At 41.1% G+C, this 57,671-nt stretch carries 46 protein-coding genes and 1 tRNA gene; 25 read left to right on the top strand and 22 right to left on the bottom strand.

Annotation, left to right across the window (positions count from 1 at the left end):
* Nucleotides 1–215 precede the first annotated feature (215 nt).
* Nucleotides 216–1,232 carry a tRNA (adenosine(37)-N6)-threonylcarbamoyltransferase complex transferase subunit TsaD gene (gene tsaD, locus C0W29_RS15030; RefSeq protein ID WP_036796150.1) on the top strand — a complete coding sequence of 339 codons (1,017 nt, stop codon included), beginning with the start codon at nt 216–218 and terminating at the stop codon, nt 1,230–1,232.
* 64 nt (nt 1,233–1,296) lie between these two features.
* On the opposite strand, the gene plsY is transcribed toward tsaD, so the two are convergent.
* A complete protein-coding gene (gene plsY / locus C0W29_RS15025; protein ID WP_036796149.1) occupies nt 1,297–1,911 on the bottom strand; it encodes a glycerol-3-phosphate 1-O-acyltransferase PlsY in 615 nt (204 codons plus the stop codon).
* Between the two features lie 250 nt (nt 1,912–2,161).
* Between plsY and folB the strand changes: the two genes are divergently transcribed.
* From folB to C0W29_RS15010, 3 genes are read left to right on the top strand one after another with little or no spacing between them, the layout of a single operon-like run.
* A complete protein-coding gene (gene folB / locus C0W29_RS15020) occupies nt 2,162–2,515 on the top strand; it encodes a dihydroneopterin aldolase (protein WP_045041786.1) in 354 nt (117 codons plus the stop codon).
* Nucleotides 2,515–2,988 carry a 2-amino-4-hydroxy-6-hydroxymethyldihydropteridine diphosphokinase gene (gene folK / locus C0W29_RS15015; protein WP_036796147.1) on the top strand — a complete coding sequence of 158 codons (474 nt, stop codon included), beginning with the start codon at nt 2,515–2,517 and terminating at the stop codon, nt 2,986–2,988. Before folB ends, folK begins: the two co-directional genes overlap by 1 nt.
* Nucleotides 2,989–3,044: 56 nt before the next feature.
* A complete protein-coding gene (locus C0W29_RS15010) occupies nt 3,045–3,848 on the top strand; it encodes an undecaprenyl-diphosphate phosphatase (protein ID WP_045041787.1) in 804 nt (267 codons plus the stop codon).
* A 52-nt stretch (nt 3,849–3,900) separates the two neighbouring features.
* Here C0W29_RS15010 and C0W29_RS15005 read toward each other — a convergent pair whose 3' ends face one another.
* On the bottom strand, nt 3,901–5,136 hold the full coding sequence (locus C0W29_RS15005) for a multifunctional CCA addition/repair protein (RefSeq protein ID WP_045041788.1): 1,236 nt from the start codon (nt 5,134–5,136) through the stop codon (nt 3,901–3,903).
* Nucleotides 5,137–5,408: 272 nt separating this feature from the next.
* Here C0W29_RS15005 and C0W29_RS15000 point away from each other — a divergent pair, with 272 nt between their 5' ends.
* Together C0W29_RS15000 and C0W29_RS14995 are read left to right on the top strand one after the other, a co-directional pair.
* Nucleotides 5,409–7,034 carry an AAA family ATPase gene (locus tag C0W29_RS15000; protein WP_045041789.1) on the top strand — a complete coding sequence of 542 codons (1,626 nt, stop codon included), beginning with the start codon at nt 5,409–5,411 and terminating at the stop codon, nt 7,032–7,034.
* Nucleotides 7,034–7,975, top strand: coding sequence for a general secretion pathway protein GspB (locus C0W29_RS14995; RefSeq protein ID WP_045045348.1), 942 nt, complete (start codon nt 7,034–7,036; stop codon nt 7,973–7,975). Before C0W29_RS15000 ends, C0W29_RS14995 begins: the two co-directional genes overlap by 1 nt.
* 86 nt (nt 7,976–8,061) lie before the next feature.
* Here C0W29_RS14995 and C0W29_RS14990 read toward each other — a convergent pair whose 3' ends face one another.
* The 3 genes from C0W29_RS14990 to C0W29_RS14980 all read right to left on the bottom strand — a co-directional run bounded on the left by C0W29_RS14990 (nt 8,062) and on the right by C0W29_RS14980 (nt 10,765).
* Nucleotides 8,062–8,673 (bottom strand): TIGR04211 family SH3 domain-containing protein, encoded by a 612-nt coding sequence (locus C0W29_RS14990; protein WP_045045347.1) that lies wholly within the window; start codon nt 8,671–8,673, stop codon nt 8,062–8,064.
* Nucleotides 8,674–8,787: 114 nt separating this feature from the next.
* On the bottom strand, nt 8,788–10,053 hold the full coding sequence (locus tag C0W29_RS14985) for an inorganic phosphate transporter (RefSeq protein WP_036796139.1): 1,266 nt from the start codon (nt 10,051–10,053) through the stop codon (nt 8,788–8,790).
* Between the two features lie 31 nt (nt 10,054–10,084).
* The gene (locus C0W29_RS14980) at nt 10,085–10,765 is read right to left on the bottom strand and encodes a TIGR00153 family protein (protein WP_036796137.1); all 681 of its coding nucleotides are present in this window, start codon (nt 10,763–10,765) and stop codon (nt 10,085–10,087) included.
* Between the two features lie 185 nt (nt 10,766–10,950).
* Here C0W29_RS14980 and C0W29_RS14975 point away from each other — a divergent pair, with 185 nt between their 5' ends.
* The 4 genes from C0W29_RS14975 to hldE all read left to right on the top strand — a co-directional run bounded on the left by C0W29_RS14975 (nt 10,951) and on the right by hldE (nt 18,831).
* A complete protein-coding gene (locus C0W29_RS14975; RefSeq protein ID WP_036796136.1) occupies nt 10,951–12,465 on the top strand; it encodes a CYTH and CHAD domain-containing protein in 1,515 nt (504 codons plus the stop codon).
* A 282-nt stretch (nt 12,466–12,747) separates the two neighbouring features.
* On the top strand, nt 12,748–14,337 hold the full coding sequence (locus tag C0W29_RS14970) for a methyl-accepting chemotaxis protein (RefSeq protein ID WP_045045346.1): 1,590 nt from the start codon (nt 12,748–12,750) through the stop codon (nt 14,335–14,337).
* Between the two features lie 109 nt (nt 14,338–14,446).
* A complete protein-coding gene (glnE, locus tag C0W29_RS14965) occupies nt 14,447–17,329 on the top strand; it encodes a bifunctional [glutamate--ammonia ligase]-adenylyl-L-tyrosine phosphorylase/[glutamate--ammonia-ligase] adenylyltransferase (protein ID WP_045045345.1) in 2,883 nt (960 codons plus the stop codon).
* Nucleotides 17,330–17,400: 71 nt separating this feature from the next.
* Nucleotides 17,401–18,831, top strand: coding sequence for a bifunctional D-glycero-beta-D-manno-heptose-7-phosphate kinase/D-glycero-beta-D-manno-heptose 1-phosphate adenylyltransferase HldE (gene hldE / locus C0W29_RS14960; protein ID WP_045041795.1), 1,431 nt, complete (start codon nt 17,401–17,403; stop codon nt 18,829–18,831).
* Nucleotides 18,832–18,897: 66 nt separating this feature from the next.
* On the opposite strand, the gene tolC is transcribed toward hldE, so the two are convergent.
* Nucleotides 18,898–20,196 (bottom strand): outer membrane channel protein TolC, encoded by a 1,299-nt coding sequence (tolC, locus tag C0W29_RS14955; protein ID WP_045041796.1) that lies wholly within the window; start codon nt 20,194–20,196, stop codon nt 18,898–18,900.
* A gap of 322 nt (nt 20,197–20,518) precedes the next feature.
* On the opposite strand from tolC, the gene nudF reads away from it, so the two are divergent.
* From nudF to idi, 8 genes are all read left to right on the top strand, one after another.
* Nucleotides 20,519–21,154 (top strand): ADP-ribose diphosphatase, encoded by a 636-nt coding sequence (nudF, locus tag C0W29_RS14950; protein WP_045041797.1) that lies wholly within the window; start codon nt 20,519–20,521, stop codon nt 21,152–21,154.
* Between the two features lie 32 nt (nt 21,155–21,186).
* Nucleotides 21,187–21,615, top strand: a complete 429-nt coding sequence (locus C0W29_RS14945; RefSeq protein ID WP_080895427.1) for a DUF1249 family protein — start codon at nt 21,187–21,189, stop codon at nt 21,613–21,615.
* 40 nt (nt 21,616–21,655) lie between these two features.
* A complete protein-coding gene (gene cpdA / locus C0W29_RS14940; protein ID WP_045045344.1) occupies nt 21,656–22,480 on the top strand; it encodes a 3',5'-cyclic-AMP phosphodiesterase in 825 nt (274 codons plus the stop codon).
* Complete coding sequence (gene yqiA, locus C0W29_RS14935; RefSeq protein ID WP_045045343.1) at nt 22,480–23,058, top strand: esterase YqiA; 579 nt, start codon at nt 22,480–22,482, stop codon at nt 23,056–23,058. The genes cpdA and yqiA overlap by 1 nt, the downstream gene beginning before the upstream one ends.
* Before the next feature lie 215 nt (nt 23,059–23,273).
* Nucleotides 23,274–25,157 carry a DNA topoisomerase IV subunit B gene (gene parE, locus C0W29_RS14930; protein ID WP_036796126.1) on the top strand — a complete coding sequence of 628 codons (1,884 nt, stop codon included), beginning with the start codon at nt 23,274–23,276 and terminating at the stop codon, nt 25,155–25,157.
* An 80-nt stretch (nt 25,158–25,237) separates the two neighbouring features.
* Nucleotides 25,238–27,517, top strand: coding sequence for a DNA topoisomerase IV subunit A (gene parC, locus C0W29_RS14925; RefSeq protein WP_045045342.1), 2,280 nt, complete (start codon nt 25,238–25,240; stop codon nt 27,515–27,517).
* 165 nt (nt 27,518–27,682) lie between these two features.
* The gene (locus tag C0W29_RS14920) at nt 27,683–28,408 is read left to right on the top strand and encodes a 1-acylglycerol-3-phosphate O-acyltransferase (RefSeq protein WP_045041801.1); all 726 of its coding nucleotides are present in this window, start codon (nt 27,683–27,685) and stop codon (nt 28,406–28,408) included.
* 151 nt (nt 28,409–28,559) lie between these two features.
* A complete protein-coding gene (gene idi / locus C0W29_RS14915; protein WP_045041802.1) occupies nt 28,560–29,090 on the top strand; it encodes an isopentenyl-diphosphate Delta-isomerase in 531 nt (176 codons plus the stop codon).
* 60 nt (nt 29,091–29,150) lie between these two features.
* Here the strand turns inward: idi and C0W29_RS14910 are convergent, their stop codons facing one another.
* The 8 genes from C0W29_RS14910 to C0W29_RS14870 form a co-directional block, all read right to left on the bottom strand.
* A complete protein-coding gene (locus C0W29_RS14910; RefSeq protein ID WP_045041803.1) occupies nt 29,151–29,537 on the bottom strand; it encodes a RidA family protein in 387 nt (128 codons plus the stop codon).
* Nucleotides 29,538–29,646: 109 nt separating this feature from the next.
* Nucleotides 29,647–30,132, bottom strand: a complete 486-nt coding sequence (locus tag C0W29_RS14905; protein ID WP_036796119.1) for an arginine repressor — start codon at nt 30,130–30,132, stop codon at nt 29,647–29,649.
* 309 nt (nt 30,133–30,441) lie between these two features.
* On the bottom strand, nt 30,442–30,909 hold the full coding sequence (gene pyrI / locus C0W29_RS14900) for an aspartate carbamoyltransferase regulatory subunit (RefSeq protein ID WP_036796118.1): 468 nt from the start codon (nt 30,907–30,909) through the stop codon (nt 30,442–30,444).
* A gap of 15 nt (nt 30,910–30,924) precedes the next feature.
* Entirely contained in the window at nt 30,925–31,854 is a 930-nt protein-coding gene (gene pyrB, locus C0W29_RS14895; RefSeq protein ID WP_045041804.1) for an aspartate carbamoyltransferase, read from the bottom strand.
* Nucleotides 31,855–32,285: 431 nt separating this feature from the next.
* Complete coding sequence (locus C0W29_RS14885) at nt 32,286–33,296, bottom strand: ornithine carbamoyltransferase (protein ID WP_045041806.1); 1,011 nt, start codon at nt 33,294–33,296, stop codon at nt 32,286–32,288.
* A 121-nt stretch (nt 33,297–33,417) separates the two neighbouring features.
* Nucleotides 33,418–34,332 carry a carbamate kinase gene (gene arcC / locus C0W29_RS14880; protein ID WP_036796113.1) on the bottom strand — a complete coding sequence of 305 codons (915 nt, stop codon included), beginning with the start codon at nt 34,330–34,332 and terminating at the stop codon, nt 33,418–33,420.
* Nucleotides 34,333–34,395: 63 nt separating this feature from the next.
* A complete protein-coding gene (gene arcA, locus C0W29_RS14875) occupies nt 34,396–35,616 on the bottom strand; it encodes an arginine deiminase (protein WP_045041807.1) in 1,221 nt (406 codons plus the stop codon).
* 715 nt (nt 35,617–36,331) lie between these two features.
* The gene (locus C0W29_RS14870) at nt 36,332–37,780 is read right to left on the bottom strand and encodes a YfcC family protein (RefSeq protein ID WP_045045340.1); all 1,449 of its coding nucleotides are present in this window, start codon (nt 37,778–37,780) and stop codon (nt 36,332–36,334) included.
* 534 nt (nt 37,781–38,314) lie between these two features.
* On the opposite strand from C0W29_RS14870, the gene rraB reads away from it, so the two are divergent.
* Both rraB and C0W29_RS14860 read left to right on the top strand, forming a co-directional pair.
* The gene (gene rraB / locus C0W29_RS14865) at nt 38,315–38,713 is read left to right on the top strand and encodes a ribonuclease E inhibitor RraB (RefSeq protein ID WP_036796109.1); all 399 of its coding nucleotides are present in this window, start codon (nt 38,315–38,317) and stop codon (nt 38,711–38,713) included.
* Between the two features lie 201 nt (nt 38,714–38,914).
* Nucleotides 38,915–41,350, top strand: a complete 2,436-nt coding sequence (locus C0W29_RS14860; RefSeq protein WP_045045339.1) for a beta-mannosidase — start codon at nt 38,915–38,917, stop codon at nt 41,348–41,350.
* Nucleotides 41,351–41,450: 100 nt separating this feature from the next.
* Here the strand turns inward: C0W29_RS14860 and C0W29_RS14855 are convergent, their stop codons facing one another.
* From C0W29_RS14855 to pepA, 5 genes are all read right to left on the bottom strand, one after another.
* Nucleotides 41,451–42,356: a bifunctional helix-turn-helix transcriptional regulator/GNAT family N-acetyltransferase gene (locus tag C0W29_RS14855; protein ID WP_045045338.1), complete on the bottom strand. Its 906-nt coding sequence runs from the start codon at nt 42,354–42,356 to the stop codon at nt 41,451–41,453.
* An 84-nt stretch (nt 42,357–42,440) separates the two neighbouring features.
* Complete coding sequence (locus C0W29_RS14850) at nt 42,441–42,854, bottom strand: DUF2061 domain-containing protein (RefSeq protein WP_045045337.1); 414 nt, start codon at nt 42,852–42,854, stop codon at nt 42,441–42,443.
* 218 nt (nt 42,855–43,072) lie between these two features.
* Nucleotides 43,073–45,934: a valine--tRNA ligase gene (locus tag C0W29_RS14845; protein ID WP_036796104.1), complete on the bottom strand. Its 2,862-nt coding sequence runs from the start codon at nt 45,932–45,934 to the stop codon at nt 43,073–43,075.
* Nucleotides 45,935–45,962: 28 nt separating this feature from the next.
* Nucleotides 45,963–46,415, bottom strand: a complete 453-nt coding sequence (locus C0W29_RS14840) for a DNA polymerase III subunit chi (protein ID WP_036796102.1) — start codon at nt 46,413–46,415, stop codon at nt 45,963–45,965.
* 48 nt (nt 46,416–46,463) lie between these two features.
* Complete coding sequence (gene pepA, locus C0W29_RS14835) at nt 46,464–47,972, bottom strand: leucyl aminopeptidase (protein WP_045041813.1); 1,509 nt, start codon at nt 47,970–47,972, stop codon at nt 46,464–46,466.
* Nucleotides 47,973–48,167: 195 nt separating this feature from the next.
* Here pepA and lptF point away from each other — a divergent pair, with 195 nt between their 5' ends.
* Nucleotides 48,168–49,268 (top strand): LPS export ABC transporter permease LptF, encoded by a 1,101-nt coding sequence (gene lptF / locus C0W29_RS14830; protein WP_045041814.1) that lies wholly within the window; start codon nt 48,168–48,170, stop codon nt 49,266–49,268.
* Nucleotides 49,268–50,341: an LPS export ABC transporter permease LptG gene (lptG, locus tag C0W29_RS14825; protein WP_045041815.1), complete on the top strand. Its 1,074-nt coding sequence runs from the start codon at nt 49,268–49,270 to the stop codon at nt 50,339–50,341. Before lptF ends, lptG begins: the two co-directional genes overlap by 1 nt.
* A gap of 64 nt (nt 50,342–50,405) precedes the next feature.
* On the opposite strand, the gene C0W29_RS14820 is transcribed toward lptG, so the two are convergent.
* Nucleotides 50,406–50,897 carry an RDD family protein gene (locus tag C0W29_RS14820; protein ID WP_173425425.1) on the bottom strand — a complete coding sequence of 164 codons (492 nt, stop codon included), beginning with the start codon at nt 50,895–50,897 and terminating at the stop codon, nt 50,406–50,408.
* Nucleotides 50,898–51,140: 243 nt separating this feature from the next.
* On the opposite strand from C0W29_RS14820, the gene C0W29_RS14815 reads away from it, so the two are divergent.
* Nucleotides 51,141–51,225 (top strand) — tRNA-Leu (locus tag C0W29_RS14815).
* A gap of 243 nt (nt 51,226–51,468) precedes the next feature.
* Here C0W29_RS14815 and C0W29_RS14810 read toward each other — a convergent pair.
* Complete coding sequence (locus C0W29_RS14810) at nt 51,469–52,791, bottom strand: hypothetical protein (protein ID WP_052671679.1); 1,323 nt, start codon at nt 52,789–52,791, stop codon at nt 51,469–51,471.
* A gap of 423 nt (nt 52,792–53,214) precedes the next feature.
* On the opposite strand from C0W29_RS14810, the gene C0W29_RS14805 reads away from it, so the two are divergent.
* On the top strand, nt 53,215–54,081 hold the full coding sequence (locus tag C0W29_RS14805) for a PA4780 family RIO1-like protein kinase (protein WP_036796093.1): 867 nt from the start codon (nt 53,215–53,217) through the stop codon (nt 54,079–54,081).
* 78 nt (nt 54,082–54,159) lie between these two features.
* Here C0W29_RS14805 and C0W29_RS14800 read toward each other — a convergent pair whose 3' ends face one another.
* A complete protein-coding gene (locus C0W29_RS14800; protein ID WP_045045335.1) occupies nt 54,160–54,843 on the bottom strand; it encodes a 2'-5' RNA ligase family protein in 684 nt (227 codons plus the stop codon).
* A 514-nt stretch (nt 54,844–55,357) separates the two neighbouring features.
* Between C0W29_RS14800 and C0W29_RS14795 the strand changes: the two genes are divergently transcribed.
* Entirely contained in the window at nt 55,358–57,358 is a 2,001-nt protein-coding gene (locus C0W29_RS14795) for an oxidoreductase (protein WP_045045334.1), read from the top strand.
* Nucleotides 57,359–57,671 lie beyond the last annotated feature (313 nt).

Here is a 57,671-nt window from a genome sequence, read left to right as displayed (position 1 = left end):
CTGACGTCAAAGTGTCAGTCGATTAAAATGGTGCGAAATTCTAATCTGATTTGGGGGTATTTGTAAAGCATTCTACGCCTATGAACTGGTTAATTTGTGTTAACAGCGGTAACATGGCACTCAATTACCCCCTTACAAACCTATGTGAATTATCGGTTGTTATTGAAACTAGACTGATTTTTTATATTGGATCACCGAATAGTATAGAGGCTGTTATGCGTATATTGGGCATTGAGACCTCCTGTGATGAAACAGGTATCGCAATTTTTGATGATGAAAAAGGCTTATTGGCACATGAACTTTACAGTCAAGTAAAGTTACATGCCGATTACGGCGGTGTGGTGCCAGAGTTAGCATCACGCGATCATGTTAAAAAAACCATTCCATTAATTACTGCAACATTAGCCGCTGCGGGCTTAACCCCTGACGATCTTGATGGCGTTGCTTACACCGCTGGTCCTGGTCTTGTTGGGGCGTTATTGGTCGGTGCGACAATCGGTCGTAGCCTTGCGTATGCATGGGATTTACCGGCAGTGGCTGTACACCACATGGAAGGCCATTTATTGGCACCCATGTTGGAAGATAATGCGCCTGAATTTCCATTCGTAGCACTGCTTGTCTCTGGTGGACACACCATGATGGTTGATGTACGTGGTATTGGTGATTATCAAATCCTTGGTGAATCAGTTGATGATGCGGCGGGTGAAGCATTTGATAAAACGGCTAAGATGATGGGTTTAGATTACCCAGGAGGCCCGCTATTGTCCAAAATGGCAGAACAGGGCACTCCAGGCAGATTTAAGTTCCCGCGTCCAATGACGGACCGCCCAGGGCTTGATTTTAGTTTTTCGGGTTTGAAGACATTTGCTGCCAATACTATTCGTGGCAATGATGATGATCCACAGACACGTGCTGATATTGCTTATGCATTTCAAGAAGCAGTGGTAGATACTTTAGCCATTAAGTGTAAGCGAGCATTGAAGCAAACCGGTTATAAACGCTTGGTGATTGCCGGTGGTGTAAGTGCTAATAAATCATTACGCCAGCAACTTGAAACCTTGATGAAAGGCATGCACGGTGAAGTGTTTTATCCGCGTACTGAATTCTGTACAGATAATGGCGCTATGATTGCTTATGCTGGTATGCAACGTTTGAAAAATAATGAATTAATGGATCTTGGCGTTAAGGTTTATCCACGTTGGCCGATCGATCAACTGAAGCCTGTTGCTTAATAGCGGTTATGTGTTAATTGAAACAAAAAGCGAGAATCAATGTTCTCGCTTTTTTTATGCATTTTTATTGCTTTTCGTTACTTTTTCGGGCAAATTTCTGCCATATTTTAGTTTCGTCGCCATCGAGTAAACGGCGAATGTTGTCCTGATGGCGGAAGATAATTAAGCAAGAAAGCATTGAAACTGGCATGGTGTATTCAGGTTTTACCATCCATGTCATCAGTGGTGCAGCCAAGGCAGTGATTAAAGATGCTAGTGAAGAGTAGCCTGTTAGTGCTAATGCTAATATCCAGATACTAATTAAGCTACCGCTAAGATCCCAACCGATAGGTGCTAATGCACCAAGCGCAGTTGCGACGCCTTTGCCACCTTGGAAATGAAAGAAAATCGGATAGATATGACCCAGACAAGCAGCAATGCCGATAATGCCTAACAGAAATGGGTTTAAGCCAAAAAAATAACTTAACCATACTGGGATCATGCCTTTGAGAATATCAGCAACAAGAACTAATGTTGCTGCAACTTTGCCGCCGAGGCGAAGTACATTGGTCGCACCTGGATTATGTGAACCATGAGTTCGAGGATCAGGGAAATGGTACAGTTTTGAAATTAACACTGCACTGGAAATTGATCCTAATAAATAGGCAGCAATGATCATCAGTAACGCTAATGGTGTCATCCAATATCCCGATTATTTAAAGTTAAGTTGTGCTATGTATCGATAGTAAATGTTAGCTAGATCTTATCTTTATTAATATTGCAGCTGATAAATATCAGCGTGTTTATGGCTGTGATATAGTCACGATTATGGTCAACATTGAGTGTATTATTGACCTGTTAGCATTTATTAACGCTAGCTTATATAGCCTGATAATACGCGTTTTTGTGTGTATTAGGTATCCGACCTCTAACAAAATTAGCGATTAAATATGGATACGGTATTTATAGAACAACTTGAAGTTATCGCCACTATTGGAGTGTATGACTGGGAACAACAAATCAAGCAAAAATTAGTGTTGGATTTGGAGATGGCTCACGATAATCGTCCTGCGGCAGCAACTGACGACGTTAATTTAGCGTTAGATTATTCGACGGTAAGTTCAGCGGTTACTGAGCATATTACTCAAGGCCGTTTTTTGTTAGTTGAGCGGGTGGCTGAAGATATTGCCAATTTAATTATGACTCGTTTTGCAGTGCCATGGATTAAAGTGCGAGTCACTAAACCAGGTGCTATAGCTAATGCTCGCGGGGTTGGGGTGCAAATTGAACGAGGTCTTAAGTAGTGATCACCGCTTATATCAGCATTGGCAGCAATGTTGAGCGTGAACATTATTTACCGGCAGGCGTCGCTGCAGTTGCGCAGCTGGCAACGTCATGGCGGATGTCACGTGTGTTTGAAGCTGAACCGGTTGGTTTTGATGGCGATAATTTTTTTAATAGTGTGGTTGAAATAAAAACATCACTATCATTAGCTACGCTGCAACAGTCGTTAAAAGCGATTGAGCGCCAACTCGGGCGACCTGAGAATGCGACTAAAAATCAAAGTCGTACCATTGATCTTGATATTTTACTTTATGGTGATGTGATCAGTGAATGTTCGCCGAAGTTACCACGCTCTGATTTGTATAAATTTGCCTTTGTCTTGTGGCCGATGAGCGAGTTATGTCCTGAGTTAGTTATTCCTGGGCAGCAACAAACGATTGCTGAATTATGGCAAAAATTTTCACCTCAACAGCAACTATGGCCTGTTGAATAATCTTGAGTAAGTTATTACTTGTATTGATAGTTAATAATATAAATTAAGGATAATGAATGAGTCACTTTGAAGCGATTATGCTTGCCCTGTTACAGGGATTAACAGAATTTTTACCTGTATCAAGCTCAGCCCATCTTATTTTACCTTCAGAAATACTGGGTTGGCCTGATCAGGGGCTGGCATTTGATGTTGCAGTGCATGTAGGAACGCTATTAGCGGTAATGATTTATTTCCGTAAAGAAGTCGTTACATTACTTGGTGCGTGGCTAGCTTCAATTTTTAAGCGTCAACATAATGCTGAATCGAAATTGGCATGGATGATTGTTATCTCAACTATTCCTGCCTGTATTTTTGGCCTGTTGATGAAAGACTTTATTGAAATGTATTTACGTTCAGCATGGGTTATTGCTTGTACGACAATCATTTTTGGTTTGTTGCTATGGTGGGTTGATAAACACGCTAAGCAAACAGACAATGAATATCAAACCACATGGAAAAGTGCAGTGCTAATCGGTTTAGCACAAGCAGCAGCTATCATTCCAGGTACGTCTCGTTCAGGCGCAACCATGACGGCAGCATTATATTTAGGCTTTACACGTGAAGCGGCAGCACGGTTCTCATTCTTAATGTCGATTCCGATCATTCTTCTTGCTGGTGGTTACTTAGGTCTTAAGCTAGTAACAGGGACTGAGCCAATTGATATTAGTAACCTTAGTATTGGTATCGCGGTGTCGTTTGTTAGTGCATATGCCTGTATCCACGTGTTCTTAAAGTTAGTAACCCGTTTAGGAATGACACCATTTGTTATCTATCGTTTAATTTTAGGTGTTGGTTTATTCCTATTTTTATGGGCTAAATAATCACAATAAGCGCCTTACAAAAAAGCCGACAGTATGTCGGCTTTTTTGTGGATCAAGATGAGGTTCGAATCGATTGTAAGTATTCATCGACGGCTTGAATACGCGCTTGAGTCAGTTGATGTTTGATATCCGCCCCAGTAAAACCTGCGGCAATGATCGGTTTTACGGATACAGCTTGCGCAATATCAAAAACGGCAATAACGATATCAGCCTGGGGATATGCAGTCTCTTCTAAACCTTGACGACCTCGAGCATCTGCACGACAACATATTGCTAGTTGTGCAATACGTTCTGGTTTTCGCCAGCCATCGATTTGATCAAAAATAGTAATAAACGTACTCGCTCGCATTTCTTGTGCATGGTGGATTTTAGTATGTTGAGCGCATACTAGTAGTGCGAGATCACGGTAGTCATTGGGAACTTTAAGTCGTTGGCATAGCTGTTTGATTGGTTTAATCCCATCACGGCAATGGGTTTTATGGTGGGGTAAATCATCTTTAGGTGATAGTGCCTTACCGAGATCATGTACTTGGGCTGTAAAACGAATAATCGTATTGTCACTGAGCAATGCTGCTTGTTTAGCAACTAAGAGTGTATGGATACCACAGTCGATTTCAGGATGCCATTTAGCGGGTTGTGGTACCCCAAATAAAGCATCGATTTCAGGCATGATCACCGCTAATGCACCACATTGGCGCAATACGGTTAAAAATATTTGAGGATCTTGAGTTGAGAGTGATTTTTGCCATTCTTTCCAAACTCGTTCTGGGGTCAAATTTGATAATTCACCACTGATAACAATCTCTTGCATTAATGCCATGGTTTCAGCTGCGATGGTAAAACCCAGATGAGCAAAACGAGCAGCAAAGCGTGCAACTCGCAATACCCGCAAGGGATCTTCGCTAAATGCTGGTGATACATGACGTAGGATTTTATGTTCTAAATCATATTGACCTGAGTAAGGATCGATTAACTGCCCGTGTTGATCTTGCGCAATCGCGTTGATGGTTAAATCTCGTCGTAATAGATCTTGTTCGAGAGTAACATCGGGGGCGGCATAACAGGTAAAGCCAGTATAACCATGGCCTGATTTACGTTCAGTACGTGCTAGGGCATATTCTTGTTTGGTTTGAGGGTGAAGAAAAACGGGGAAATCATTGCCAATTTGTTCATAACCTAAATCAAGCATCATGGCAGGGGTTGTTCCCACAACCACCCAGTCTTGATCTGTTGTGGGTAAGCCTAATAAGGTATCGCGAACAGCACCGCCGACAAGATAGGTTTGCAATGAAGACTCCTTAAATACCGCAGGGGTTAATAGTTGTAGATCACAATAAAAATCACCATTATCACATCATGATAATGTTAATCGGTATTATTTTGTTAACCAATATACACTGATTTATTTAGCATCATGATAGCAAAGATCGATTCGCAATGAGAGTTTGTCAGTATTTCGCGATTTATACTGTTGCTGATTTTGTCGATGCTGTTACTGAATGCGCTTATCGATAGTGTCGACAATTTATCCATACATAACTTAAGTATCAGAGTATATATATGTACCAAGATTTTTTTGGCATAACCGAAGCACCATTTTCAATTGTGCCAAGTGCCCGTTTTCTTTATCTCAGCGAGCGTCATCGAGAGGCGTTAACTCATATGTTGTCCGGGTTAACTGATGGTGGCGGCTTTGGGTTATTAACTGGCGAGGTTGGAACGGGCAAAACCACAGTGCTGCGGGCAATGATTTCGCGGTTACCACAGCAAGCACAAGTCGCTGTTATTTTAAATCCAGCGCTGTCATCCCATGATTTATTAGCGACTATTTGTGATGAATTAGGCTTAAGTTATCGTGATGAGGCGAGTTTTAAGCAATTAACCGATATTATTTATCAGCATCTGATTGCTAATCATGCTGCGGGTCGACAGACATTACTATTAGTTGATGAAGCTCAGCATTTAATGCCCGACGTGCTAGAACAATTACGCTTGCTGACTAATCTAGAAACGGACAGTCGTAAATTATTAAAGGTAGTGTTAATTGGCCAGCCTGAATTACAGCAATTGTTACAGCAAGAGCGGTTACGCCAATTAGCCCAACGTATTACTTCCCGCTACCATTTACTCCCATTGACTGAAACTGAAGTGAGTGAGTATATTCATTATCGTTTAAGTGCGGTTGATTGCCTCTATCCAGTATTTAATGCCAATGTAATCAGCTATATCGCCAAACAAACTCAAGGTGTACCGAGGTTAATCAACTTGGTATGTGATAAGTCAATGCAGTTAGCGTGTCAGGGCGGGACGCATAGCGTTACTAAAACGATGGCTATTCAGGCTTGTGAAGATATTTTAAGTTGGCAAATACCGTCCACTGCCGCTCCTCGTTCTACAGCTTCATGGTTACCTTGGACCATTGCGGCGACATTATGTGGCGTGATGGCAACCGTAGCATGGCAATATTGGCCACCATCGAGTTTGTCACAACCATTAAAATTAACGACAGCAAGCGCTCAAGTTTCAGCTGCTGCAAAAACAATAACTCCTGTTGCAGCGACGACTACGACGAGCGTTGAGTCACGTTTAGCTGAGGTTATTAATGATAGCCGTCAGCAACGTAATGCGATGCAGAGTTTGTATCAATTATGGGGTTTTGATACAGCATTAAATCAAGCGACTTGCGCGACCAGTTCTCGAATTGCACTAACCTGTTTTTCTGGGTCAACCACCTTAGCTCGGCTAGGACTGATTAATCGACCTGTGATCGTGACTTTAAAAGATGGCCAGCAACAGCCGTTCTATGCGGTGGTTTATGCCATTACTGATGATCGGATTGAATTGCTATTGGATCATCAACGTATTTCAGTTACACCTGCATGGTTTGAAGCGCGTTGGGATGGTCAATTTAGTTTGCTATGGCGTCCACCATTAGGTGATAAGACCACGATTCGCTTTGGTCAAAGTGGTGCTCGAGTGGCATGGCTAAATCAGCAGTTGAATACTTTCTTAGGGGATAACGGACCTCAGGTGCGCTATTTTGATCAAACGGTACTCGATAAATTACGTCGTTTTCAGCGTTCGCAAGATATTGCAGCTGATGGTATTGCCGGGCCAATGACGCTGATGATCCTCGATTCAGCCCTTAATTTCCCAGGGCCTACGTTACAACCGGAGCAAGCATAATGTCTCAGTTATTAACGGCATTAAAGCAGTCAGATGCAAATAATGCGACCCAATCAAGCCAAGGGAACAGTAATGGTGAACCGATGAAAATTGTGCATCCGATGCGAGCGGTTAAAGCACAACAATCTCGATCTAAGTGGATTGTACCAATTTTGATTGCCTTGGTGCCCGCGGCTTCGATTGTGGCTTATAAGCTGTATCAACAGCATTCATTGGCGGCGATAGCAAAGCCAGCATCAGTGGCGTTATCAATGCCAATTAATGCTGTTTTAGCACCGCCTAAAAAAGCAGTATTAGCCCCAGTAGAGGCTGATACTGATGTGATGTTTATGGCGTATCCGCAATTGGTTACTGAACCATTACCGATCAGTGATAGCCTTTATTCTGCCTCTCCAGCAGAGCAACCTCAGATGAATACGCCGTTAAATGATAATGATGACCAGTATTCTAATCTAGGACCAACTTATGATGATGTGGCGGTGATTGATCCCGTTAAACACGTCTCTAAGACATCAACAGCGGCTCATGACCCCTACAAGCTAGATAATCTCGATTTATCTGATTTATCTCCAGATCTTGCAGCTAAGCTTAAATCAGCGATAGTTGCTACTGATGGTGAGCAATATCAAGATAGTGATGTTGATCGTAGTGCTGTAGAACGAGATAGTGTGCCAGTAACAACGGCCGTTGCGGCAAAAAAACAAGTAACGCCAATTGGTTTATTACCCACAGCAGTGCAACGAAAGTTACCTAAAATGAACTTTAATCAGCATATTTATTCTTCTACCCCGGCGAAGCGATGGGTAAAAGTGAATGGTCATGAACGTCATCAAGGTGACATGGTAGCGGCAGGGGTTAAATTAGTAAAAATTGAATCACGAGATGTGATTTTGGCATTTGACGGCTATCAATTTAGTATGCCAGCACTATCTGAATGGTAATAGTGACCGCTGATTAATTAATCAACAGGCAGCTAATGTGTTAGCTGCCTTTTTGGTGGATTCGTGAAATAACACTAAGTGGTTGCTTACGCCCAGCCATTGGTACGTTTGCGACGACGAGGTGTGATATGTGGTAACAGTAATCCAAATAACAACCCTGCTCCAGCGACTAGCCCGCCATAAGTAAACCACCTCATCAACAGGTCATCTTTTTGAGTATCAATTTTGGCACGTAAAGTACGCACTTCATCTTGAGCAATCGTTAGTTCGTTTTGTAATTGATTATTACGGGTTTCAAATTGGTTAATTTGGCTATTACGTTGAACCAACGTTTTATTGAGTTCGCTATTTTGGGCGTTATTACTTGTTAGTGCCTCGGCAAGCTGCGCTTTTACTGTTGTAAGTTCAGCTTCTAGAACCGGTAAACGCTCTTTGAGTGCGACATCGGTAGAAAGAAACTTAGATTCAACCCAGCCACTACGACCTCGGTCATCGGTAATATGGCTATAGTTTTTATTGGTTTCTAATACTGTTACAGGTGAGCCAGCATTAACACTACCGACAATGCGGTATTGGTTACCTGGACCTTTTAGTAGGTAAGTAAATAAGTTATCAGAAATATAATGAGCTTGTTCAGCATTAGCTATCGGGCTAATTAGTGTACAACAGAACAAAAAAAAGCTTATGAGGTGCTTCACTATCGGATCCTTGATGAACCTGAAATGGTTGGGATCGAGGATAGTAAGAGCTTTAAAGGAAGGGAGCAAGAAAAGAGAGAGGGGGAGACCTCTCTCTTTGAACTCTGCCACTATTTAACTAAATAATGCTTGCATAATGTAGAAGAAAATGACAGCAAGTAATGCACCTGCTGGTAAAGTCACAATCCATGATGCAACGATGTTGCGAACAACACCAAGGTTAAGAGCAGCAATGCCGCGAGCGAAACCTACACCCAATACCGCACCAACAAGAGTTTGTGTGGTTGAGATAGGTAAACCTGTGCCTGATGCTAGTACAACAGTTGATGCTGTTGCTAACTGAGCAGCAAAACCACGGCTCGGTGTTAACTCTGTGATGCCTGTACCTACGGTAGCCATTACTTTATGACCAAGAGTAGCTAGACCGATGACGATACCAATACCACCTAGTGGAAGGATCCACCATGCGATTTGGCTTTGCGCTGCAATTTGTCCTGAGTGTTCAATGGTTGAAACAACCGCTGATAGTGGACCAATTGCATTTGCTACGTCGTTTGAACCATGGGCAAATGCCATCGCACACGCAGTAACAACCATCAATACGCTAAATACACTTTCCACACCAGCATAACCATTGCTATCAATTAGATCATCATCAGCATATTTACGCTGAATGTAGAAGTAACCTACAATCATGATAACCAAAGAGACACCAATGGATGCGATCCAAGCTTCACCTGTCGATAAATGCAAACCTATATGCTTCAGACCTTTCTTAATTGTTACCAATGCAATGACCATCGCCGTGATAAACATATAAACAGGAACGAAACGTTTTGCATTTTTCATCGGGTTATCAGTATCAAAGATTAATCTTTGAGCACTGATAAAAATCAGATACGCAAATATACCGGCAATAAGCGGTGTAATTAACCAGCTACCCACAATACCTTGGATTGAATGCCAATCCACTGCATTGGTGCCAACTGACACACAAGCAAAACCGATGATAGCACCGATAATTGAGTGTGTTGTTGAAACAGGCCAGCCCATAAAAGAAGCGACAAGTAGCCATGTACCAGCAGCAAGAAGCGCTGACATCATGCCAAAAACGAGGGTTTCAGGGTGGGCTGCATATAGAGAAGTTTCGATAACACCCTTGCGAATAGTATCGGTAACTTCACCACCTGCAAGATAAGCACCTGCAAATTCAAAAATCATCGCAATGATGATCGCTTGTTTTACTGTAAGTGCTTTTGAACCAACTGAAGTACCCATGGCATTGGCAACATCATTTGCACCAATACCAATCGCCATCAAAAGACCAAAAAAAGCTGCCACTCCAATTAATAGAGTGCCGTAGTTAGCCAGGATTTCCATTGTAAAACCTTGTTTTGTTTAATTCCCGTTATTAAGAACGCGAGAGCATAATTTCTAAACGTGAGCCGACCCGCTGTGCTTGATCAGCAATTGCGCCTACCCACTCGAGAATTTTGTACAGGAACATGACATCCACCGGGCTGTGTTGGTCTTCGATGGACATTAATTGTTGACGTAAGACAACCTGCATAGCATCGGTATCGTCTTCGATAACATCTAGCTGATTAATCATTTCGGCAACAAGCGTCACTTCTCTGCCTTTGAAACCAGTTTCGAGTAATTCATCCAGTTCATTGATTACACGGCGAGCTTGATCAGCTGCGTCTAAACAACGTTGAATGTATGCCACAAAATCTGGGTACATGATAGCAGGCATCTGTAGCTTACGTCCTAAGACTCGACCAGCGATATCTTTGGAGAGGTTAGCTAATTTATCCTGCTGGGTTAACAGTCCTAACATATCAGTACGATCTACTGGCATGAAAAGACCACGAGGAAGCTTCAGACGGATCTCACGCTTAAGCACATCCGCATCTTTTTCAAGTTGCGAGATTTGTTCGCGTAAAATAGCCGCCTTTTCCCAGTCTCCAGCATTACATGCTTCAAAGAACGGGATAAGCAGATCACAACATTCAGTTACGCGAATAACATGACGTTGTAGTGGTTTGATTGGGGATTTTGCAAAGAGCCCCATTATTGTATTTACTGGCATAGCCGATCAACCTAAAGAGCGCCCGAATAAGGCTAAATCTTGAGCGATGGTCATTGAATCGCGCATGTTAACGTATTAAAGAGTATAGTGGAACCAGTTTTGATCAAGGTTTTATTGATATTTCTCACTTGCCCTTGAGTGAATAAGCAAATATCCTTGGTTTGCCACTGTTTATAGGTATAACTATGGAAACCGAGATAGAACTGAAGTTTTTTGTCTTACCAGAATTTTCAAAGCAGCTATTGGATAAAATTTCCGCAGCTAAAATTCTGCAACAGAGTCGTCGCGAGCTGGGTAATGTTTATTTTGACACCCCAGATCAATTATTGCGCCAGCATGATATTGGTTTACGTATTCGTCGTTTTGATGATGTGTTTGTTCAAACATTGAAAACGGCAGGCCGCGTTGTAGCTGGATTACATCAGCGTCCTGAATACAATGTTGAAGTAAATAGTACTGAACCAAGTTTAGCACTCCATCCGATGGATGCTTGGCCACAGGACTTTGATGTGGTTGCGGTACAGCAGCAAATTCAGCCATTATTTAGTACTGATTTTATACGCCAGCAATGGTTAGTGGCGATGCCTGATGGTAGCCAAATTGAATTAGCATTTGATCATGGTGAAGTGAGTGTTGATGATAAACGTTCGCCAATTTGTGAAGTGGAATTAGAGCTTAAATCAGGTCAAACAGATGCTTTATTTACTTTAGCGCGTGAATTATGCACTGATGGTGGCATGCGATTAGGTAATCTTAGCAAGGCTGCTCGTGGCTACCGACTTGCTGCTGATTATCAAGGCGATCCGATTAAGCCGTTGGTGTTTGTTGAAACAACTGTTCAAGACTCAGTTGAAACAACGTTCATTAATACGCTTGAGCACGCGCTAGAACATTGGCTATATCATGAGCAAATTTACGTCGAGCGCCAAGATCCGCAAGCGTTAGTACAAATTTCACAAGCATTGAGTTTATTACGTCAAACATTTGCAACTTTTGGCGGCATTATTCCACGTCGTGCCAGTGCCTTGTTACGCCAAGAATTGCAATGGTTAGAAGGTGAGCTTGATTGGCTAGAAGAAGCGAATAGCATTCAAGAGTTGGTTGACGATAAAGCCCATATACTCCGTAAGCTTAATGTTCGCAAAGAGTTACAGCAGCAATTGGATCTTCGTTATACCCAATTACCTGATAGCGAAGATATGATCCAATTAATGCGATCAGCTCGCTACTGTGGCTTATTACTTGATTTAAGTCGCTGGATTTTAAGTCGAGGTTGGCAGCCATTCCTTGATGATAAGTCACGTGATAAGTTGGCCGCTCCCGTGAAACCGTTTGCAGATAATATGTTAACTCGTTCATGGTCTGAGTTACTTGATGTTTTTCCGGCTGAACGACAACTTAGTCGGATTGATTATCTTGATCAAAAACCACGTTTAGTACGTAATTTGATGAGCGGAATTGCTTTTGCTGGTTTGTATGATGAAGAACGCCGTGCTTGTTTTAGAATGCCATGGCTAGATTTATTACAAGGTTTAGAAGATTTACGCGAATTAGAACCAATTAGGCGGTTATTACCTTTATTTGAAGGGGATGATTTAGCACAAGTAGAAAAATGGTTACAGCGTCAAGAAGAATCATTACTACATGCAATGAGTCAAACGCGCCATATTAGTATCGAGTTGACGCCTTACTGGCCATAACTTAATACGGAGAAAAATTGGTATCTAATAACAACGCCTCGCTTTATGCGGGGCGTTGTTGTATGTGGGTTAACGATAAGTTTTGCAACAACAACAATTGCATGTGGCGTAGATCATATTTTGAACGGTATGTTTGAGTCGCGACTAAATATTTAACCTTTGATGTCGATAACTAACCATGAGAACAAAGCAATGATGCTAATTGGCGATATTACTGGCTTACGAATAACGCTGTCACTATAAATGTGAAGGGTTTAAACGTTAGCACTATGGAGAAGATAAATGGCAGCGCTAATGTTTAAGCCGTGGGAAAAGTGGTTAACAAATCTTAAGTTAAGACCCAAACTGATATTACTAATCGTGGTTAGTTTGCTGTTGTTAATTGGTAAGCAGTTGTGGAATGTCGAGTTATTCTATCAATCGGTTATCGTCAATCAGCAAGATAAAGTCCAACAATTAGCGCAATCTAATGCTCAGACCTTAACGGCGTTAATGGCTATTGAAAACCAAGATTTTACTTTAGCTGAACAAGCATTAGCAGCAACAGTGGCTAATAATGGTGTATACGTTATTGATTATAGTAATGATAAAAAGCTTGCTCAGTCTAAGCTTAATCAGATAATTAATCTTAAACAGCCATTGCAAAGTGGCCAAACCCTCAGCAGTCTTATTAAGACTAATCAAACCCAACAGCCATTTGCGCTGCAAGATGAGCAAGGTTATGGTTATATTGTTAAGCTCCCAAGCTTAAATTTAGCGGTAATTAGTTATCAATCTAATGCACAGGCGTTAAATCATTATCAGCAATATTTAATCCAGATAGTATGGCAAACCGCATTGATCACGGTGATTTTTATCGTGATTTTGTTGCTGGTGTCGAGAATTATGTTGCGCCAGATCGGTTGCTTAAAGCAAAGTATTCAAGCATTGGCAAATAATGATTTATCGCAACCAATGCTAATGGATTGTCGTGATGAATTTGGTGAGTTAAGTCGTGAGCTTGAGCAAGGTCGTTGTCAGTTAACTGCGGTATTTGTTGCCCAACGTCAGGCCGCAACTACGCTTTCACAAGCAGCTGAAACTATGTCGTTAATGATGGAGCAAACTAAGGAATCTGCCCAAGAAGAGTTTGCTGAAATTGATCAATTAGCTTCAGCGATGGCAGAAATGACATCGACAGTACAAACTGTTGCAGGTCATGCCCGTGATGCGTCTAATGCAACCCTTGATACTTCGGAACAAGCAGCGCAAGGACAAAAGTTTGTTAGTCGAACGATGGTGACGATTAACCAATTATCGAATGATATTACCCAGTCAGCCGCCGCTGTAAATCAAGTAGAGACACGGGTTGATAAAATAAGCTCAGTGATTGTGACGATTCAAAGTATTTCAGAGCAAACCAATTTATTAGCACTTAATGCCGCGATTGAAGCTGCACGTGCGGGGGATGCTGGGCGCGGTTTTGCTGTTGTTGCGGATGAAGTACGTAATCTAGCTCAGCGGACACAAACTGCCACGGTTGAAATTCAAGATATGATCGCCCAATTGCAGCAAAGTGCTCAGCAAGCGGTAACATTAATGGAGCGTAGTGTCGTTGAAGCGACTGAAGGGGTTGATCTTGTTACCAGTGCTGGAGATGAATTAAATAAGATTGTCGAACAAATTCAGCAGATTAATGATATGAACTTTCAGATAGCCGCTGCTGCTGAACAACAAAGTACCGTTGCTGATGAGATGAATATGAACTTAACCAATGTACGGGAATTAGTCGACGGCTCGGTGGGTGTGGTGACAGAGTTGACTCAAACCGCAGTGGAAATGCATCAGCAAGCGAGTGATTTGGAAGCAAAAATAGATACTTTTAAAGTGTAAGTAAAGAGTAGCTTGCTCAATAAAATAAATTATAACGCCCATCGTTTGATGGGCGTTTTTGTATGCTAAATTAGAGCTCTTTATCGAGTTACTTGTTCAAGGACAGCGCATGGCGACCGAAAAATCATATCCAACCATTAGTCATTGCAGCGACTTATTAGCCGCGGCAGATTTAGCATGGGAAAAATTAGCCCAGCAACATCCACAACAGCTGGCATTATGGCAAGGAGAGGCCAAAGACGAGTTATATGCCATGTTGGGATTGAGTGATTTTATTAGCGCTTCTTTACAGCAAGATGCCAAATTACTTGAATGGCTATTCGAACATCGTCAGTGCTGCTTGGAGATTGATTATCGTCAATTATTGAGTCAGCAACTTGCTCAAGTAACCGATGAAGCTGGTTTAATGCGCAGTTTACGTCACTTTAGACGTCGCTATATGACCCTCATTGCGTGGCAAGATTTTAGTTCACGAGTCGCGTTGGAGCATAGCTTAGCCAGTTTATCGCAATTGGCAGAAGCATTGATTATGGAAGCTTATCATTGGCTTTATCGTCAGTGCTGCACCGAGTGGGGCACGCCAATGAATGACCAAGGTGAACCACAGCCAATGCTCATTTTAGGTATGGGTAAACTTGGCGGTGGTGAGCTGAACTTTTCCTCAGATATTGATCTTATTTTTACCTATCCTGAAAATGGCGAAACGGTAGGTGGTCGTCGTAGCCTTGCTAATGCCCAGTTTTTTACTCGCTTAGGGCAACGGTTGATCAAAGCCCTTGATCAAATCACTTATGATGGTTTTTGTTACCGAGTTGATATGCGCTTGCGTCCTTTTGGCGACAGTGGTCCGTTAGTCATGAGCTATGCTGCATTAGAAGATTATTACCAAGAGCAAGGTCGTGATTGGGAACGTTATGCGATGATAAAAGCAAGGGTAATGGGTAAAGAAAGCTTCAGCCAATACCAAGGCTTACGTCAAATGCTGCGACCGTTTGTATTTCGACGTTATATCGATTTTAGTGCTATTCAGTCGCTACGCCGTATGAAAGCAATGATTGGCAGTGAAGTTCGCCGCCGAGGGCTTACCAACAATATTAAGTTGGGGGCGGGTGGTATTCGTGAAGTGGAATTTATTGCTCAATCTTTTCAATTAATTCGTGGTGGACGCGAGCCAAGCTTACGTGAGCGTGGCCTATTACCGACTTTAACGGCGATTAAAGAGTTGGCTTTGTTACCTCAAGCTGATGTCGATACTTTAACGACGGGTTATTGTCACTTACGTCGATTAGAAAACTTATTACAAGCTATTGATGATAAACAAACTCAAACCCTGCCTGATAAGCCGCTTGATCAAGCGCGACTGGCATGTGTAATGACTGAGCCTGATTGGGCATCATTAATGACCACAACCGATCAGCATATGGCAGCTATTCACGCAATTTTCGACGATATTATTGGACATGATGATCAAGATAGCCAGCAAGAGGTGGCGACGCAGTACCATGAAATGTGGGCAATGGTGACGAATGAAGATGTATTGCTGAGTATTTTGGCTGAAATAGATGCTCCCGAGCAACAGCTTCAAGCTCAGAATTTACTGTCTTTTAAGCATGAACTTTTTAAACGTACTTTAGGTCCGCGTGGACGTGAAGCGTTAGCGACATTAATGCCTGAAATTTTAGCGCAAGTAGTGTTACGGGATGATGCTGTCCAGCTGCTGCCGCGATTAACCAAATTGATTATCCGTATTGCAACCCGTACTACATATTTAGAGTTATTGACTGAGCATCCAATCGCACTTAAGCAGCTGATTCGATTATGTGCGGCTAGTCCGATGGTGGCAGAGCAATTAGCGTTATACCCATTATTATTAGATGAATTGCTTGATCCACAGCATTTGTACCAACCAACAGAACTGACTAGCTATCAAGATGAATTGCGTGAATATCTTGCCCGTATTCCAGAAGAGGATATGGAACAGCAGATGGAAGCCATTCGCCAGTTTAAACAAACTCAATTACTTCGTATAGCAGCCGCAGATATTGCAGGTGTGCTGCCATTGATGAAAGTAAGTGATCACTTAACCTATCTTGCTGAAGCGATTGTTGCAGCGGTAGTTAATCAAGCTTGGTTACAAATAGCAGCAAAATATGGTGAACCAAGCCACTTATTAGAGCGACAAAGTAAAGGTTTTGCGGTGATTGGTTATGGCAAAGTTGGCGGCTGGGAACTGGGCTATGGCTCAGATCTTGATTTAGTGTTTGTCCATGATTGCCCTGATAATGTTTATACCATCGGTAGTAAAGAAATCGATGGGCGACAGTTTTATTTGCGCTTAGCCCAGCGGATTATTCATTTATTCTCAACACGAACAGCATCAGGAGTGTTGTATGAAGTTGATATGCGTTTACGGCCATCAGGTGCCTCTGGATTATTAGTCACCACTGTTAATGCTTTTGCTGAGTATCAACAGCAACAAGCATGGACATGGGAGCATCAAGCATTAGTACGCGCACGGATGGTGTACGGCGATGAAGTATTGCGTATGGCATTTGCAGACGTACGCCAGCAAGTATTAACTATCGCGCGTGATCGAATTCAACTAGCGGCAGATGTTGCGGCAATGCGGCATAAAATGCGTAACCATTTAGGCAAGAAAAAAGCGGGAATGTTTGGTTTGAAACAAGACCAAGGTGGCATTACCGATATTGAGTTTTTAGCGCAGTATTTCGTGTTAGCTTATGCTCATCAGCAACCCGCTTTAACGCGCTGGTCTGATAATGTTCGTATTTTTGAATCACTGGCGAATAACGGTATTCTTGATAGCATGACTGCTGAACAATTACAGCAAGCCTATTGTGATATGCGTAATGCGATTCATCGATTGAGTTTGTTAGGGTTAGCCGCCTATGTCGATCAACAACAGTTTGTTGAGATGCGCAATATTGTTGAGCAAGTATGGCAGCAATGGCTAGAACCTAATGCGGTTTAACTGTTATCCGAATGCCCCTCGATTTTAGTTTATGCTAATATTCGAACGTTTCCATATTCCCGGAGAAAGAAATGAAACTGACGCTGCCTGATTATAACCACGCTGAGGTATTGATTGTTGGCGATGTAATGTTAGATCGCTATTGGACAGGGCCGACTGAACGTATTTCACCAGAAGCGCCAGTGCCGGTGGTTAAGGTTGATCAAATTGAGGAGCGCCCAGGTGGTGCAGCGAACGTGGCGATGAATATTGCTGCGTTAGGTGGTCACGCCAAATTGATTGGCTTAACCGGTACCGATGAGCCAGCACGTGCGTTAACCGAAAAATTGTCGTCACTAAATGTGAGCAGTGATTTCGTTGCATTGGCTGAATATCCAACGATTACCAAATTACGGGTGATGAGCCGTGGTCAGCAGTTAATTCGATTAGACTTTGAAGAAGGTTTTCAGAATGTTGATCCAGCGCTAATACTTGAACGTATGCAGCCTGCGCTGGCGAACGCAAAAGCGGTTATTTTGTCTGATTATGCCAAAGGTGCGTTGGAACATGTACAGTCTATGATTCAATTGGCTCGTGCTGCAAAACTGCCAGTTTTGATTGATCCTAAAGGCACCGATTTTGAGCGTTATCGTGGCGCAACGTTATTAACGCCGAATTTATCTGAGTTTAAAGCCGTTGTTGGTAGTGTTAATTCAGAACAAGAATTGGTCGATAAAGGCATGGCTTTGATTGAGCAGTTTGATTTTGAAGCGTTGTTAGTTACTCGTTCTGAACATGGAATGACGCTACTTGAAAAAGGCTGTGAGCCATTACATATGCCGACTTTAGCGCAAGAGGTTTATGATGTAACGGGTGCCGGTGATACCGTTATTTCAGTGTTAGCGGCGTCATTGTCAGCGGGTAAGTCGTTATCTGATTCATGTAAGCTCGCGAATGCTGCTGCTGGTGTCGTTGTGGCGAAGTTAGGTACCTCAACCTTATCAACGATTGAGTTAACTGAAGCTATTCACGGTAGCCAAGATAGTGGCTTTGGGGTTATTTCTGAGCCAATGTTAGTTGATGCAGTGAAAGCCGCTCGAGCCCGTGGTGAAACCGTTGTAATGACCAATGGTTGTTTTGATATTCTTCATGCAGGGCATGTTGCTTACTTAACCGAAGCGGCAAAACTCGGTGATCGCTTGATTGTCGCTGTTAACTCTGATGATTCAGTTAAAGGCTTGAAAGGTCCTGGACGTCCAGTTAACCCAGAAGATCGCCGTATGGCAGTATTAGCTGGCTTAGGTGCGGTTGATTGGGTGGTTCCGTTTACTGAAGAAACACCGCAACGATTAATCAGTGAAGTGCTACCAAGCATTTTAGTTAAAGGTGGTGATTACACTCCTGAACAAATAGCTGGTGGTGAAGAAGTTATAGCAGCTGGTGGTCAAGTATTAGTACTTAATTTTGAAGATGGGTGTTCAACCTCAAAAATCATTGAAGCCATTCGTGGCGGACGTGGTTAATCTCCGGATTATTTGCAATAAAAAAAGCGCCGAAAGGCGCTTTTTTTATATCGAAATTATTGCGGCTTATTTAGTTTGGATTAAGCCTGAATTAATATCTAATACATCTTGCTCGCTTAATGTGCCGACAGCTTGTTTCAACTGCAAGCGCGCTAGAATGTAATCATAGCGTGCATTTGCAAGTTCACTGTTAGCAGAATACAAGCTACGGGTTGAGTTTAATACATCAACAATCGTACGCGTACCAACATCAAAACCAGCTTCAGTTGCTTCTAATGCTGACTTGGCTGAAACGACTGATTGTTTATAAGCATTAATCGAACCAATAGTGGCATTAATGTTGTTGTAGTAGTTACGAACATCTTTAACCACGGTGCGGTATTGTGCTTCAAGATCTTCACTTGCTGAGACGTATTTATATTGGGCTTGTTTTACTTGAGAGCTAGTATTACCCCCACTGTAAACTGGCAAGTCAATTTTAATACCTGCGCTTAGATTACCTTGATCAGGTTTAGATAACGCACTGGTATCGTCGTATTGATAACCTGATTCAAATGATAATGTTGGTAGGTGCCCAGAGTCTGCCAGTGAAATATTATCACGAGCAATATCTTGACCAATACGTGATGCTAATAAGGTCAAGTTTTCAGTTTCAGCATCTTTAACTAGGTTATCAGCAACTTGTTGCGGTTTGCTCGCTGAGAAGGTCGTGGTATTTAATGGATCTAATGACGAATATGCATGACCCGTAATTTCACGTAATTCTTCGTAACTATTGGCGAGAGTGTTTTTCTTTACAATGATAGAAGCCAGTACAGTATCGTATTGAGCTTGGGCATCATAAACATCAGTGATTGCAGATAGACCGACTTCAAAGCGTTGTTTCATTTGCTCTAATTGACGACCAACCGCTGCTTTTTCTGCCTCACCAAATTTCAAATCATCTTTGGCTTTTAAAACGTTAAAATACGCTGATGCAACGCGTAAAATAAGACCTTGTTGGGTAACGGCATAAGCTGCATCACTTTGACGAGCTTCTTTTTCAGCGATATCAAGGCCAACCCAGCTAGCACGGTTATATAATGATTGGCTTAACGTAACCCCACCGGTAAAACCGTTATCTTTGCCTGCTTTTGAATCAAGGTAATAAGTGTTATAGCCAGCTGAAAGATTAATTTGTGGCAAAAGGGTACTACGTGAAGAATTAATTGCTTCAAAAGCTGCATCTTTATCGGCCGCGGCTTTTAGAAGTTGTGGATCATTTTGCTTGGCTTGCTGATAAATCTGAGCGAGATCGTCAGCCGATGCTGATTGACTAATAGAGCCAATTGCAAGGCTGATAATGATTGGAAGCAATTTTTTCATGGATGCCTTTCCTGGTCTTGCAGACAAAAATGGGAATGTATAAATATAGTGCAAGCGTCAGTTTACCTGAAGCAGCCTTGCTTGAAACTGATCATTACGTAGTTTTACGTAGTGATTGTATTTTTACATTCGGTTATTAGGTTATTGTAATCGATTTAATAAACAGCGTGTCAAAAAGATACATGATATTTAATTGTTTAAACACTAGCAGTGGAATATTACACTTAAAGTATAACTGTAAGGGATATAAGTTGATTTTAATGCTATCTCGCGTGAAGTTGGTTAACTTTTAATAGATATCTATCATCGAAGGATAAAAAGTATGGATCAAACATCAGATTATTCATCCTCGCAACAAGCGTTTAATCGTCAAGATGTTGAAGTTTTATCGACGACAACGGTGTATGACGGTTTTTTTAAAATGGTTAAATACCGTTTACGACACAGATTATTTGCTGGTGGTTGGAGTGGTGAATTTGAGCGCGAACTGTTTGAACGCGGTCATGCTGCAGCTGTATTACCTTACGATCCGATACGTGATCAAGTGGTATTAATTGAACAGTTCAGAATTGGCGCGATGGCTGCTGATTGCCAGCCGTGGCAGTTAGAAATTGTTGCAGGTATGCTCGATCATGATAATGAATCTCCTGAGCAAGTCGTACGCCGAGAAGCAACTGAAGAATCGGGGTTAGTGCTAGGGAAAACGGAGAAAATATCACGTTATTTGTCCAGCTCAGGTGGCTGTTCAGAGGTACTTGATATTTTTATTAGCGAAGTCGATAGTCGTTTAGCGCAAGGGATCCATGGCGTAGCCAGTGAATCAGAAGATATTCGTGTTCATGTTGTTTCTAGAAATCAGGCTTATCAATGGTTAGAATCTGGTAAAATTGAAAATGCGGCCACGATTATCGCATTACAATGGTTGCAGTTACATCATCAACGTTTGCAGCAGCCATAAAATAAATTATTTTATAATCCTAGGGGAATGATTTGAATAAAAGGTATACTGTTGATTTGACAAGCCTAATGCGCTTGTATGAAACTAATTACGCTAAACTCTTACCATTGTTGCCTCGCAACGATGAAGTCGGAGATACGCAAGTATACCTGGTGTGTGATGATGCATATCAGTTGAAAATTATTGAATCAACCCGCTACACCACAGTGGTAACACTAGGGTTGGTTGATATTGATAGGGTTGCTGATTACTTGGCACCATTATTAACGGTACGGTTATATCATGATGCTAAGGTCGCAGAAGTGTGTGCTGCGCAGCAGATTTCTCGTCTCAAGCCAATATATGACTATCCTAACTTGCGTATGCATCAAAAAAATGAGAAACATCAAGTCAACCTTTTCTTAGGTGACTGGTTGAAGCATTGTTTACGCCACGGGCTTAGTAAACAATCCGTTTGTTAATTGAACTTAATTGCTCAGAATAGACAAGGTTTTTGACGTTTTGCAGACCTATTCGCTGCCGCAGACTAACCCCGAAAGTGTGGTTCTTCTGCAGATCACCGACACTCATTTGTTTGCCAATGGTTCCGGCTCTTTGCTTGGTGTGGCAACCAAAGACATTTTTCATGCCGTGCTTAATGGGGTAGATATTGCTGCGCGTCATTTTGACGCCATCGTTGCTACGGGTGATATTTCTCAAGATCACACCCCTTACTCTTATCAGCGTTTTGCTGATGGTATTTCACGTTGGTCACAACCGTGTTTTTGGTTGCCGGGCAATCATGATTTTCAGCCAACAATGCAATCCATTTTACCGAGTGAGCAGATTAAGCCACAGCAGCAGGTATTAGTGGGGGATCATTGGCAAATGATTTTACTCGATAGCCAAGTACAAGGTGTGCCACATGGTGAGCTAAGTACTGCACAGTTAGGATTATTAAATACCGCTCTAGCACGTTATCCTGATCGACATGCCTTAATTTTATTGCATCATCATCCGCTTGAAGCAGGTAGTGCGTGGTTAGATCAACATCAACTACATAATAACAGTAGTTTATGGGATGTAATTGATTGTCATCCACAAGTAAAAGCCGTGCTATGTGGTCATATTCATCAAAATTTAGATCGAACTTACCATGGTGTACGTGTGCTTGCGACACCATCGACTTGTATTCAGTTTATGCCTGATTCTGATGATTTTGCGTTAGATCATAACAACCCAGGTTGGCGTTATTTAGAATTAACTAAAGACGGACAAATTATTACTAGTGTCCACCGTATTAGTGGTGATCAATTTAAACCTAAACTTGATGCTGAAGGTTACTGATGCCATCATTATTAATTTATTTACATGGTTTCAATAGTTCGCCATCATCATTGAAAGCCCAACAAATGATGGCTTATTGTCGTCAGCATCGACCTGATATCAAGGTTATAGCACCCCAGCTACCGAGTTATCCAGCTCACGCTAGTCAATATCTAGCGCAATTGGTTGAGCAATATAAGGACCACTATACGATTGGTGTTGTCGGTAGCTCTTTAGGGGGATATTTAAGTACGTGGCTTAGTGAGCGTTATCAATTATCGGCCGTATTAGTTAATCCAGCCGTTAAACCTTATCAACTGTTAGTTGACTACCTTGGACCACAGCAGAATCCATATAGCGGTGAAAATTATGTGCTAGAAGCTCAGCACATTGATGACTTGAAAGCACTTGAAGTTATAAATATCACGCAGCCACAACGGCTATGGGTGTTATTACAGCAAGGTGATGAAGTTCTTGATTATCGCCAAGCAGCATTAAAATATGCACACTGTAGGCTAACAATAGAAGCTAATGGTGATCATAGTTTTTGTGATTTTGAACGTTTTCCCGCCACCATTCTTCAATTCTTAGGGTTATAACCTGACTTATCTGTTCATTGAGTAACGAGATAGGCTACCCTATAAATCAAGTTATGTGCATTAGCATAAAATCTATACCCAGTTTTCGTCCCTTTTTCGTAATATAGAAAAGAGACGCGACTCACTGAATGTGAGTTTTCCGCAGACTCCCGCTTGACAACAACGCGAGGGTTACTGACTATTGTTTGCAAAATTTTCCCGTAAATTTCCGTGATATGACAGATCAAAGCTATAACGCTGGAGCCATTGAGGTTCTAAATGGCCTTGAGCCAGTACGCCGCCGTCCGGGTATGTATACCGATACGGTAAGACCTAACCACCTTGGTCAAGAAGTTATCGATAACAGTGTCGATGAAGCCTTGGCTGGCCATGCCCGTAAAGTTGAAGTCATTCTTCATACCGATCAATCATTAGAAGTGATTGATGATGGTCGTGGTATGCCGGTAGATATTCATCCAGAAGAAGGTGTTTCTGGAGTTGAGCTTATCCTATGTAAATTACATGCCGGAGGTAAATTCTCGGGTAAAAACTACCAATTTTCAGGTGGTCTACACGGGGTAGGTATTTCGGTTGTAAACGCCCTTTCTAATCGGGTCGAAGTAACGGTTAAACGTGATGGTCAAGTTTATCAAATCGCGTTTGAAAATGGCGATAAAGTCTCTGAATTAGAAGTTATTGGTACTTGTGGCCGTCGTGCAAAAGGAACCAAAGTTCATTTTTGGCCAAATCCTAAATACTTTGATAGTGCAAAATTTTCTGTTACTCGTCTTAAAAGTAATTTAAAAGCTAAGGCTGTATTATGCCCCGGTTTGGAAATAGTATTTACCAATAAAATTACTGATGAAACAATACGTTGGTGCTATGAAGATGGTCTAAAAGATTATCTGGCTGAAGGCGTGAAAGGCTATACCTTATTGCCAGAAGAGCCGTTTACTGGTGTCTTTAGTGGTGCAACAGAAGCGGCTGATTGGGCGCTATTGTGGCTACCTGAAGGTGGTGAACTGATCACTGAAAGTTACGTTAACCTAATTCCTACCGCGCAAGGGGGGACGCATGTTAATGGTTTGCGCCAAGGTTTGCTTGATGCGATGCGTGAGTTCTGTGAATTCCGCAATTTATTACCGCGTGGAGTGAAACTGACTGCTGATGATATTTGGGATCGTTGTGCTTACGTACTATCTGTAAAGATGCAGGATCCACAGTTTGCCGGTCAAACCAAAGAGCGTTTATCGTCACGTCAATGTGCAGCATTTGTCTCTGGCGTAGTAAAAGATGCCTTTAGCTTATGGCTTAATGAGCGTCCACAGTTGGCTGAATTATTGGCAGAAGTTTGCATTGCCAATGCTCACCGTCGTATGCGTGCTAGTAAGAAAGTTGTTCGTAAAAAAATAGCTTCAGGCCCAGCCTTACCGGGTAAATTAGCCGATTGTTCACAACAAGATTTAAATCGTACTGAACTATTCTTAGTCGAAGGTGATTCGGCGGGTGGTTCGGCGAAACAAGCCCGTGATCGTATGTTCCAAGCGATTATGCCGTTGCGCGGTAAAATACTAAATACTTGGGAAGTGTCATCTGATCAAGTATTGGCTTCGGAAGAAGTCCATAATATTTCAATCGCATTGGGTATTGATCCTGATAGTGGCGATTTAAGTGGACTTCGTTACGGTAAAATCTGTGTCCTTGCCGATGCGGACTCCGATGGACTGCATATCGCAACGTTATTATGTGCCTTGTTTATGAAGCACTTTGAAGCGTTAGTACGTGCTGGACATGTGTTTATCGCTATGCCACCGCTATACCGTATCGATTTAGGTAAAGAGGTATTTTATGCGCTTGATGAATCAGAAAAAAATGCCATTCTTGAGCGTTTAAAAGGTAAGCGTGGCAAGGTTAACGTGCAGCGCTTTAAAGGTCTGGGTGAAATGAATCCACTGCAATTGCGTGAAACGACTATGGATCCTAATACCCGTCGTTTGGTGCAGCTTACTATTGATGATGATAGTGAAACTAATGAAATGATGGATATGTTGCTAGGTAAAAAACGCGCAGAAGATCGTCGTCATTGGTTACAAAGCAAAGGCGATTTGGCGGAAGTTTAATTCGCCTCACACGTATATCATTTTAAATCGGCAAACATTATGTTTGCCGAATCGCATTATTTAAGACGGATTATCTCACGATGACTGATGTCTCTATGGATGGCGTTGAACAGCTTCCACTTAGAAAGTTTACTGAAGACGCTTATTTAAACTACTCCATGTATGTAATCATGGATCGTGCCTTACCTTTTATTGGTGACGGCTTAAAACCAGTACAACGTCGTATTATTTATGCGATGTCTGAATTAGGTTTGAACGCTACTGCGAAATATAAAAAATCAGCACGTACTGTTGGTGACGTATTAGGTAAATTCCATCCACACGGTGACTCTGCGTGTTATGAGGCGATGGTGCTAATGGCGCAGCCTTTCTCCTATCGTTATCCGTTAGTCGATGGTCAAGGTAACTGGGGTGCCCCGGATGATCCGAAATCTTTTGCTGCAATGCGTTATACCGAATCACGTTTATCGCGTTTTTCAGAAGTATTATTGGCTGAGATAAATCAAGGCACCGCTGATTGGGTACCAAACTTTGACGGTACTATGCTTGAGCCAAAAATGTTGCCGGCACGGTTACCGCATATTTTATTAAATGGTATTACTGGTATTGCGGTTGGTATGGCGACGGATATTCCGCCGCATAATGTGCGTGAAGTTGCTAATGCAGCGGTACACATGATCGAGAATCCAAGCGCTGATCTTGATCAATTGATGGAATTTGTCCAAGGTCCAGATTATCCGACTGAAGCTGAAATCATCACCTCAAAACCTGATTTAAAGAAGATGTATGCCACTGGCCGTGGTAGCGTGAAAATGCGTGCGATTTGGCATAAAGAAAATGGTGATATTGTTATTACCGCCTTGCCTCATCAAACATCAGGAGCCAAATTATTGGAGCAAATTGCCGCGCAAATGCGAGCAAAAAAACTGCCAATGGTAGAAGATTTACGTGACGAATCTGATCATGAAAATCCAACCCGTATCGTGATTGTGCCACGTACCAATCGAATTGATTGCGATCAATTGATGAATCACTTGTTTGCTTCGACAGATTTAGAAAAAAGTTTTCGAGCTAACATTAACATGCTGGGTCTAGATGGTCGTCCACAAGTAAAAGGCTTGGTGACTATCATTAAAGAATGGCTTGAGTATCGTCGTAGTACGGTTCGTCGTCGTTTGCAATACCGTCTTGATAAAGTGATTGCTCGATTACATATTTTAGAAGGCTTATTAGCGGCTTATTTAAACATTGATGAAGTGATTGAGATCATTCGTAGTGAAGATGATCCTAAAGCTGAATTAATGTCACGTTTTGATTTAAGCGTTACTCAAGCCGATGCTATTTTAGAAATAAAATTGCGTCAGTTAGCTAAGCTTGAAGAAATTAAGATCCGTGGTGAATTAGATGAATTAGCTAAAGAGCGCGAGCAGCTTGAAAAGCTATTAGGTTCTGAGCGTCGTTTAAATACTTTAATCAAAAAAGAAATTATCGCAGATGCTGAAAAGTATGGTGATGATCGTCGTTCACCATTGGTTGAGCGTGCCGAAGCTAAGGCTATGACCGAGCGTGACTTGATTCCAAGTGAAACTATCACTGTAGTACTGTCTGACAAAGGCTGGATCCGTCATGCTAAAGGTCATGAGGTTGATCCAACTACGCTTAACTATAAATCAGGTGATAACTATCTCGCTCATGCGCGTGGTAAGAGTAATCAACCAGCTATATTCTTAGGTTCTGATGGTCGCAGCTATGCCCTTGAATCGCATACTTTGCCATCGGCACGTAGCCAAGGTGAACCGATTACTGGGCGTTTAAATCTGACTCCTGGCACTAATATGCGCCAAGTAATGATGGCTGATGATGATCAACTATGGCTAATGGCATCGGATGCTGGTTATGGTTTCATCTGTAAGAGCAGCGACATGGTTTCTAAAAATAAGAGCGGTAAAGCCTTATTAACGGTACCTGAAAAGTCATTAGTATTACCGCCTCAGCCGATTGCCGATATTAATAGCGATCAAATTATGGCGATTACCAATGAAGGTCGAATGTTGTTATTCCCAATCAAAGACTTGCCACAATTAGGTAAAGGTAAGGGTAATAAGATCATTAATATTCCATCAGCACGAGCAAAATCTCGTGAAGAGTTCTTATCTTATCTAATGGTTCTTACTGCTGATAGTCATGTCACTTTGTATGCAGGTAAACGTAAGTTAGGTTTAAAACCGAGTGATCTTGAAAACTTCCGTGGTGAGCGCGGTCGTCGAGGATCAATGTTGCCACGTGGATTGCAACGCGTTACTGATATTGAAATTGATTCCCCACAAACACTCAGTGATGAGCAATTAACTGACAGTTAATTTACGGCTATATATACAATAAAGCCCTCGTATTTATGAGGGCTTTTTAATGATTTATTCGCGTTAATTGTGTCGTAGTTTATTGAGTAATGGATACACATAACAGGTGTAATTTTCGTTGCTGTGGGTATACTAGCGCACACTTGTACGCTGAGGAGTGTTTGAATGATTTATATTTTGCGCCTGATTGCGATTGCAGTTTTTGCCATCGTAACCTTTGTCTTTGGCTGTGGTTATTGTTTATTAAGCCCACGAAATCCTAAACATGTTTATACCTTTGGGCGACTGTTTAGTAAAATGTCACGTGTCTTGGGTATAAAGCTAGAGATCCGTTACGCTGAAGGTGCTGAACAAGTAGGTTCGGCGGTTTATATTGCCAACCATCAAAATACTTATGATTTATTTACCGTTTCTGGTGCAATTATGCAGCGTACAGTGACTGTCGGTAAAAAAAGTTTAGTGTGGATTCCATTGTTTGGACAGCTATACTGGATCACGGGTAATATCTTAATTGATCGTGCAAATCGCAGTAAAGCCGTGGGCACAATTGGTCAAGTTGTTGATAAAATTAAAAAGAATAAAGTGTCTGTGTGGATGTTCCCCGAAGGTACACGTTCTCGTGGCCGTGGCTTATTACCGTTTAAGACTGGCGCTTTTCATGCTGCTATTGGTGCTCAAGTGCCGATTGTACCGATTGTGTGTAGCTCAACGGATAAAGTAAAACTTAATCGTTGGGATAATGGTGTCGTCATTGTTGAGGTTATGAAGCCGATTGCGACTGTTGGTTTAGAAAAAGAAGATGTTCGTAAATTATTAACTCAAAGTCGTAAAATGATGGCTGCAAAACTAGCAGAGTTAGACCAAGAGGTTGCTCAGCGCAATAAGCATTAATACGGATTATTTTTAACGCTTAACAATTATAGTTAAAAGACATAATGCGAGTGTTATTAACAAGGACATGTTTTTTAAACATGTCCTTGTTTTGTTTTATTGTTATCAAACAACGATAAACAGAATTTTGTGATAGAAGTAGAAGATAATTATGACTGAAGAATATGTAGTATTAGTAGATGAAGAGGGCCATGAGCTTGGTCTACAAGAAAAAATGCAGGCTCACCGTGATGGTGCATTGCACTTAGCTTTTTCAGTATTGCTTTATCGTGATACTCCCAATGGACGTGAATATTTATTACATCAACGTGCTTTAGAAAAATATCATAGCGGCGGTTTATGGACTAACACTTGTTGTTCTCATCCACGTCAGGGTGAAACGATTAATCAGGCTGGTATTCGCCGTTTACAAGAAGAAATGGGTATTACATTGACGACCCCGTTAACGGACGTAGGCCATTTTTGTTATTATGCTAAATTAGATCAACAGTTAATTGAACATGAGTTGGATCATGTTTTGATTGCGAGTGGTAGTGAGGTGATATTTACGCCAAATCCTGCTGAAGTGATGGCATATCGATGGTGGCCTATCGCTGAGTTACAACAACAATTACATCAAAACCCCCAGCTATTTACGGCATGGTTTGCGCAAGTGTTAGCGACAGTAGAACAAGCATATTAGCGTGCTAGCGGGAGAAAAAAGCGATCACTGATTTCAGTCTCGTGATCGCTTTTTTGAGCATTATTTACGTACAGCAATCGCTTCAATTTCAATTTTCACATCTTTAGGTAGACGTGCAACCTCAACACAAGAGCGAGCTGGGTAAGGCGCTTTATGTTCATCAAAGAATGCACCATAAACCTCATTTACAGCACCAAAATCGTTAAGATCTTTTACGAATACAGTCATTTTTACAATATCAGCAACACTCAGACCTGATGCTTCAACAACTGCTTTAACGTTATCTAATGATTGACGTGTTTGAGCAGCAATATCTTCTGCAACTTCACCTGTTTGTGGATTAACAGGGATCTGACCTGATGTCATTACCATGTTACCAAGATCAACACCTTGTACATAAGGACCGATCGCTGCAGGAGCTTGCTCTGTATGAAGAATTTTTGTCATGAGTTATCCTATTTTATGATCATTTAAAGGCTCAATAATAGCCTTTCAGTGGTAACTAATATGGGGGCAATCAAGCCTATATTCAACTCACCAGCATTGATATCAGCGGCTATTTCAAACCTAAATATTGCTTTACAACCTGTAAGCATTGGTTAATTCGCATAATATCTTTTGGCGCTACCATAACGGTATCATTGCCGCCAATGGTACCTAAAATATCCACATGGGGTTGCATATCAATTAATCGAGCGACCAATTGTGCACCACCTGGGTGGGTTTTTATCACAATAACCAATTGATTATGAGTAATAAATTCAATTTGTGACGCAATTGATGCATGTATTTTAATCGGTTCATTTTCAGTGGTTAGGCAATAAATTTTTTTACCTGTCGCATTAGGAACCTTAGTCACCCCTAATCGTAATAATAGCCGTGATACCGTTGATTGACTGATATCGTTAAAGCCTAATTTAATTAATTGATGCCGAATATCATCTTGCGTTGTAAAACTTTGTTGTTGTAATAAGCGTTTACATGCAGATGTCATATTATCATTACAATAATTATCATCGATTGCAGGCAGCTGGGTATCCATTCGAAGTCACTCCTTGGCAAGGTATGGATCAATAACAGATTAGGCAATATAGATTATCGGTATAGCAATAATGAGGTAGTAGCTATTGTTTGCGTGTTGTTGCATATTGATGGTAGCAATTATAATGTAGCGGAGATATGACCATTATCACCAAATAACAAACGTTATATTAAGTTATTTCAGTGAATGATAGTAATGTGATGTCGGTTTACGTTATGGATTCGCTGTAAGATGCTTGAAAGCCTATGAGGTAAAAAGACCCAGCAATAAAGGATAAGCTATCGCTGGGTAAATGACCGAGTGAGAATGTTAACTATTACATTCAGTCACAATTTGACGCGAAAAGACTTTTTCACAGTATTTACACTTAAGTTGAATATCGGCTTTTTTAGTTAAAACTTTAAAGCCACTCGCAACAGGTTCACCATGTGAAATGCAGTTGCTGTTAGGGCACTTAAAGATGGCACTGATAAACTCAGGTAACGATAAATTTAGTTTCTTAACTACCGTATAGTTTTCAATTTGATTAACGGTAGCTTGAGGAGCATAAAGGGCTAATTGATTGGCTTGATCTTCTGTCACAAACACATTTTCAATTTTAATGAGATCCTTTGCTCCTAATGCTGAAGACGGTAAATTAAGACCGATAGTAACGCGTTCATTTGTACCATCAATATTGAATAACTTCAGGATCTTAATGCCAACATTTGCTGGAATATGATCGATAACGGTACCGTTTTTAATTGCTTCAACTTTAAGTTGGGTTTCTTTAACCATGATCGTCATACCTCTTTATAGGGTTTCATTAAGTACAAGTGCAAGTAACGCCTGACGTGCATAAACGCCATTCTCTGCCTGCTGGAAGAAATAAGCATGCTTAGTCTTATCTACATCAACCTTGATTTCATCAACGCGCGGCAGTGGGTGTAATACTTTTAGGTTGTCGCGTGCATTTTCAAGCATGTTAGCTGTAAGAATATAGGCAGCTTTCATATGTACATATTCAGATTCGTCAAAACGCTCTTTTTGAACACGTGTCATATACAGAATATCCAGTTCAGGGATCACATCTTCCATGTTGTTATGTAAGCTATAGCTGATACCTGCATCATCTAATTCTTCGCAAATATAATCGGGCATTGCGAGTACTTCAGGTGCAATAAAGAAGAATTTAACGTCATTAAATTTTGATAGGGCTTGGGTTAATGAATGTACTGTACGGCCATATTTTAAATCACCCACAAAAGCGATATTTATCCCATCAAGTCGACCTTGGGTTTCATGGATAGTAAAGAGATCTAACAACGTTTGGGTAGGATGTTGGTTTGCGCCATCACCACCATTGATAACAGGAACACCATTAGAAAACTCAGACGCCAAGCGAGCAGCACCTTCTTGTGGATGACGCATTACAAAGGCATCCACATAAGAGGTAATGACTTGTACTGAATCGGATAATGTCTCGCCTTTGTTTGCTAACGAGGTATTTCCTGGGGAGTCAAACCCTACCACCGTGCCGCCTAAGCGCTGGATTGCTGTTTCAAAAGAAAGACGAGTTCGGGTTGATGGTTCAAAGAAGCAACTTGCGACTACTTTATTTTTTAGTAAAGTCGGGTTTGGCTCAGCTTTTAGTCTCGCCGCGGTATCAATAATAAGCTCTAGTTCAGCGCGGTTAAGCTCGGGGATGGAAATAATATGCTTTTTAAACAGCGAATTAGCCATGGCTTCTTTCCCTATGATGGTGTGATTAAATTGAAAACTTTTTGGTTTGCTAAATTTTAGGCAAAAAAAAGCCCCCTAGTTAAAGGAGGCTTTTTTTTGAAAAATAGTAAAAATAAAATAACGAACCATCATCAATGAATGATTACTACGAGTTAATTTGATGTTGATGGTAGGGTTCATTTTTTATCTCTTGCTAGGCAAATTGCAAAGATTATACCGTCTATTTTTTATGGCGCAAGCGTTTGCGTTAACTATTCAAGCGGCGGATTTTTATGCAATTATAAAAAGGATGTTTTTTGTTTTTTATATTTTTATATCTATGAAATATAAAGTTTTTATTAAAGTTGAAACAATATACTTGCAAGAAAATGCGGTTACCGCTCACGTGAGCGGTAACTGATTAAGGATTGATTGCGCTCAAGTTTGAGCGTTTAGTTTCCTAGTGTGGCAACCATTACTGCTTTGATGGTATGCATTCGGTTTTCTGCTTCATCAAAAACAATTGAGTGGCTTGATTCAATCACTTCGTCGGTTACCTCAACCCCTTTGGATAGCATCGGATAAGCTTGAGCTAATTCTTTACCGACAGTAGTATCTTCACCATGGAATGCAGGTAAACAGTGCATAAATTTAACATGTGGATTACCAGTGGCTTTTAACATTGCCATATTCACTTGGTATGGCAGCATCAAATTAATCCGCTCAGCCCAAGCTTCTTTTGCTTCGCCCATCGATACCCAAACATCAGTGTAGAGGAAATCACAGCCTTGAACACCTTCTTGAACGTCTTCTGTCATGGTGATTTTAGCGCCGGTTTCAGCGGCAATATCACGACATTGAGCGACAAGTTTAGCATCAGGCCAAAATGCTTTTGGTGCCACTAAACGAATGTCCATCCCCATTTTAGCTGCGCCAACCATTAATGAGTTGCCCATGTTATTACGTGCATCACCGAGGTAAGCAAATGACATTTGATGGAGCGCTTTACCACGACCATGCTCTTGCATGGTAAGGAAATCCGCCAGAATTTGAGTTGGATGGAATTCATCGGTTAATCCATTCCAAACCGGGACACCAGCGTACTGACCTAGCTCTTCTACAATCGCTTGACCAAAACCACGATATTCAATGCCATCATACATTCGGCCTAATACACGCGCGGTGTCTTTCATTGACTCTTTATGACCAATTTGCGAGCCAGAGGGACCCAAATAGGAGACTTGGGCGCCTTGATCAAATGCCGCTACTTCAAATGCACAACGGGTACGAGTTGAGGTTTTTTCAAAAATAAGTGCAATGTTTTTACCCGTAAGGCGTGGTTGCTCATAACCATTGTATTTTGCTTTCTTTAATTCAGCCGAGAGTTCAAGTAAATGTTGAATCTCACGAGGAGTGAAATCTAGTAATTTTAGGAAGTTACGATTGCGAAGATTAAAAGCCATGATGTATCCCTCTTAAGGTTCAGTATCTCTTCGACTGAATCTTGTTATGATTTAGTTGCTAAATAATAGGTAATGTTAATAATATGTTTATCTTATTTTCGGTTAATTGTGAATAGTTATTCTACTTTTCTGCAATAATATTTGTTCCAGCAAGACCTTTTAGGATCTTTAATCCATCATCTAGTGCACCGATACCAACTAGTTTTCCACCTTGGTTGATAAATTCACATGAGGCTTCAATTTTGGGTCCCATTGATCCGGCATCAAAATGATAATGTGCTAACGCACGTGGGGTGATGCTAGTGATTGCTTTTTGGGTTGCTTTACCCCAATCGAGATAAACAGCATCAGCGTCGGTCAAAATCAGTAGTGCATCAGCATTTAATTGTTTAGCGAGGTATGCTGCTGACATATCTTTATCAATCACGGCTTCGACACCGACAAGTTTGTTATTTTCACGTTTAACGGGAATACCGCCACCGCCAGTACAAATAACCAAATGATTTCTTTTAATTAGGGTTTCGATGGCATCGCATTCAACAATACCAATTGGTTGTGGGCTCGGAACAACACGGCGGAAATATTGGCCGTCAGCTTTAACTGTCCATTGAAATTTTTCAGCCAATTCACGTGCTTCAGCTTCTTGATACACCGGTCCGATGGGTTTGGTCGGATCGGAAAAAGCCGGATCTTGCGGATCAACCAACATTTGGGTGAGCATGCAAGAGACTTCTTGCTGTGGTAGTAAATTTTTAAGCTCTTGCATCAAGATATAGCCGATCATGCCTTGGGTTTCTGATCCCAATACGTCTAATGGGTAAGGCATGACCTGTTTATATTCCAATCCTTGGAGTGCGAGTAATCCTACTTGAGGGCCATTACCGTGTACGAGTACCACATTATATTGTTGTGCGATTGCGGCGATGGTTGTGGCCGCTGTGGCGATGTTCTGACGCTGAATACTGGCTTCTAAAGGCTCGCCGCGACGAAGTAAGGCGTTACCACCAAGGGCAACAACGACAGTTTGTTTAGTCATAGCTGTGTATCTCCACATTTATGAGGGGCTGATCGAGAGTTGTATCAGCCTTTTTTATTGGGGTTAAATGCCATCACGTTCAATTGGGCAGCTCATACAGCGAGCACCGCCACGGCCACGACCCAGTTCATCACCAGGGATAGGTAGCACTGTGATCCCTGCTTTATCATATTTTTCATTGGTATAGGTGTTACGCTCATAGCCAATAACAACCCCAGGACTGACGGTTAGTACATTGTTGGCATCGTTCCATTGCTCGCGCTCAGCTTCAAAATTATCGCCGCCGGTGGTAATTAAATTAAGTTGGTTAACCCCAAGTGCTTTTTCGATAGCGTTAACAAAAGACTTTTCTTCTTTGGCTTTGACACTGCCATAAGCATCACCAGTTAAGCTCCAGCATTGAACATCTTTACGAATAACTTCAGGATAAACTGAGAAGGTATCTTCACGCATATGGGTCATAACGGTATCGAGGTGCATACATGAACGGTGTTTTGGTAATTCCATCGCAATCACTTGCTTAGCTTGACCATGTTTAAATAGATTTGATGCAAGTGCTTCAACGCCTTGTGGGGTAGTGCGTTCTGACATTCCAATTAATACGCTGCCTTTACCTATAACTAAAACATCACCGCCTTCGATGGTGGATTTGTCATAAGCTTGCTGTTCATCACCAAAATACTTAATGAAATCTTGACCAGCAAAAGTCGGATGCCAGCGATAAATAGCTCGTAAATGATTGGTTTCACGTTGACGAGCTTCTTTGGCCATCGGATTAATAGAAACACCGCCATAAACCCAACATGAGGTATCACGGGTAAAAAGATGATTGGGTAGTGGCTTAATAATAAAGTCACAAGCTGAATGCATTTTTTGCATAATAGAAGATGATTGCAGTGGTAATTCGGCGTAACTTAGACCACCTAATAAAATTGAAGCAAGTTCAGTATGAGACATATCTGCTAAGAAACAGCGAATATCATTAGCAAAAGTATTACCAAAACGATAATTTGATATTTGAGTTGATAATAGCCAATCTTTTGCTTCCGCTACGGCTAATGTTTCACTTAACATGGTTTGTAATAATAAAACTTCAACGCCTTGTTGGCGTAAAGTATTAGCAAAAATATCATGTTCTTCACCCGCTCTTTCGACGGATAATACATCATCAAATAATAATTCTTGGCAATTTGATGGTGTAAGATTATTTAAAGCACGCTCTGGACGATGAATAAGTACGCGGCGTAGTTGACCTATTTCAGAACCCACATAAAAGTTACTCATGATAGTATCCTTATTTTTATGCCTATTATTGATTGGCTATTTTAAAGTTACGAAGCGTTGAATAAGTATTGAATGTTGTTTATGTAATTAATTCTACGTGGTTAATATTATTTGTATAAGATCACTATCACACTTTAATTATTAATGACTTAGCTTGTATTTAATGATTATTTACGACATTTGTCAGTCGTGAAATAATTTAATATCATGATTTATTATGTAGATTGGTTGTTTTTTTAAAGAGTGAATTTAATTTAAGTTGTTGTTTTTATATATTATTTGTTTTTGGTGTGGAATGTTATGCATTTTTGTTTTTTAATTAAGTTTTTATCACTTAAGATATTATTCAATTAGAGTGACTATATATATTTAAATATGGTTATTGATCTGGTTTTAAATTTTTTAATTGTTTTTTTTGTGACGTTTGTGTTGTGCGTTATTTTAAGTTTAATCGTTATTTTTTCAATTTAAATATGTGGTTGGTATTGTTTTTTTTTGTGCGGAATAATAGTGTTATTGGCGGTTAATATATATTGATGGCTTGGCTGTTTAATAATTATTATCTAGATGGTATTTATTATGTGTAAATAGGATAGTTACTATTATTAATGAAATAATAGTATTTGAATTGTCAATAATACTGATGGTGAGTGATTGTTAATTATTAGATACAAAAAAACCGCCCGTGGGCGGTTTATATAAAATAAAACAGTTACTACATTAATATGACCCCAACACTGAGTACTGCCATCGTAAATATAATAATAATACCTAATAATGGGGCAACCCATTTTAACCATCGTACATAAGGTACGCGTGCAATAGCCAGCCCTCCCATCACCACTGCAGATGTTGGTGTAACCAGGTTAACAACTCCCGATGCTGATTGATAAGCTGTAACAACGAGATCGCGTCCTACTCCTGAAAAATCAGCCAGTGGCGCCATAATTGGCATAGTTAATACGGCGAGTCCAGATGTTGAAGGGACTAAAAATGACAGCAGGATCTCTAATATATACATGACGTTAATAAAGACGACTGCTGATAGCCCGGTAACGATATGTTCGGCTGAATTTAGAATAGTGTCAGTGATCATGCCGCGATCCATGATTACCACGATGCCACGTGCAATCCCGATAATTAATGCTACGCCGAGTAGATCTCGTGCACCATCAATAAAGCTAGTAGAGAAATCTTCCTCGCTCATTCGTGACACTAAGCCAATAAGAATTGAAGCACCAAGGAACATTGCTGATATTTGTGGCATCCACCAACCAGCAATAGCAACGCCATAAATCATCACCGCAAACGATAATCCAAAAATAGCTAGAATGATTTTACGGGTAGTAGTGAATTCCAGCATTTGATCAGATTGGTTACTTAAAAAATGGGCTTTATTTTGTTCATATTGATCATACACAATTGATTTGGTTTTATCTTCCCGCACCATTTTTGCATAGCGCATGACATAAGCAACGCAGATTAACCAACCGACAGTAAGAATAATAATGCGTAGCATAATGCCATCGGTAAAGGGTATTCCAGCAGCATTGGAAGCAATCACGGTAGCAAATGGGTTAATGGTTGATCCTAACGTTCCGATACCTGCGCCAAGTAATACTGTCGCCGCAGCAACGAGGGGATCAAAACGGGCAGCCATCATTACAGGCACTAATAAGGTATAAAAAGGCAATGATTCTTCTGCCATACCATAAATTGTTCCGCCAGCAGCAAACAGTCCCATTAGGATTGGGATCATTAACTCTTCTCTACCATGTAAACGTGCTGTCACGCGTTCAATGCCAGCATCAATGGCACCGGTTTTGGTGACGAGTCCTAAGAAGCCACCAATAATTAAAATAAATAATGACACGTCAATGGCTGCTGCTTCATAAGACTCATGATTGTAAAAACCATCTATAGGTGCGAGTAACACATCGATAACGCCCTGAGGGTTGCTAGCAACGGCTTTATAAGTACCAGTAATGGGCACTTCTTTTCCTAGTTCAACATTCATTTCTCGATCATATTGCCCGGCTGGAACAACCCATGTCAGGGCAGCTACAAACGCAATGAGTGTAAATAAGATGGTGTAAGCCGACGGGAATTTTAATTGAGCAAAGAAGCTTTTTTTGTGTGGTTTAATTTTTGTGTGTGTCGTCATGGTTATCTCCTACACCCTTGGTTAGTGATAACCATAAGGTGTGTTTGTCTGCATCAGTGATAATGATCACTGATGAAAAAAGAAGGAACAAACAATAAACGTAACTAATTGAAAAACATCGTAGTCTAGCAGGGGTGAATAGATCATAAATGATCTCGTTTTGACTGCAGGACAGCATGATTCTAAGGTGGTTTATAGTTGCTAACTTAACGATTGCTCACAGTTTATTACTTTTATTTTGGGGTGTTTGGCGATGATTTTTAGGCTGAGGATATTTGTGTAAAAAAAATGGATGGCTATGCGAATAGTGACAACCAAGGGTTAGGATAAGTGTGTGTACTGTAGTCATTGGTGAATAATCGGCATAATGAGCATGGAATCTTATGCACATTGGTGAGTATTCGACGGTTAGCAGTTAATCCTTCAAGGGTTGATTAAGATCAATTTAGGCTTGGCTGATGCGTAAGATATGGTAATTGAGTGCAAACCATGCGATATTTGCCAGCAAATTTATTCCATAGGTGGAGTGATACCATGTCTTACGCAGAATTGATTGCAGAGCAAAAAGAAGAAACTCGCGAAATTATTGCCGCGTTACTTGAAGATGGCAGTGAGCCAGAGGCGCTTTACACTATTGAGCACCATTTCTCTGCAGACACATTTGAAGAACTAGAAGCCGCTGCGGTTGAAGCATTTAAACTTGGTTTTAATGTTTTAGAAGCAGAAGAGCTAGAGCTTGATCCTGAAGATGGCGGCGGCAAGGTTGTATGTTTTGATGCCGTAATGGAATCAGCTCTAAACGCAGAATTAATTGATGAGCAAGCTGAAAAGCTGATTAAACTGGCTGAAAAGCACAGTATCGATTATGACGGTTGGGGCACTTACTTCGAATCTGACGAAGATGATGAAGAAGAGAATGAAGACGAAGAATAAATCGTCATAACACCACTCTGTTCTTAAAAGCCGGCATTTTGCTGGCTTTTTCTACTTTTTGGCTGTGATATCAAACTTGGATATCGACGACATGATAGAAATTTACTCGTGATCACTGTCTGTAATCACGACGCGTGTAAATCTTCCCATTTATCCTCATACATTTAAATCATACTGAATAACTCAGTATTGGAGTGATTGATGACAATCTCACTTAATGGCCAGTGGTTGCTTGCGTGTGTTCAACGTTCAGCAATTCAAGACCTTCATATTGATTTGCCGGGTGATGTTCACTCAGCATTATATGCAGCTGGAGAGATCCCTGATCCTTATTGGGCAACCAATGAAAAAAAAGTTCAGTGGGTTGGTGAGTGCGACTGGATTGTCAGCCGCCACTTTGAATTAACAGCCGAGCAACTGACGTGTAATGCCATGGACTTGGTATTGAATCAGCTTGATACGGTTGCTGAAATTCGTGTTAATGGTCATACCGTTGCAGATTTTAATAATATGTTCATGCGCCATAAGGTGGATGTATTAAGTTGTTTGCAAGTAGGGACTAACCGCATTGAAATAGTATTACATCGTGCTGATTTAGCCGCTAAAAATCGCGCCGATAAATTACCATTTCCACTTCCATGGGCTGAAGGTAATAACCAAATTCCATTTATGAATACCCTTCGTAAACCACAATTTCATAGTGGTTGGGATTGGAGTATTTGTCTGTCGGTATTGGGTGTTTATGGTGATATTGTACTGCAACCCATTGAGCACGTACGTATTAGTCATTTAGCCACCAAACAGAAATGGCACCAGCAAGAGTGTGAATTGGCGGTTACGTTACATTATGAAGTTGTCTCTGAAAAAGGTTTGGCTAATGCGTCAGTGACCTTTGATGGGCAGACTTTCCACCTTACGCTTGATCGCGAAGCAACCAAAGCCAGTGTGATTTTTCGAATTGATAATCCACGTCATTGGTGGCCTGCAGGTTATGGCAAACAACGACTCTATAAGTTAGCACTTGAAGCTGATGGGGTTGCGATCACTAAGCAAATTGGATTGCGTAAATTAGAATTGGTAACGGAAGACGACGATCATGGTCAAAGCATGGTAGTGATGGTCAATGATGTACCCATTTCAGTTCGTGGTGCCAATTGGATTCCGCTTGATGCAATGCCTGCACGTATGACTGAACAACGTTATCGTAGTTTGTTAACCGATGCGGCCGCAGCCAATATGAATATGCTGCGGGTGTGGGGCGGTGGCATGTATGAAAAAGACATCTTTTATAATCTTTGTGATGAGTTAGGGCTACTTGTTTGGCAAGATCTGATGTTTGCTAATGCTCTTTATCCGTCAACGCCTGATTTCATTGCTGAAGTTGAGCAAGAGGTCGAATTCCAAGTTCGGCGCTTAAAAGATCACCCAAGTTTAGTCTTGTGGTGCGGTGATAATGAAGTTTTGGGAGCAATTAATCGTGATCCTGAGTCGCGTCAGCATCGTGAAAAGCATCTGATCAATTATGATCGTCTTAACCGTACTTTAGCTGAAGTGGTTGAGCGTGAAGATCCATCTCGTCGTTTCTGGGTTAGCTCACCATGTAATGGTGAATTGGATATTATAGATACTTGGCACCATGATCCTCATCGCGGTGATATGCACTGTTGGGATGTGTGGGATAGTGGTAAAGAGTTTGATGCTTACCTGCAAGTTACGCCGCGTTTTTGCTCTGAATTTGGGTTTCAATCCTGGCCGTCGTTACCAACCGTAAAAAGTTGTTTACCTGAGCAAGATTGGAATATTAGCTCGCCAAGTTTTGAAAGCCATCAGAAAAGCACGAATGGTAATTCGATCATTACCGAGATGTTTACCCGTTATTTCCGTTTTCCTAATGGATTTGTCAATATGCTGTATTTATCGCAAGTGCAACAAGCATTAGCCGTTAAAACAGCCGCTGAATATTGGCGTACACAAAAACCGACTAACCGCGGCATGCTATTTTGGCAGTTAAATGATTGTTGGCCCGTAAGTTCATGGTCATCATTAGAATACAGTGGTCGTTGGAAACAATTGCATTATCATGCTCGGCGTTTTTTCGCTCCGCAAATGGCAACTTTTACGCGTGATCAACAAGGGCTGAAGTTACATTTAGTCAATGATGGTCGTAAAAATACCGAGTTAAAAGGTGAAGTGGTGTGGCAAAGTTGGGATGGCGAAATTCTTTATCGTGAACCGATTGCTCAATACTTAGAAGCAGACTCGACCAAAGTGGTGTGGGAATGGTTAAATGAGGATTTAGACGGCCATGAACAAGATGGTTTCTTCCATGTTCATTTGTATAGTGGCCAGCAATTGATTGAGAACACGTGGTTTCCTGCACGACCAAAATATTGTGAGTTGGCTTGTCCTGATTTACGCTTTGAAGTCGCTGAGCACAATAATGAGATCGTGGTGATGCTGAGTAGCAGTAAACCAGCATTTTTTGTGCATTTGGAATTTGAAGGTGAAGGGCGATTTGAAGATTCAAGTTTTACTCTAGTACCTGAGCACCAACGGCAGATTAAATATATTGGTTCAGCGAGCTATGCTGAAGTGGTGCAAGGGCTGCGAGTTTATCATCTAAAACAAAGTTACTAATTACCAATAATATAGAATAAACCCTGCTTGTTATTACCGCGATGTGATTCAACAAGTAGGGTTTTTTATTGCCGCTGTTATTTTAAGGTGGCGTGATTATTTAGAAGGTTTTGATCATTTTAATTTCACAACTATCGTGACCAGTATTGCCCATACGCTGTGGAATGTTAACAAATCCAAGTGATTGGTATAAATAAATCGCTTCTTTAAGTGCTGCGGTAGTCTCTAAATAGCAGCCTTTATATCCTTGTTGGCGAGCAAACTTTAATGCTTGTACTGCTATTTTTCGCGCTAAGCCTTTACCGCGTAATGCGGGTAAAAAATACATCTTTTGTAATTCACACCAATCTTCTTGTCCCGCCAGTGCCGCCACACCTCCACCACCTAAAATACGCTGATCTTTTTCTATCACCCAGTAGTTGCAATTATCGGGTCGGTAAACGTGTGCCATATTATCTAAAATAGGATCGTTTACGCTGTAACCTTTGTCGCCTGTGAGTCCATATTCAAGCGATACTTTACGAATAATTGTCGCAATAGCGGTGTTATCGAATGCGGTAATGGGTCTGATCTTATACTCCTGCTGTTGTTCTACCGCAGTGAGTGCACGTGAATAGCGATGTAAACTTGAGCCCAAATGGGTGATTTCATCATCATCGAGCTGATCTAAAATATGTTGGCTATTGATATCAAGTTGGCGGTGTAATTGTTGTAATGCTTGCTGACCGGTTGATGTTAATTGGGATAATTGACTACGCCGATCGGTTGGGTGGCTAATGGTGGTGACTAAGTTTTGATTAAGTAGCATCGCAAGATTACGACTGGCATTGGATTTATCGACTTTTAAGTGCTGTGCCATTTGACTAACACTGCATGGGCCTTGCTCAAGTTCAATTAAGGTATGTGCTTGGACTGGAGTTAATGCCATGGCACCACATTGATTATTGAGCATGCCTAATTGGCGCACCAGTTGTCGAGAAAGTTGGCGCAGTTGCTGGGGGTGCATAAACACATCCTAATTGTTGTTGATCGCAACTAAATAATAGCGGCGATTAACCGTAAAATCAGTGATGAAAGTCGTGTGCTGTTGTTAATGATGTAAACAAACCATCATCGACATTAACTGTTGTGGCTGATTTTGTGATTGTTGTTTTTTCTGCCATACGCGTTCGTGAAGGTAATAAGCTAGAGTGTTTATGGTTGGTTCGATCATTGCCATAGCACCACCAATCACTAAATCACCCGTTAAGAGGTAGACTACCGTAAAAGCAACACTGAAATGGAGTACTGCAAAACTGATGGTTTTACGGCTAGGGGATGCAGATTGGGTTTGGATAAGCTTTTTAGTCTGCCATATTTTTTCATGGAAGTAGAATGCGACGGTATTGACCATAGGTTCAACCAAAGCAATTAGGCCGCCAATTAAGAGATCACCCGTTAATAAGAATGCCAAACTAAAAGCAACGGTAAAGTGGATTGTGGCAAAGCTGAGGGTTTTCTTCATAAGGTTAATTCCATTAATTTGATGTAATGAGTATTACAAAATTATATCAATAGGTAAATTCGGTATTTTATATACCATCAATAGTTAAAAGCTATTGCGCGGGTGGGTTTATCGATGCTTTAGAAATATGAATAATTGCTGGTGGGGAAATGAAATATTGAGCCGAAAAAAAACCGACGTCGAAACGTCGGTTTTTGTTTTTAGATCTTAGTTAAAACTTATAGCGCAGCAATGGTTGCTTTTTGCTCTGTCAGTTTAACCAGTGTTTCTTCATAACCTGCTAACTTCTCACGTTCTTTAGTGATCACGATTTCAGGTGCTTTAGCAACAAAACCTTCATTGCTCAGTTTACCGGAAGTGCGTTTGATTTCGCCTTCCATTTTCGCGATTTCTTTGTCTAAACGTGCAAGCTCAGCATCTTTGTCAATCAGACCTGCCATTGGGATCATCAACTCAGATTTACCCACTAATGCAGTCGCACAAGCTGGTGTTACTTCACCATCAGCCAATACTTTAATTTCTTCTAGTTTAGCTAGCGATTTAAGTACGGTAAGATTTGCTTCAACACGTGCAGCATCAGCAGTATCAGCTACCTTTAGCATTACTGATAATGGCTTGCTTGGCGCGATATCATATTCAGCACGTAGGTTACGAATGCTAGTGATAAACGCTTTAACAAACTCAATGTCAGTGATAGCAGCTTGGTCAAACTGTGCATCATCAAACTGAGGCAGTGCCTGAGTCATGATAGTTTCACCTTCAACACCATCCACTAGCGGCTTAACGCTCTGCCAAATTGATTCAGTGATGTAAGGCAATACTGGATGTGCAAGACGTAATGTCTTTTCTAGTACTGTGATTAAAGTATGGCGTGTTGCACGTTGTTGTGCTTCAGTGCCTTTCCATAGAACCGGTTTAGTTAGCTCTAAATACCAGTCACAGAATTGGTTCCAGATGAACTCGTACAGTACACCAGCAGCCATATCTAGGCGGAAGTTATCAATATGAGTATTGAATTCTTTCGCTGCTAGTTGGAATTGTGATTCGATCCACTTATCAGCCAGTGAATACTCTAGCTCGCTACCAGTAGCGAAACCACAATCTTGATCTTCTGTATTCATCAGTACGTAACGGCTAGCGTTCCATAGCTTATTACAGAAGTTGCGGTAACCTTCAAGACGTTTCATATCCCAATTGATGTCACGGCCAGTAGAGGCCATTGCAGCAAGGGTGAAACGTAATGCATCTGTACCGTAAGGTTCAATACCTGCTTCAAATGTCTTACGGGTTGCTTTTTCGATCTTAGCTGCAAGTTGAGGTTGCATCATGTTACCACAACGTTTTTCAACTAAAGACTCAAGATCAATACCATCGATCATATCGATAGGATCAAGCACGTTACCTTTCGATTTTGACATCTTATCACCGTTTTCATCACGGATAAGACCAGTAACATAAACAGTTTTAAAAGGAACTTGTGGCTTGCCGTCTTCATCTTTACAGAAGTGCATGGTCATCATGATCATACGTGCAACCCAGAAGAAGATAATGTCAAAACCTGTTACCAACACGTCTGATGGGTGGAAGGTTTTAAGATCTGGCGTATTTTCTGGCCAGCCTTGAGTACCAAATGTCCACAACGCTGATGAGAACCAAGTATCAAGCACGTCGTTATCTTGGTTTAGCACCACAACAGGCGCTAAGTTGTGCTTTTCACGTACTTCTGCTTCATTACGACCAACGTAAACATTACCGTCGTTATCGTACCAAGCTGGAATGCGGTGGCCCCACCACAGTTGACGAGAAATACACCAATCTTGAATATCACGCATCCAAGAGAAGTACATGTTTTCGTACTGCTTAGGTACAAATTGGATGTCACCATTCTCAACCGCTTGAATAGCAGGTTGAGCTAATGGTGCTGCGCGAACGTACCATTGTGCTGTTAGCATTGGTTCGATAACTACGCCACCACGATCACCATAAGGGATGGTAAGATCATGATCTTTAATTTCTTCTAGCAGACCTAATTCGTCAAATTCCGCCACGATAGCTTTACGGGCTGCGAAACGCTCCATACCATGGTATTTTGCTGGCAACTCAGTGCTGTATACATCGCTTTCTTCGCCATTGGTGGTGAAGACTTCTGCGCTGTTACGAATATCAGCATTGAAGGTTAGGATGTTGATCATTGGTAGGCTATGACGCTTACCTACTTCGTAGTCATTGAAATCGTGTGCTGGAGTGATCTTTACACAACCAGTACCTTTATCCATATCAGCATGTTCATCACCTAAAATAGGAATGCGACGGCCAACGATAGGTAGGATGATTTCTTTGCCGATTAGATCTTTGTAGCGTGGATCTTCAGGGTTTACCGCAACACCAGTATCGCCAAGCATAGTTTCAGGACGCGTAGTGGCTACAACAATGTAGTCTTTACCGTCAGCGGTTTGAACGCCGTCTGCTAGTGGGTAGCGGAAGTGCCACATATGACCTTTAACATCTTTGTTTTCAACTTCGATGTCAGAGATTGCTGTATGCAGTTTTGGATCCCAGTTAACCAAACGCTTACCACGGTAAAGTAGGTCTTCTTGATATAAACGCACAAACACTTCTTGAACAGCATTTGATAAGCCGTCATCCATGGTGAAGCGCTCACGATCCCAGTCTACCGATGCGCCAAGGCGACGAAGCTGTTTGGTGATAGTGCCACCAGATTCGTTCTTCCATTCCCAGATTTTATCGATGAAAGCATCACGGCCGTAGTCGTGTTTAGTTTTGCCTTCTTCAGCAGCGATCTTACGCTCCACAACCATTTGGGTAGCAATACCTGCGTGGTCAGTACCAACTTGCCACAAGGTATTTTTACCTTTCATACGCTCACAACGGATCAGGGTATCCATAATGGTATCCTGGAACGCGTGGCCCATGTGTAGGCTACCTGTAACGTTTGGTGGCGGGATCATAATGCTGTAAGCATCTTTAGATGTATCACCATGAGGCTTAAAGTAACCAGCCTCTTCCCAGCGCTGATAAAGCGCTTGTTCAATTGATTGTGGGTTGTATGTCTTTTCCATAGCGCTCTTAGAAGGATTCTATGTGGAATTAAGGCGTCTCAGTAGCAGCGGCAGTCGTTATTTGAATGCCAGCAAGGCGGTAAGCCTTATAGCGTTCACGTGCTTGCTGCTTGAGCGTTTCATCGCAAGGGACAAAGTCTACCACTTGTGCAAAGCTAACCGCAAAATTTGCGACAATTTCGGCTAAATTAATTAATACTGCGCGGTGTCCGCTATAGCGTAAACCAGGCCAACCAATTTCAACCGGTGATCCGCCTCTTGGTCCTTCGCCAATTAAATTGTGCGGGACAAAGCTGTCAGGATCCTGTTGCCATAGATATTCATCTATTTGTTCTGCTTGTTGTTTGTTTGCTGCAAGTAAGTAAACCCGTAATCCTTGACGGTAACTCATGGCTGCGCAACGACAAGCAAAATGCCACTGAAAATCGCTATCAGCACCATCTTGATTATCATCTAATATATAAAACGTAGCATGAGTCATAAATTAATGTCCTAAAAGAAAAGGGCCAACGGCCCTTTTCTGAGTGTCTTATTCGACAATCTCTTGGCCTGCTCGATTGAGGAGGAATTGGACCAATAAGGGTACCGGACGTCCGGTTGAGCCTTTGGCTGCGCCACCTTTCCAAGCAGTACCTGCAATATCAAGGTGAGCCCAATTATATTTCTTAGTGAAGCGTGATAAGAAACAACCAGCAGTAATGGTGCCAGCACCAGGAGTACCTAGGTTAGCCATATCTGCAAATGGGCTGGCAATTTGCTCTTGGTATTCATCACTCATCGGTAGACGCCAAGCGCGATCACCTGATTGCTCTGAAGCATTAATAAGTTCATGAGCAAGTGGATTATGGTTACCCATTAAACCACTAATATGATGACCTAGTGCTACCACACATGCGCCTGTCAGAGTAGCAATATCAACCACACATTCAGGTTCAAAACGCTCAACGTAAGTTAATGCGTCACACAGTACTAACCGGCCTTCAGCATCAGTATTTAATACTTCAACTGTTTGGCCTGACATCGTTGTTAAAATATCACCAGGACGGTAAGCACCGCCACCAGGCATATTTTCACAGCCGGCTAGAATACCAACTACATTGATTGGTAGATTAAGTTTAGCCAGTGCTTTCATGGTTCCAAATACGGAAGCAGCACCACACATGTCGTACTTCATTTCGTCCATTTGAGCACCAGGCTTGATAGAAATACCGCCTGAGTCAAATGTTAGACCTTTACCGACCAGAACAATTGGTTTGGTGTCTGGATCTGGATGGCCTTTGTACTCAATCACTGACATCATGGCTTCATTTTTTGAGCCTTGACCAACAGCAAGATAGGATGTCATCCCTAAGGTTGCCATTTCTTGCTCACCAATAATTTTGGTAGTGACCGTATCAAAATCATCCGCTAAACGACGCGCCTGTGAGGCTAAATAAGCAGGATTTGCTACGTTAGGCGGCATATTACCTAGATCTTTACTTGCTTTGACGCCTGAAGAAATAGCAAGACCATGAGTAATTGCTCGTTCGCCTAAAGAAAGCTCACGACGAGTTGGTACGTTAAAAACTAATTTACGTAGTGGACGGCGCGTCTCTGGCTTGTTACTTTTAAACTGGTTGAAGGTATAAAGGCTATCTTTAGTCGTTTCTACTGCTTGACGTACTTTCCAGTAGGTGTCGCGACCTTTAACATGCAACTCAGTAAGGAAACATACAGCTTCCATTGAGCCAGTTTCATTTAAAGTGCTGATGGTTTTTTTGATGATTTGCTTATATTGGCGCTCATCAAGTTCACGCTCTTTACCACAACCAACAAGTAATACACGTTCTGACAATACGTTGGGAACATGATGCAATAGCAACATCTGTCCTGGTTTACCTTCAAGGTCACCACGACGTAGTAATGAGCTAATATAGCCATCACTAATTTTGTCTAGCTGTTCCGCGATTGGAGAGAGGCGACGTGGTTCAAATACGCCCACGACAATACACGCACTGCGCTGTTTTTCGGGGCTACCGCTTTTGACACTGAACTCCATGCGTACTCCTAACATCCTATAAAGACAATTAACGCTAAATGTTAGATAATACCACACTTGCTTGCTCTGCCGAGATTTCGGTATAGGCTTAAAAGCGCGGACTTACATTCAGCCGAAAGATAAAAAAATAACTAATTTAACGAAAAACTATAGTGATTCCATCAAAAAAACAAGTTTTCTATGGGAATATAACGCGTGATTATTGTTAGGTATTTGACGAGAGAGACAGTAAAAAGCCAATTAGCGGTACTTTTTGTGCTTTTTCTTGTTTTTATTAGCCAAAAGTTCATCCACATTTTAGCACAAGCGACTGATGGTTCGATCCCGAGTGATCTCATCATTACTTTAATGGGGCTTTCTATTCCAGCAATGGCGTTGCTGATGTTACCACTGAGTTTATATATAGGTATTTTGCTAACATTTGGTCGTTTGTACGCTGAAAGTGAAATAACGGTGATGAGTGCCACAGGTATGGGGAATAAGTTTCTTATTCGCTCAGCATTAGCGTTGGCATTGATTACCGGCTCGATTGCTACTGCTAATGCATTATGGGTTGCACCGTGGTCTCAAAATAAAATTGAACAAGTCATGAATCAAGCGAAAGCTGATCCGGGCTTAAATATGCTAATTAAAGGTACTTTCCAGATGACACCTAATGGTTCTGGGGTAGTATTTGTTAATGATATTACTGATAAAGGATCCAAACTGCATAATGTATTTGTTGCTCAATTAAGAGCTCAAGATACGTTACAACCAAGTGTTATGGTGGCAAAGCGTGGTTTTGTTACTGAGCAAGCAGATGGTCGCCAAATGTTGGATTTACAGCATGGTACGCGTTATGAAGGGGTGCCGACTCAGCTTAATTATGGCATTACTCAATTTGATGATTACCAAGCGTTAATTGGTCAACGTAAAGTGAAGCAAGGAGATCGTGATTGGGAAGCAAAAACCACTGCTGAACTATTGAAAGATCCAAGTAAAGCAGCTACGGCAGAGCTACAATGGCGGTTATCGTTAATCTTATGTATTCCATTATTGGTGATGATTGTAGTGCCGTTGTCAGCAGTCAATCCGCGTCAAGGAAGGTTTGCGAAGTTAGCGCCAGCAGTCTTGATTTACTTAGCTTATTTCTTAGCGATATCATCAGCAAAATCTGCGATTGAAGATGGTTTCATTCCTAGTTGGATGGGAATGTGGCCGATTAATATTGGCGCGTTATTGATCGCGATTGGTTTAAATAGCTGGGATAGTTTACCGGTGCGACGCTTCAAAGATAAATTACGGAGACGCGGTTAATGTTTAAAATTCTCGACTGGTATATTGGCCGAACTATTATCGCGACATCGGCATTAACCTTATCAACGTTAGTTGGATTATCTGCCATCATTAAATATGTTGAGCAGCTACGTAAAGTCGGTCAAGGCAGTTACGATCTTCTTAAAGCGTTATATTTTGTATTGTTATCAATGCCACAAGATATCGTGACATTTTTCCCAATGGCGGTATTGCTGGGGGCATTAATCGGTTTAGGGATGTTAGCGTCAAGCTCTGAACTGGTGGTCATGCAAGCCGCTGGATTTTCTAAGTTAGATATTGGTTTATCCACCCTAAAAACGGCAGTGCCATTGATGATCATTGTGACGTTATTAGGCCAATGGGGGGCACCACAATCGCAAAAAGCGGCGCGTGAACTACGTGCATTATGGATCAGTGGCGGCAGTATGCTATCGGTTCAAAGTGGTGTGTGGGCCAAAGATGATAATGATTTTATTTATCTCGGTCGTGTGCATGATAAAAATCAAATTGATGTGGTTAATATTTGGCAATTTAATAACCAAGATAAATTGCTTGATGTGTTATCTGCTAAAACCGCCAGTTATGATGCCCAAAAAGGCTGGACGATGCACAATGTCACTGTGACCGATATGACCAATCAGGCACAGATCAAAAATACCCATTATGAAACTAAAAAATGGCAAACAACCTTAACGCCAGATAAATTAGCGGTTGTGACGGTTAAACCTGAAGAATTATCGTTATCTGGCTTATATAATTATGTGGGTTATTTAAAAGAATCTAAGCAAGATGCTATGCGTTATGAATTGGCATTTTGGCGTAAAGCATTACAACCTGTCTCCATCGCAGTAATGATGCTATTGGCGTTATCATTTGTATTTGGACCATTACGCTCGGTTACCATGGGAGCGCGAGTGTTATCTGGGGTTATCTTTGGCTTTGGGTTTTATATTTCCAATCAAGTCTTTGGACCGATGAGTTTAGTTTATAACTTACCACCAGTTATTGGTGCTCTGGCGCCAAGTTTAGTGTTTTTAGCCATCACTATTTATTTACTCAAACGTAAATTATAGCGATTAAAAAAGGAGCCTGAAGGCTCCTTTTTTATTAAGAATTTTATTTTAAAATAGTGCGGTATTATGACACTTTTTCCGTTACGACCATTTCGCATTCAGCCATAATATCTTGCATTGAACGGCGTTTATTATTAAATGCCAGTAAGTTACCTAGACCAAATGCTGAGGTAGCAATACGAATAAAGGCTTGAGTAATTTTAATGCGAGAGCCATCTTCATTTTGAAGTTTTAACTTCCATGCTCGCATGCCTAAGGTTTGTCCTGCTTGAGTCCAAAAATAGCTATAAAAACCAATAATCACGATAGCAAGGTAAGCACTATACAACGCACTTGCCGTCGGGTCTGAGATTAAATAGTCACTGGCGTCTTGGTAGTCACCTAAAGTAAGTATTCCAATATGAAGTAGCGCCGCAACAATCGCCATCGCAAGTGCACCTGCAACCATTAAAATAGCTGCGACGATAAGAGTATCGTAGAACCAAGCGCCTAAACGACGTAATAAGCTTGGGTATTGGTGTGACGGTTTAGCATGTTGTGGTTTGGTTTTCTTCATGATGGTTCCAGTATCAATGATGGGTGAACAAATCCTTATGGGCGGCAGTGTAGCAGTAAACTAAATTCAGATGAATGAACTAAATTGCTACAAAATATATTCATGATCGCCATCACATGGCGGTTTGATAAGCATCAATAAAGCCAGTGTGGGTTAAAAAAACAGCGCTTGGGTATTTATATGATAAATATTCTAGATTATTGCTTGCACATCAACACGATATACGTATAATAGCCGCCATAAGCCCGAGTGGTGAAATTGGTATACACGACGGATTCAAAATCCGTTTCCTTCGGGAGTGACGGTTCAAGTCCGTCCTCGGGCACCAAATTTCAGAAGAAAGCCTTAATCGTAAGATTGAGGCTTTTTTTTTGCCTCATCGTTATTCTCAATTTCTTAAGTTCGCTTTTCACCTTGTCATCAATCAAAGGAAAGCGGGTTTAAGTCCCCCCTTGTTTATGTTAGTTCTATCCTCTTTCTCTGTTAGTTGTCGTTAATAACCTTGTTGTAGCTGCTGTTATAAAAAAGCCCCAACATAATGTTGAGGCTCAATATTGGTAGCGGCTAGTTATCAAAACACAGAATAGGGAATGATTACTTGCAAACGGACATCGGTTTCATCTTTGCCTGCAGTGGCTGATTTAACTTCGTCGCGGGTTAACCAAGTGCTGTGTAACTGCACCACACTGCCTTTGAGTGTACCTTGTTGTAACGTGTAGCCAACAGTGCCATTTACTGCTGCCTCACTGCTATAGCCGACTTTAGCGCTATCCATGCCTGAGCCATAGCCCACACCCATGTAGTAGTTCCAACCATTACCGGCATTAAAAGATAAACGGTTATACATTGATACTTCACCAGATTGGTTCCAATCAGATAAAGCATCCCAGAATTGTGACCAACTACCGTTATTCATCGCATAGGTATAAATAGTACGCGGTACAATTTCAGTATCATTATTACTGTTAGCATAACGTAGTTGAGATAACCAACTCCATTGGCCATGATTCATATGTAACGATAGTCCTGTCATATAACCTAAACCGTTATATTTAACCTTGTCGTTAACACCATAAAAATCAGCAGCGAGTTGCGTATTGGGGGTGAGTTGATAGCGAGTGTAAAGTTTATATGAGGTTGGATTTACGCTACGGCTGGTGTCGTTATAACGAACATCCATAGCTTGACCAATACCAAGGTTATAAGAGAAGTTATCAAAACTGTTTTCATAACCTAATGAGTGTAAATAGTTCCACTGGGTATTTGCCCAGCCAACGTAATCATCCTCACTGAGTAACCATGGTGCGGTGTATTTATCAGCCCAGAAGTAAGTTAATTTACCACCACCAACATGAGCATTAAGTTCTAAACCACGGTAAGTACCAGGGACAAATGACCATACGTTACCAACAGTACCATTACCTGTTGATTGAATTAAACCAACTTTACCGCTAAAGAGATCTTGGTATTTAAATTTAACTGCAGCAGTATAAAGTTTTAGATGAGGGCCATTGCCTGATCCCCAGTCTTGGTTTTGTGAGAATGAGATCTCATTTGATAAGTACTGATCATTATCATTTTGGATACTATTGTTATAAATATCCCCAGCTAAATAACCAGCAACATCCACGCCGATAAAGTTGTTATAGTAACCTGAGTTTAAATCAACAATGGCATTGTAGGCGGAATAATTGAGTCTGCCATAAGAGTCAAAGTCAGCGTTGTCATTACGAGAGCGAACGCGAGTATCACTGATAAATTTAGTCGTGAGTGACGAGCCATTAATAAAGCCGTTATCCGTTTTTGTTTGTGCCATAGCGAGTGGTGACAGGGTTAGCGTACTCATAATCGCTACTGTGAGTAATGATTTTTTCGGCAGTAAACAATAGTTCATGTGATTTCTCATTATTATTTTTATTGTTAAATCGTTAACCATTAACGAATGGTATGTTTATGGGCGCTAATAATGAAAGCAGCTGAAAATGAAAGCTATATTGAAGAGCGGAATTTTATGTTGTTGTTTTCTCAGTTGATTGTTGTAGCTATTGTGTCATGCTCTTATTGCCACTATTTATACTTAAACTGAACGTTACTAAAAGTAGCTAACAATAAAAAACATATTGTATTTTTTGTTTTATCTTGTTGTTTTTTAAGGTTAATGTTGTGGTTTACGGGTAATGTCTTTACTACTGTTGCTTTATACTTACATTGACGGTTTAGAAATAACCACTCATCAATACTTGTTAAAAATTGTCAGCTAGCGATAATGCGATATTATAAACAGGTATATTTCCAGTTACTGACTAATGTAGGTGTAATGAAGATTCCTCCACGATTACAACCCCTCGTTGAAGATGGTCTTGTTGATGACGTTTTATCTCAACTGATGAGCGGTAAAGAAGCCTCTGTGTATGTTGTTCGCAGTGGTGGCAAAATTTGTTGCGCCAAGGTCTATAAAGAAATCGATCAGCGTAGCTTTAAAAAAGCGGTTACTTACCGTGAAGGACGTAAAGTGCGCAATAGCCGCCGTGCTCGTGCAATGGAAAAAGGCTCTAAATTTGGCCGCGATGAGCAAGAAAAAGTATGGCAACAGGCTGAAGTCGATGCACTATCATTATTGCTAAAAGCGGATGTGCGTGCGCCAATCCCTTATGGTTGTTTTGATGGGGTGTTATTGATGGAGTTAATTACAGATGCCGATGGCGCTGTTGCTCCACGTTTAAATGATATCACGCTAACCAAAGAACAAGCCTTACGCGATCATGCGTTAATGATCACCTATATTAAGCGCATGTTATGCATTGGTCTTATTCATGGCGATTTATCTGAATTTAATGTGCTGGTGGATGGTCAAGGCCCAGTGATTATTGATTTACCTCAAGCGGTAGATGCTTCTGCAAATAATAACGCTAAATGGATGTTTGAGCGTGATGTTAATAACATGGCCAATTATTATGGTCGTTATGCGCCAGAAGTACTTGAAACTCAATATGGCAAAGAAATGTGGGCATTATTTCAAGCGGGTACGCTAACGCCAGAGACTGAATTAACAGGCGTGTATATTGAAAGCGAAGTTGATGCTGATATTGATGGCTTAATGGCTGAAATCAATGCCGTTATGGCTGAGGCTGAATTACGTCGAGCCCGTTTCATGGATGAAATAAATGAAGAGGAAAGTGAGTAATCGCTATCGTCATTTAGTTTGATATGGCAATATTTTACATGAAAGCCTCAACCTTTGGTTGAGGCTTTTTTATCGCTGTTATTTGGCAAATGAGTAGCTGGCAATAACGGCTTTAGCCTGACCGTTACTATTAACCGCGGCAATACCTACTCCTAGTGCTTTAATGTTTACTGGTTGAAATTTATCACCATAGTTAGCCATAAATTGGGTCAGTTTTTGCGGATCAGATTGCGCTAATAAAGTGATATGAGGCTCAAAGTTAGTAAAGACATTAGGACTACCATAACGTTGGAATGCAGCCAGTTTTTCAGGGTAGTGATTTACCCAAGCCGGTGCTTTTTGATCCATGGTACGTAGTGGAGCGACAGTAATGGCTGCAGTATCAGCTAAACGTTGCAGTTCACGAGTGTTACTTACCCCAAGCATCAACCAATCTCCCTTGGTACGCTTAATATGATCAAGAGTTAATGGAAATTGATGCCATTGGCTTGCAAGTTGTTGGGCTTGTTGCTTAAGTAACTTGAGATTTGAGGTTGAATATTGAGATAAATATAGCGTGATATGAGGTAAATAACCTTGGCTATAAAGGGAGGATAGTTGTTGTTGTTTTAGTTGATTGCTAATTGTTGATACTGTTGTATCAACATTGTGGCTTGGGATTAAAAACAGATTATAGCTGGTTGTTGAGGAGGGGGAAGGGCTTGCCAGCGCGACTTGACTGATACTAATCAAAGCCAGTGTTAACATGCATTTTTTAAGCATTTGAAGATTCCTAGAAGTAACCAATAATTGATTATATTCCTTTTGGGGATGTCTTTTTGTGGGTACGTTGGCAACATTCACCGTCAAATAGCGTAAATTAACGATTCTTTAAATGATTTTATCAGTTTGCTCGCTAATATTTTTCATAGCAGGATTTGTCTGATTTTATAGACGATAACGACTTATTTTAATAGGAATGGATATTTTAAACTTAAACCGCCATTAATACCTTAACTAGGTATTAAATGAGCATGATTGTTTGGCTGTTGAATTGTCTATCAACGTCAATATCCTTATTTTTTATAATGTTTTATGGCTGTTTAACTAACAATAGCCTTAAAGTCAGCGTTAATGATGACTTTAGTTTATAAGATCATAAAAACTAATATTATTGTCATACAAAAAGCAATTGTTATGATATGTAAACATAGCGTTCATGCATTTAATGCACTTAATTAATAACTCTTTTGCTTTTAGACTCAGGGCAAATGTTTATTAACTCAAAAGCATAATAATGAATAGATCAGAACTCTTTACACCAATGAAAATTGGTAGCGTAACTATTAAAAACCGAATTGTAATGGAACCAATGGGTCTTATGGGACTTGCTGGCCGTGAAGGCGAATTTAATCAACGCGCTGCTGATTATTTTGTTGAAAGAGCGAAGGGCGGTGTGGGTCTGATTATTACGGGTTTTACGAAGGTAGAAAATGAAATTGAGCGCATGAAAATGCCGACATTTACCTGTGTAACTCATAATCCTACTGCTTTTGAAAATTCATGTTATGAAATGATTGAGCGTGTACATTCTTATGGCGCAAAAATCTTTTTACAAGTGTCTGCTGGTCTTGGTCGAGTAGCAAAACCGACACTGCTTGAAACTCAACCAGTTGCACCAACAGAAGTGCCTAACTACTGGCAACCTGATGTGATGTGTCGTGCTTTAACCACGGAAGAAGTGGAACGCATTATTTCTCGTTTTGAAGAAGCGGCTGCCATTGCTAAAAAAGTTGGTTTTGATGGCATTGAATTGCATGCGGTTCATGAAGGTTACTTAGCTGATCAATTTACCATGTCAGTGTTTAACAAAGATCGTAGCGATCGCTTCAATGGTGATTTGGAGCAGCGTGCGACTTTCCCGATTGAAATTCTTAAAGCTATTCGTCGTGGTGCGGGTGAAAACTATCCAGTAACCGTACGTTACAGTATTCGCTCATTCATTAAAGAATTGGGTAAAGGCGGTATTAATGTCGCAGCTAAAGAATCTGGACGTGATACTGAAGAAGGACTTGAGTTAGCTAAGATCCTTGAAAAAGCGGGTTATGATGGCTTTAATGCGGATACGGGCTCTTATGATGCATGGTATTGGGCACACCCACCGCTATACGCTAAAGATGGTCTATATCTTCCATTTGTTAAACAACTTAAAGATGTTGTTAATGTGCCTATCATCATGGGCGGTAAGATGGGGGATCCTCAACTAGCTCAAGACTCGATTAAAAATGGTTCAATTGACTTTGTCGGCCTAGCGCGTCCGTTATTGACTGATCCTGAGTGGCCAAACAAGGTCATGAAAAATCGTGAAGAGCAGATTCGTCCTTGTATCGGTTGTCACGATGGCTGTTTACAGCGTATTTTTAACCATAAACCAATCTCATGTTCAGTAAACCCTGCTTGTGGTCGTGAAAAAATTTACAATATTGAAAAAGCATTAGAGCCTAAACGTGTGATTGTTATCGGTGGTGGTATTGCTGGTCTTGAAAGTGCACGAGTAGCGAAACTTGCTGGTCATGAAGTAAAGTTATTTGAAAAATCAGATCAAATTGGTGGCCATATTTACGAAGCCGCAGCCCCTGATTTTAAAAAAGCGGATGAGAAACTACTTGATTGGTATCGTGTTGAGTTAGAACGCCTTGCTGTGCCGATGTACTTAAATACCGTTATTGATAAAGACTCAAAAGAGTTAGATGACGCGCAAGCCGTAATTATAGCAACAGGTTCAGTGCCAGTACGGTTACGTAATATTGAAGGTATTGATGAACCTCAGATTTGTAGTGCTGATGATATCTTATTAGCCAAAAAGCCAGTGGGTAACAACGTGGTGATTATCGGTGGTGGTCTAGTGGGTTGTGAAGTCGCGCTGTGGTTGAAAAACCAAGGCAAGCAAGTAACAGTGGTTGAATATCTTGCTAAAGTGATGGACGGTGGTGCTGATACTAACTGGGCTAACAAATCAATGTTGCTTGATTTAATGGAAGAAGCACAAGTTAACATTATGACCAGCAGTAAGTTTGTCGGTTATAAGAATGGTCATGCGCATATTGAAACCGCTACTGGAGTTGAACAGATTGCGGCTGATAATGTTTGTATTGCCGTTGGTTATTCAAGCGTTAACGATCTTCATGATGAGATTTTAAGTCGCGGTAAAGATACTTACCTCATTGGTGATGCACGTAAAGTGTCTAATATCATGAATGCGGTTTGGGATGCTTACGAAGTCGCACGTAATATTTAAATAAATTTATTAAGTTCAATATCAAGGCACACTCATTTGAGTGTGCCTTTTTTTGATCCATTGTGACTGAATATTAAATGTTTTTATCATGATACGAGATACGAGGTACGAGATACGAGGTATGAGGTATGAGATGCGAGGTATGAGATGTGAGGTATGAGATGTGAGGTATGAGATGCGAGGTATGAGGTATGAGGTATGAGGTATGAGGTATGAGGTATGAGGTATGAGGTATGAGGTATGAGGTATGAGGTATGAGGTATGAGGTATGAGGTATGAGGTATGAGGTATGAGGTATGAGGTATGAGGTATG

The sequence above is a fragment of the Photobacterium kishitanii genome (assembly GCF_003026355.1).
Lineage (GTDB): Bacteria > Pseudomonadota > Gammaproteobacteria > Enterobacterales > Vibrionaceae > Photobacterium > Photobacterium kishitanii.
The sequence above is the reverse complement of the archived record's forward strand: the minus strand, read 5'-3'. Positions and strand labels throughout refer to the sequence as shown.

What these genes read in the sequence shown, in the direction of transcription:
- C0W29_RS14910 (WP_045041803.1), bottom strand. Translation starts at nt 29,537, where the DNA reads ATGACAAAAATTCTTCATACAGAGCAAGCTCCTGCAGCGATCGGTCCT.
- C0W29_RS14885 (WP_045041806.1), bottom strand. Translation starts at nt 33,296, where the DNA reads ATGGCTTTTAATCTTCGCAATCGTAACTTCCTAAAATTACTAGATTTC.
- C0W29_RS14855 (WP_045045338.1), bottom strand. Translation starts at nt 42,356, where the DNA reads ATGCACCCCCAGCAACTGCGCCAACTTTCTCGACAACTGGTGCGCCAA.
- C0W29_RS14905 (WP_036796119.1), bottom strand. Translation starts at nt 30,132, where the DNA reads ATGGATACCCAGCTGCCTGCAATCGATGATAATTATTGTAATGATAAT.
- C0W29_RS14795 (WP_045045334.1), top strand. Translation starts at nt 55,358, where the DNA reads ATGAATAGATCAGAACTCTTTACACCAATGAAAATTGGTAGCGTAACT.
- C0W29_RS14970 (WP_045045346.1), top strand. Translation starts at nt 12,748, where the DNA reads ATGGCAGCGCTAATGTTTAAGCCGTGGGAAAAGTGGTTAACAAATCTT.
- lptG (WP_045041815.1), top strand. Translation starts at nt 49,268, where the DNA reads ATGTTTAAAATTCTCGACTGGTATATTGGCCGAACTATTATCGCGACA.
- pepA (WP_045041813.1), bottom strand. Translation starts at nt 47,972, where the DNA reads ATGGAGTTCAGTGTCAAAAGCGGTAGCCCCGAAAAACAGCGCAGTGCG.
- arcC (WP_036796113.1), bottom strand. Translation starts at nt 34,332, where the DNA reads ATGACTAAACAAACTGTCGTTGTTGCCCTTGGTGGTAACGCCTTACTT.
- C0W29_RS14860 (WP_045045339.1), top strand. Translation starts at nt 38,915, where the DNA reads ATGACAATCTCACTTAATGGCCAGTGGTTGCTTGCGTGTGTTCAACGT.
- C0W29_RS14870 (WP_045045340.1), bottom strand. Translation starts at nt 37,780, where the DNA reads ATGACGACACACACAAAAATTAAACCACACAAAAAAAGCTTCTTTGCT.
- arcA (WP_045041807.1), bottom strand. Translation starts at nt 35,616, where the DNA reads ATGAGTAACTTTTATGTGGGTTCTGAAATAGGTCAACTACGCCGCGTA.
- glnE (WP_045045345.1), top strand. Translation starts at nt 14,447, where the DNA reads ATGGCGACCGAAAAATCATATCCAACCATTAGTCATTGCAGCGACTTA.
- C0W29_RS14810 (WP_052671679.1), bottom strand. Translation starts at nt 52,791, where the DNA reads ATGAACTATTGTTTACTGCCGAAAAAATCATTACTCACAGTAGCGATT.
- pyrB (WP_045041804.1), bottom strand. Translation starts at nt 31,854, where the DNA reads ATGGCTAATTCGCTGTTTAAAAAGCATATTATTTCCATCCCCGAGCTT.
- C0W29_RS14975 (WP_036796136.1), top strand. Translation starts at nt 10,951, where the DNA reads ATGGAAACCGAGATAGAACTGAAGTTTTTTGTCTTACCAGAATTTTCA.
- C0W29_RS14845 (WP_036796104.1), bottom strand. Translation starts at nt 45,934, where the DNA reads ATGGAAAAGACATACAACCCACAATCAATTGAACAAGCGCTTTATCAG.
- plsY (WP_036796149.1), bottom strand. Translation starts at nt 1,911, where the DNA reads ATGACACCATTAGCGTTACTGATGATCATTGCTGCCTATTTATTAGGA.
- C0W29_RS14820 (WP_173425425.1), bottom strand. Translation starts at nt 50,897, where the DNA reads ATGAAGAAAACCAAACCACAACATGCTAAACCGTCACACCAATACCCA.
- C0W29_RS14800 (WP_045045335.1), bottom strand. Translation starts at nt 54,843, where the DNA reads ATGCTTAAAAAATGCATGTTAACACTGGCTTTGATTAGTATCAGTCAA.
- nudF (WP_045041797.1), top strand. Translation starts at nt 20,519, where the DNA reads ATGGATCAAACATCAGATTATTCATCCTCGCAACAAGCGTTTAATCGT.
- C0W29_RS14995 (WP_045045348.1), top strand. Translation starts at nt 7,034, where the DNA reads ATGTCTCAGTTATTAACGGCATTAAAGCAGTCAGATGCAAATAATGCG.
- pyrI (WP_036796118.1), bottom strand. Translation starts at nt 30,909, where the DNA reads ATGGTTAAAGAAACCCAACTTAAAGTTGAAGCAATTAAAAACGGTACC.
- folB (WP_045041786.1), top strand. Translation starts at nt 2,162, where the DNA reads ATGGATACGGTATTTATAGAACAACTTGAAGTTATCGCCACTATTGGA.
- C0W29_RS14805 (WP_036796093.1), top strand. Translation starts at nt 53,215, where the DNA reads ATGAAGATTCCTCCACGATTACAACCCCTCGTTGAAGATGGTCTTGTT.
- parC (WP_045045342.1), top strand. Translation starts at nt 25,238, where the DNA reads ATGACTGATGTCTCTATGGATGGCGTTGAACAGCTTCCACTTAGAAAG.
- parE (WP_036796126.1), top strand. Translation starts at nt 23,274, where the DNA reads ATGACAGATCAAAGCTATAACGCTGGAGCCATTGAGGTTCTAAATGGC.
- tsaD (WP_036796150.1), top strand. Translation starts at nt 216, where the DNA reads ATGCGTATATTGGGCATTGAGACCTCCTGTGATGAAACAGGTATCGCA.
- C0W29_RS15000 (WP_045041789.1), top strand. Translation starts at nt 5,409, where the DNA reads ATGTACCAAGATTTTTTTGGCATAACCGAAGCACCATTTTCAATTGTG.
- C0W29_RS15010 (WP_045041787.1), top strand. Translation starts at nt 3,045, where the DNA reads ATGAGTCACTTTGAAGCGATTATGCTTGCCCTGTTACAGGGATTAACA.
- yqiA (WP_045045343.1), top strand. Translation starts at nt 22,480, where the DNA reads ATGCCATCATTATTAATTTATTTACATGGTTTCAATAGTTCGCCATCA.
- rraB (WP_036796109.1), top strand. Translation starts at nt 38,315, where the DNA reads ATGTCTTACGCAGAATTGATTGCAGAGCAAAAAGAAGAAACTCGCGAA.
- C0W29_RS14985 (WP_036796139.1), bottom strand. Translation starts at nt 10,053, where the DNA reads ATGGAAATCCTGGCTAACTACGGCACTCTATTAATTGGAGTGGCAGCT.
- hldE (WP_045041795.1), top strand. Translation starts at nt 17,401, where the DNA reads ATGAAACTGACGCTGCCTGATTATAACCACGCTGAGGTATTGATTGTT.
- C0W29_RS14850 (WP_045045337.1), bottom strand. Translation starts at nt 42,854, where the DNA reads ATGAAGAAAACCCTCAGCTTTGCCACAATCCACTTTACCGTTGCTTTT.
- idi (WP_045041802.1), top strand. Translation starts at nt 28,560, where the DNA reads ATGACTGAAGAATATGTAGTATTAGTAGATGAAGAGGGCCATGAGCTT.
- tolC (WP_045041796.1), bottom strand. Translation starts at nt 20,196, where the DNA reads ATGAAAAAATTGCTTCCAATCATTATCAGCCTTGCAATTGGCTCTATT.
- C0W29_RS14980 (WP_036796137.1), bottom strand. Translation starts at nt 10,765, where the DNA reads ATGCCAGTAAATACAATAATGGGGCTCTTTGCAAAATCCCCAATCAAA.
- C0W29_RS14920 (WP_045041801.1), top strand. Translation starts at nt 27,683, where the DNA reads ATGATTTATATTTTGCGCCTGATTGCGATTGCAGTTTTTGCCATCGTA.
- C0W29_RS14840 (WP_036796102.1), bottom strand. Translation starts at nt 46,415, where the DNA reads ATGACTCATGCTACGTTTTATATATTAGATGATAATCAAGATGGTGCT.